At 67.0% G+C, this 57014-nt stretch carries 49 protein-coding genes, 2 tRNA genes, 2 pseudogenes and 3 riboswitches (1 of these 56 running past the window's edge); of the genes and pseudogenes, 20 read left to right on the top strand and 33 right to left on the bottom strand.

Annotated elements, in window-relative coordinates; genetic code table 11:
• Positions 1–707 carry the 3' end of a diguanylate cyclase gene (locus tag FFS62_RS00260; protein WP_137972193.1) on the top strand. 1171 nt of this gene lie to the left of the window's left edge, so 707 of the gene's 1878 nt are visible here — the last part of the coding sequence; its start codon lies off the left edge, out of view; it ends in the stop codon at positions 705–707.
• Positions 708–713: 6 nt separating this feature from the next.
• Here FFS62_RS00260 and alr read toward each other — a convergent pair whose 3' ends face one another.
• From alr to rnr, 8 genes are all read right to left on the bottom strand, one after another.
• Positions 714–1790 (bottom strand): alanine racemase, encoded by a 1077-nt coding sequence (alr, locus tag FFS62_RS00255; RefSeq protein ID WP_137970827.1) that lies wholly within the window; start codon positions 1788–1790, stop codon positions 714–716.
• 83 nt (positions 1791–1873) lie between these two features.
• A complete protein-coding gene (dnaB, locus tag FFS62_RS00250; protein ID WP_137970826.1) occupies positions 1874–3268 on the bottom strand; it encodes a replicative DNA helicase in 1395 nt (464 codons plus the stop codon).
• 153 nt (positions 3269–3421) lie between these two features.
• The gene (gene rplI, locus FFS62_RS00245) at positions 3422–3868 is read right to left on the bottom strand and encodes a 50S ribosomal protein L9 (protein ID WP_137970825.1); all 447 of its coding nucleotides are present in this window, start codon (positions 3866–3868) and stop codon (positions 3422–3424) included.
• A gap of 21 nt (positions 3869–3889) precedes the next feature.
• Positions 3890–4783: a hypothetical protein gene (locus FFS62_RS00240; protein ID WP_137970824.1), complete on the bottom strand. Its 894-nt coding sequence runs from the start codon at positions 4781–4783 to the stop codon at positions 3890–3892.
• Positions 4784–4820: 37 nt separating this feature from the next.
• Positions 4821–5051 (bottom strand): 30S ribosomal protein S18, encoded by a 231-nt coding sequence (gene rpsR, locus FFS62_RS00235; protein WP_043310391.1) that lies wholly within the window; start codon positions 5049–5051, stop codon positions 4821–4823.
• Between the two features lie 28 nt (positions 5052–5079).
• Complete coding sequence (gene rpsF, locus FFS62_RS00230) at positions 5080–5502, bottom strand: 30S ribosomal protein S6 (RefSeq protein WP_137970823.1); 423 nt, start codon at positions 5500–5502, stop codon at positions 5080–5082.
• 174 nt (positions 5503–5676) lie between these two features.
• Positions 5677–6432: a 23S rRNA (guanosine(2251)-2'-O)-methyltransferase RlmB gene (rlmB, locus tag FFS62_RS00225; RefSeq protein WP_137970822.1), complete on the bottom strand. Its 756-nt coding sequence runs from the start codon at positions 6430–6432 to the stop codon at positions 5677–5679.
• Complete coding sequence (gene rnr, locus FFS62_RS00220; protein ID WP_137970821.1) at positions 6429–8933, bottom strand: ribonuclease R; 2505 nt, start codon at positions 8931–8933, stop codon at positions 6429–6431. Before rnr ends, rlmB begins: the two co-directional genes overlap by 4 nt.
• A 197-nt stretch (positions 8934–9130) precedes the next feature.
• On the opposite strand from rnr, the gene FFS62_RS00215 reads away from it, so the two are divergent.
• Together FFS62_RS00215 and FFS62_RS00210 are read left to right on the top strand one after the other, a co-directional pair.
• Positions 9131–9217, top strand: a tRNA-Leu gene (locus FFS62_RS00215).
• 107 nt (positions 9218–9324) lie between these two features.
• Positions 9325–9411, top strand: a tRNA-Leu gene (locus FFS62_RS00210).
• Between the two features lie 106 nt (positions 9412–9517).
• On the opposite strand, the pseudogene FFS62_RS23575 reads toward FFS62_RS00210, so the two are convergent.
• The 3 genes and pseudogenes from FFS62_RS23575 to FFS62_RS00200 form a co-directional block, all read right to left on the bottom strand.
• Positions 9518–10027: pseudogene (locus FFS62_RS23575) on the bottom strand (methyl-accepting chemotaxis protein); the annotation flags it as partial.
• Between the two features lie 348 nt (positions 10028–10375).
• Positions 10376–10636: pseudogene (locus FFS62_RS23570) on the bottom strand (HAMP domain-containing protein); the annotation flags it as partial.
• Positions 10637–11591: 955 nt separating this feature from the next.
• Positions 11592–13034, bottom strand: a complete 1443-nt coding sequence (locus tag FFS62_RS00200; RefSeq protein WP_137970820.1) for a TolC family outer membrane protein — start codon at positions 13032–13034, stop codon at positions 11592–11594.
• Positions 13035–13253: 219 nt separating this feature from the next.
• Positions 13254–13360, top strand: a riboswitch (TPP riboswitch).
• Between the two features lie 80 nt (positions 13361–13440).
• On the opposite strand from FFS62_RS00200, the gene thiC reads away from it, so the two are divergent.
• Both thiC and cytX read left to right on the top strand, forming a co-directional pair.
• Complete coding sequence (gene thiC, locus FFS62_RS00195; RefSeq protein WP_137970819.1) at positions 13441–15324, top strand: phosphomethylpyrimidine synthase ThiC; 1884 nt, start codon at positions 13441–13443, stop codon at positions 15322–15324.
• Positions 15325–15391: 67 nt separating this feature from the next.
• Complete coding sequence (cytX, locus tag FFS62_RS00190; protein WP_137970818.1) at positions 15392–16660, top strand: putative hydroxymethylpyrimidine transporter CytX; 1269 nt, start codon at positions 15392–15394, stop codon at positions 16658–16660.
• Here cytX and FFS62_RS00185 read toward each other — a convergent pair whose 3' ends face one another.
• From FFS62_RS00185 to FFS62_RS00150, 8 genes are all read right to left on the bottom strand, one after another.
• A complete protein-coding gene (locus tag FFS62_RS00185; protein WP_137970817.1) occupies positions 16661–17413 on the bottom strand; it encodes an RsiV family protein in 753 nt (250 codons plus the stop codon).
• 110 nt (positions 17414–17523) lie between these two features.
• Positions 17524–18729, bottom strand: a complete 1206-nt coding sequence (locus FFS62_RS00180) for a DUF1302 family protein (protein WP_137970816.1) — start codon at positions 18727–18729, stop codon at positions 17524–17526.
• On the bottom strand, positions 18729–19511 hold the full coding sequence (locus FFS62_RS00175; RefSeq protein WP_137970815.1) for an outer membrane lipoprotein-sorting protein: 783 nt from the start codon (positions 19509–19511) through the stop codon (positions 18729–18731). The genes FFS62_RS00180 and FFS62_RS00175 overlap by 1 nt, the downstream gene beginning before the upstream one ends.
• An 11-nt stretch (positions 19512–19522) precedes the next feature.
• On the bottom strand, positions 19523–20410 hold the full coding sequence (locus tag FFS62_RS00170) for a hypothetical protein (RefSeq protein WP_137970814.1): 888 nt from the start codon (positions 20408–20410) through the stop codon (positions 19523–19525).
• Positions 20403–22934, bottom strand: coding sequence for an RND family transporter (locus tag FFS62_RS00165; RefSeq protein WP_137970813.1), 2532 nt, complete (start codon positions 22932–22934; stop codon positions 20403–20405). Before FFS62_RS00165 ends, FFS62_RS00170 begins: the two co-directional genes overlap by 8 nt.
• Complete coding sequence (locus FFS62_RS00160; RefSeq protein WP_171016240.1) at positions 22931–24145, bottom strand: acyl-CoA dehydrogenase family protein; 1215 nt, start codon at positions 24143–24145, stop codon at positions 22931–22933. The genes FFS62_RS00165 and FFS62_RS00160 overlap by 4 nt, the downstream gene beginning before the upstream one ends.
• Before the next feature lie 2 nt (positions 24146–24147).
• Positions 24148–25896, bottom strand: a complete 1749-nt coding sequence (locus FFS62_RS00155; RefSeq protein WP_137970811.1) for a ThiF family adenylyltransferase — start codon at positions 25894–25896, stop codon at positions 24148–24150.
• A gap of 227 nt (positions 25897–26123) precedes the next feature.
• The gene (locus FFS62_RS00150; protein WP_137970810.1) at positions 26124–27008 is read right to left on the bottom strand and encodes a PAS domain S-box protein; all 885 of its coding nucleotides are present in this window, start codon (positions 27006–27008) and stop codon (positions 26124–26126) included.
• Positions 27009–27274: 266 nt separating this feature from the next.
• Between FFS62_RS00150 and FFS62_RS00145 the strand changes: the two genes are divergently transcribed.
• The 11 genes from FFS62_RS00145 to ispA all read left to right on the top strand — a co-directional run bounded on the left by FFS62_RS00145 (position 27275) and on the right by ispA (position 37604).
• Complete coding sequence (locus tag FFS62_RS00145; RefSeq protein ID WP_137970809.1) at positions 27275–27874, top strand: NUDIX domain-containing protein; 600 nt, start codon at positions 27275–27277, stop codon at positions 27872–27874.
• Entirely contained in the window at positions 27865–28317 is a 453-nt protein-coding gene (locus FFS62_RS00140; RefSeq protein WP_137970808.1) for a DUF1249 domain-containing protein, read from the top strand. The genes FFS62_RS00145 and FFS62_RS00140 overlap by 10 nt, the downstream gene beginning before the upstream one ends.
• A gap of 96 nt (positions 28318–28413) precedes the next feature.
• On the top strand, positions 28414–29229 hold the full coding sequence (gene cpdA, locus FFS62_RS00135) for a 3',5'-cyclic-AMP phosphodiesterase (protein WP_137970807.1): 816 nt from the start codon (positions 28414–28416) through the stop codon (positions 29227–29229).
• Between the two features lie 62 nt (positions 29230–29291).
• Positions 29292–29900 (top strand): YqiA/YcfP family alpha/beta fold hydrolase, encoded by a 609-nt coding sequence (locus FFS62_RS00130; protein ID WP_137970806.1) that lies wholly within the window; start codon positions 29292–29294, stop codon positions 29898–29900.
• 15 nt (positions 29901–29915) lie between these two features.
• The gene (parE, locus tag FFS62_RS00125) at positions 29916–31814 is read left to right on the top strand and encodes a DNA topoisomerase IV subunit B (RefSeq protein WP_137970805.1); all 1899 of its coding nucleotides are present in this window, start codon (positions 29916–29918) and stop codon (positions 31812–31814) included.
• Positions 31811–32803, top strand: coding sequence for an esterase-like activity of phytase family protein (locus tag FFS62_RS00120; RefSeq protein WP_371920090.1), 993 nt, complete (start codon positions 31811–31813; stop codon positions 32801–32803). The genes parE and FFS62_RS00120 overlap by 4 nt, the downstream gene beginning before the upstream one ends.
• Before the next feature lie 35 nt (positions 32804–32838).
• The gene (locus FFS62_RS00115) at positions 32839–33327 is read left to right on the top strand and encodes a TIGR02281 family clan AA aspartic protease (protein WP_225592370.1); all 489 of its coding nucleotides are present in this window, start codon (positions 32839–32841) and stop codon (positions 33325–33327) included.
• A 13-nt stretch (positions 33328–33340) separates the two neighbouring features.
• Positions 33341–35599 (top strand): DNA topoisomerase IV subunit A, encoded by a 2259-nt coding sequence (gene parC / locus FFS62_RS00110; RefSeq protein ID WP_137970803.1) that lies wholly within the window; start codon positions 33341–33343, stop codon positions 35597–35599.
• A 135-nt stretch (positions 35600–35734) separates the two neighbouring features.
• Complete coding sequence (locus tag FFS62_RS00105) at positions 35735–36445, top strand: membrane integrity-associated transporter subunit PqiC (RefSeq protein WP_137970802.1); 711 nt, start codon at positions 35735–35737, stop codon at positions 36443–36445.
• A gap of 32 nt (positions 36446–36477) precedes the next feature.
• Positions 36478–36720 carry an exodeoxyribonuclease VII small subunit gene (locus FFS62_RS00100; RefSeq protein WP_137970801.1) on the top strand — a complete coding sequence of 81 codons (243 nt, stop codon included), beginning with the start codon at positions 36478–36480 and terminating at the stop codon, positions 36718–36720.
• Positions 36717–37604 carry a (2E,6E)-farnesyl diphosphate synthase gene (ispA, locus tag FFS62_RS00095; RefSeq protein ID WP_137970800.1) on the top strand — a complete coding sequence of 296 codons (888 nt, stop codon included), beginning with the start codon at positions 36717–36719 and terminating at the stop codon, positions 37602–37604. The genes FFS62_RS00100 and ispA overlap by 4 nt, the downstream gene beginning before the upstream one ends.
• A 65-nt stretch (positions 37605–37669) precedes the next feature.
• On the opposite strand, the gene FFS62_RS00090 is transcribed toward ispA, so the two are convergent.
• Complete coding sequence (locus tag FFS62_RS00090) at positions 37670–38569, bottom strand: phosphatase PAP2 family protein (protein ID WP_171016239.1); 900 nt, start codon at positions 38567–38569, stop codon at positions 37670–37672.
• Positions 38570–38768: 199 nt separating this feature from the next.
• On the opposite strand from FFS62_RS00090, the gene FFS62_RS00085 reads away from it, so the two are divergent.
• From FFS62_RS00085 to FFS62_RS00070, 4 genes are all read left to right on the top strand, one after another.
• Positions 38769–42029, top strand: coding sequence for a carboxyl transferase domain-containing protein (locus FFS62_RS00085; protein WP_137970798.1), 3261 nt, complete (start codon positions 38769–38771; stop codon positions 42027–42029).
• A gap of 10 nt (positions 42030–42039) precedes the next feature.
• Positions 42040–42990: an alpha/beta fold hydrolase gene (locus FFS62_RS00080; RefSeq protein WP_137970797.1), complete on the top strand. Its 951-nt coding sequence runs from the start codon at positions 42040–42042 to the stop codon at positions 42988–42990.
• Between the two features lie 81 nt (positions 42991–43071).
• Positions 43072–44967, top strand: coding sequence for a 1-deoxy-D-xylulose-5-phosphate synthase (dxs, locus tag FFS62_RS00075; protein ID WP_137970796.1), 1896 nt, complete (start codon positions 43072–43074; stop codon positions 44965–44967).
• A 68-nt stretch (positions 44968–45035) separates the two neighbouring features.
• A riboswitch (cobalamin riboswitch) is annotated at positions 45036–45249 on the top strand.
• An 81-nt stretch (positions 45250–45330) separates the two neighbouring features.
• Positions 45331–47235 carry a TonB-dependent receptor gene (locus FFS62_RS00070; RefSeq protein ID WP_137970795.1) on the top strand — a complete coding sequence of 635 codons (1905 nt, stop codon included), beginning with the start codon at positions 45331–45333 and terminating at the stop codon, positions 47233–47235.
• Between the two features lies 1 nt (position 47236).
• Here the strand turns inward: FFS62_RS00070 and FFS62_RS00065 are convergent, their stop codons facing one another.
• From FFS62_RS00065 to nrdR, 13 genes are all read right to left on the bottom strand, one after another.
• A complete protein-coding gene (locus tag FFS62_RS00065; protein ID WP_137970794.1) occupies positions 47237–48037 on the bottom strand; it encodes a cobalamin-binding protein in 801 nt (266 codons plus the stop codon).
• Positions 48030–48449, bottom strand: a complete 420-nt coding sequence (locus FFS62_RS00060) for an MFS transporter (protein WP_137970793.1) — start codon at positions 48447–48449, stop codon at positions 48030–48032. Before FFS62_RS00060 ends, FFS62_RS00065 begins: the two co-directional genes overlap by 8 nt.
• Complete coding sequence (ribA, locus tag FFS62_RS00055; RefSeq protein WP_137970792.1) at positions 48446–49057, bottom strand: GTP cyclohydrolase II; 612 nt, start codon at positions 49055–49057, stop codon at positions 48446–48448. Before ribA ends, FFS62_RS00060 begins: the two co-directional genes overlap by 4 nt.
• 122 nt (positions 49058–49179) lie before the next feature.
• Positions 49180–49833 (bottom strand): TIGR02281 family clan AA aspartic protease, encoded by a 654-nt coding sequence (locus FFS62_RS00050; protein WP_137970791.1) that lies wholly within the window; start codon positions 49831–49833, stop codon positions 49180–49182.
• Positions 49820–50575 carry an ABC transporter substrate-binding protein gene (locus FFS62_RS00045; RefSeq protein ID WP_137970790.1) on the bottom strand — a complete coding sequence of 252 codons (756 nt, stop codon included), beginning with the start codon at positions 50573–50575 and terminating at the stop codon, positions 49820–49822. Before FFS62_RS00045 ends, FFS62_RS00050 begins: the two co-directional genes overlap by 14 nt.
• A 14-nt stretch (positions 50576–50589) precedes the next feature.
• A complete protein-coding gene (locus FFS62_RS00040) occupies positions 50590–51075 on the bottom strand; it encodes a phosphatidylglycerophosphatase A (protein WP_256662093.1) in 486 nt (161 codons plus the stop codon).
• The gene (gene thiL, locus FFS62_RS00035) at positions 51068–52033 is read right to left on the bottom strand and encodes a thiamine-phosphate kinase (RefSeq protein WP_137970788.1); all 966 of its coding nucleotides are present in this window, start codon (positions 52031–52033) and stop codon (positions 51068–51070) included. The genes FFS62_RS00040 and thiL overlap by 8 nt, the downstream gene beginning before the upstream one ends.
• Positions 52034–52046: 13 nt before the next feature.
• Positions 52047–52526: a transcription antitermination factor NusB gene (gene nusB / locus FFS62_RS00030; protein WP_256662147.1), complete on the bottom strand. Its 480-nt coding sequence runs from the start codon at positions 52524–52526 to the stop codon at positions 52047–52049.
• 2 nt (positions 52527–52528) lie between these two features.
• The gene (ribE, locus tag FFS62_RS00025; protein ID WP_137970786.1) at positions 52529–53005 is read right to left on the bottom strand and encodes a 6,7-dimethyl-8-ribityllumazine synthase; all 477 of its coding nucleotides are present in this window, start codon (positions 53003–53005) and stop codon (positions 52529–52531) included.
• 108 nt (positions 53006–53113) lie between these two features.
• The gene (gene ribBA, locus FFS62_RS00020; RefSeq protein ID WP_137970785.1) at positions 53114–54193 is read right to left on the bottom strand and encodes a bifunctional 3,4-dihydroxy-2-butanone-4-phosphate synthase/GTP cyclohydrolase II; all 1080 of its coding nucleotides are present in this window, start codon (positions 54191–54193) and stop codon (positions 53114–53116) included.
• An 11-nt stretch (positions 54194–54204) separates the two neighbouring features.
• Complete coding sequence (locus FFS62_RS00015; RefSeq protein ID WP_137970784.1) at positions 54205–54867, bottom strand: riboflavin synthase; 663 nt, start codon at positions 54865–54867, stop codon at positions 54205–54207.
• A 119-nt stretch (positions 54868–54986) separates the two neighbouring features.
• Positions 54987–55131, bottom strand: a riboswitch (FMN riboswitch).
• Positions 55132–55217: 86 nt separating this feature from the next.
• The gene (ribD, locus tag FFS62_RS00010) at positions 55218–56333 is read right to left on the bottom strand and encodes a bifunctional diaminohydroxyphosphoribosylaminopyrimidine deaminase/5-amino-6-(5-phosphoribosylamino)uracil reductase RibD (protein ID WP_137970783.1); all 1116 of its coding nucleotides are present in this window, start codon (positions 56331–56333) and stop codon (positions 55218–55220) included.
• Positions 56330–56794, bottom strand: a complete 465-nt coding sequence (gene nrdR / locus FFS62_RS00005) for a transcriptional regulator NrdR (RefSeq protein WP_137970782.1) — start codon at positions 56792–56794, stop codon at positions 56330–56332. Before nrdR ends, ribD begins: the two co-directional genes overlap by 4 nt.
• Positions 56795–57014: the final 220 nt, after the last annotated feature.

Below are 57014 nucleotides of genomic sequence, written 5' to 3'. Positions count from 1 at the left end.
TGCAGGCCGACCGCGAGAAAACCGCACGCCTGGCGCAGATGCAGGCCAGCGCCGACGAACTGCAGGAAGCGGTGCGCCTGCGCACCGTGGAACTGGCCCAGGCCAACCAGCAGCTGTGCGAGCGCGAACAGCGCCTGCAGCATGCCGCCTTCCACGACCCGCTGACCGAATTGCCGAACCGCCGCTACCTGATCGAGCGCGCCGAAGTGGCGCTGGCCGATGCCCAGCGGCGCGGCGAATCGGTGGCGCTGATGCTGGTCGACCTGGATCACTTCAAGCCGATCAACGACCGCTATGGCCACGACGCCGGCGACCTGATGCTGCGCACCATCGGCCATCGCCTGCGCGAACACGTGCGGGCCAACGACATGGTGGCGCGCCTGGGTGGCGACGAGTTCGCCGTGCTGGTGTGCGGCCCGGATGCCCAACAGCACGCCCAGGAGATCGCGACGCGCCTGCTCGCCGAGCTGTCGCGGCCGGTACTCTACGGCGCCAACCGCCTGGTGGTGACCATCAGCATCGGCGCCGCGCTCTATCCGCAGCACGCGCTGCAGTTCACCGGCCTGTACAAGTCGGCCGACGAGGCCATGTACCGGGCCAAGCAGCGCGGCCGCTCGGGCTTCGTGCTGCAGGGCTGCGACGGCGAGCTGAGCCCGCAGACCTGCCTGATGCTGGACGTGCTCAAGGTGCCCAGCGGGCTGAGCTGAGTTCGATCAGGCCTTGTAGCGCCGCGGCACGCGCGCGGTGACCTTGGTCAGCAGCTCGTAGCCGATGGTGCCGGCGGCCTGGGCCACCTCGTCCACGGCCAGATCGGCGCCCCATAGCTCCACCGCATCGCCGACCACCGCCTCGGGTAGGTCGGTCAGGTCGACCGTGAGCATATCCATCGACACCCGCCCGGCCAGCGGCACGCGGTGCCCGCGGATCAGCACCGGCGTGCCACTCGGCGCGTGACGCGGGTAGCCGTCGGCATAGCCGCAGCTCACCGTGCCGATGCGCGCCGCACGCCCGGCGACCCAGCCGGCGCCGTAGCCGACGCTCTCACCCACGGCCACCTCGCGCACGGCGATCAGGTGGGCGCTCAGGCTCATGACCGGCTGCAGGCCCAGCTCAGTGGCGGACAGGTCGGCGAACGGCGTGGCGCCGTAGAGCATGATGCCGGGGCGGATCCAGTCCATGTGCGATGCGGGGATCATCAGCAGCGCGGCCGAATTGGCCAGGCTGCGCTGGTCGAAATCCAGGTCGAGCAGATCGAGGAAACACTCCAGCTGCACCTCGGTCAGGCTGTGACCGCGCTCGTCGGCGCAGGCGAAGTGACTGAGCAGGTTCAGCTCGGCCACCTGCGCCGCCGTGCGCAGGCTCGGGAAGCGCTGCCGTACCGCATCGGCGCAGAGGCCCAGGCGATGCATGCCGGAGTCGAGCTTGAGCCAGATATTCAGCGGCCGCGACAGACTGGCGGCGAGCAGCGCCTCGACCTGCTCGACGCCCTGCAGCACCAGGTCCAGCCCCAGATGGGCGGCCATCGGCAGCTCATCAGCGCCGAAGCAGCCTTCCAGCAGCAGGATGCGCGCCGTGCCATGCATGGCGCGCACCTCGGCGGCCTCCTCCAGGCTGGCCACGGCAAAGCCGTCGGCCTCGTCATGCAGGGCGCTGACCACCTCGCGCACGCCATGCCCGTAGGCATTCGCCTTGACCACCGCGAACGCCTGGCGACCAGGCGCGCAGCGCTTGGCCAGGGCGTAGTTATGGCGAATGGCGGCCAGATCGATGGTGGCGACGAGGGGGCGCATGAACGACTTCCGGAAACAAAACGGGCGCCCATCTTAACCGCTGGGCGCCCGTTTTCATTGAGCGGGATCAGCTCCGCGGAGACTCAATCTTCCTCGAAGTTGTAGAGCCCCGGCGCCAGGTTGTCGAAGCGCGTGTACTTGCCGATGAACGCCAGGCGGCAGGTACCGATGGGGCCGTTACGCTGCTTGCCGATGATGATCTCGGCCACGCCCTTGTACTCGGTCTCCGGGTGATACACCTCGTCGCGGTAGACGAACATGATGATGTCGGCGTCCTGCTCGATGGCCCCGGACTCACGCAGGTCGGAGTTGACCGGGCGTTTGTTGGGGCGCTGCTCCAGGGAGCGGTTGAGCTGCGACAGGGCGATCACCGGGCAGTTGAATTCCTTGGCCAGGGCCTTGAGCGAGCGCGAGATCTCGGAAATCTCGTTGGTGCGGTTGTCGCCGCTGGAACCCGGGATGCGCATCAGCTGCAGGTAGTCGACCATGATCATGCCGATATCGCCGTGCTCGCGGGCCAGACGACGGGCGCGGGCGCGCATCTCGGTCGGCGAGATGCCGGCGGTATCGTCGATGAACAGCTTGCGCTCATTGAGCAGGTTGACCGCCGAGGTCAGGCGCGGCCAGTCGTCGTCGTCCAGCTTGCCGGAACGCACCTTGGTCTGATCGATGCGACCGAGGGAGGAGAGCATACGCATCACGATCGAGTCGCTGGGCATCTCCAGGGAGAACACCAGGATCACCTTGTCCGAGCGCAGCACCGCGTTCTCCACCAGGTTCATGGCGAAGGTGGTCTTGCCCATGGACGGACGGCCGGCGACGATCACCAGGTCGGCCGGCTGCAGGCCGCTGGTCATGCCGTCCAGGTCGGTGAAGCCGGTGGAGATGCCGGTCAGGCCCTCGTTGGTGTTGAACAGCTCGTCGATGCGGTCGATGGTCTTGACCAGGATCTCGTTGATCCCCACCGGGCCGCCGGCCTTGGGCCGCGCCTCGGCGATCTGGAAGATCTGCCGCTCGGCCTCGTCGAGCACTTCCACGGCGCTCTTGCCCTGGGGCGCATAGGCCATGTCGGCGATGTCGTTGCTGATGCCGATCAGCTGGCGCAGGGTGGCGCGCTCGCGGATGATCTGCGCATAGGCCTTGATGTTGGCCACCGATGGCGTGTTCTTGGCCAGCTCGCCCAGGTAGGCCAGGCCGCCGACCTGGCTCAGGTGGCCCTCCTTGTCCAGCTGCTCGGACAGAGTCACCACGTCGAACGGCGAGTTGCGCTCGGCCAGGGTGACCACGGCGCGGAAGATCAGGCGGTGGTCATGCCGATAGAAGTCGCCATCCGACACCGCGTCGGAGACCCGCTCCCAGGCGTTGTTGTCGAGCATCAGACCGCCCAGCACGGCCTGTTCGGCCTCGATGGAGTGCGGCGGCACCTTGAGGGCCGCGGTTTCCAGGTCGTACTGCTGTGGGACGCTGATGTCGTTCATGGCACCTGTGATTCCATACGCTCAGAGGCCTTGGCAAAACCGTGCGGCTTGGCCAAGGGCTCTAGAAAAAACAACGGGCACGCACCGCGAAGCGATGAGTGCCCGATTGTCTGCAGGCCCGCACCTTCGTGCAAGCCCGCTGGGTCGCTTGCCTTAGGCAGCTACCACGATCACCTTGACGGTGGCTTCCACGTCGGTGTGCAGGTGCACAGCTACGTCGAACTCGCCGACCTGGCGGATGGTGCCGTTCGGCAGACGAACTTCGGCCTTGGACACTGCAACGCCAGAGGCGGTCAGGGCTTCGGCGATGTCGTGGGTACCGATGGAACCGAACAGCTTGCCTTCGTCACCGGCCACGGCAGTGATGGTGACTTCCAGCTCGGCCAGCTGAGCAGCGCGAGATTCGGCGGAAGCCTTCTTCTCGGCAGCGGCTTTTTCCAGCTCGGCGCGACGAGCTTCGAACGCAGCAACGTTCTCGGCGGTAGCGGCGGTAGCCTTGCCCTGCGGCAGCAGGTAGTTACGACCGTAACCGGACTTGACGTTGACCTTATCGCCCAGGTTGCCCAGGTTGGCGATTTTTTCCAGCAGGATAACTTCCATTTGGGTCTTACCTCTTAACTTTTAACCTTCACCGTTCGCGGGGCCGGCGCCGTTGTTGCGCGTTTGGCGACCGCGAAAATCCATCAGACTGTCGACGATGGCCAAGGCCACCAGTAACGGATAAACCAGCTGCATAAACAGCAGCAGCGATACATACAGCCCCACCAGCCAGAACCTGGCCAGGCGCCCTGCGGCAGCCAGACCATGCAGCAGGGCCACCCCAGCAAACGCCAGTGGCACGCTGCACATCGGCGTCAGCATGGCCAGCTCGAGACCCAGATTGGGCGCCAGGAGCATGACCGCCAACAGGCCGAAGGCCAGTGGTGGCGGCAGGCGCAGAGCACGAAACTCGAGCCCGAAGCCGCCGGGGTTGTACAAGATCGACTGCCAGTACCGCCCGAGCATCAGGCAGAGCAGGCTGACGATCTGCAGTAACGCAGCCATCAATCCGGTGAGCACCGGGGTGATCAGCGCCTCCAGGCGGGTCCGCTCTTCTACCGACATCTGCTGGTAGACCCCATCGAGCATCTGCGGCATGAGCTTGTACAGCTCACCCGCCATTGCCGCGATGGGTTCGCGGAACACCGCACCCAGAATCACGCCATACACCAGACCGAGGGCGATGCTTGCCAGCACCACTCGAGCCCAGGCGTGACCGGCGCGCAACAACAGCGCCAGCCCCAGCGAACCGAGCAGCACCAGCAGGGTGCGCGGTTCGCCGAAATGCCACCAGCCCAGGGCCGGCAGCAATGCCCAGGCGAGGATGCCAATGGCATCTCTCGGCCCCCGCCGCAGCAGCACCAGGCAGCTGGCGGCAGCACTCAACCAGAACAACAGCGGCACTGCCGCCGATCCGACCACCACCAGGGTGGCCTGCATGCGGCCGCGCATGATGAACTCAGCCAAGGCGCGCATGCGGTTTATCCCTTACAACTTTGTCGACGATCTGCTCTCAACGGCCGTGGCTGTCGGTGTAGGGCAGCAGGGCCAGGTAGCGGGCGCGCTTGATAGCGACGGCCAGCTGACGCTGGTACTTGGCCTTGGTACCGGTGATACGGCTAGGAACGATCTTGCCGGTTTCGGAAACGTAGGCTTTCAGGGTGTTGAGATCTTTGAAGTCGATCTCTTTCACGCCTTCAGCGGTGAAACGGCAGAATTTACGACGACGGAAGAAACGTGCCATGAATGTGGCTCCTCAATAGATCCGTGGATTACTCGTCAGCGTTGTCGCCGTTGTCGCCGTTGTCACCGTCTTCGCCTTCGGCGGATTCGGTTTCAACGCGCTCACGGCGCTCGCGGCGCTCGCTGCGGTTTTCTTCGGCCTTGAGCATCTCGGACTGGCCGGTGACGGCTTCGTCGCGACGGATGATCAGGTTACGGATCACAGCGTCGTTGTAGCGGAAGTTGTCTTCCAGCTCGGCCAGGGCCTTGCCGCTGCACTCAACGTTCAGCATCACGTAGTGAGCCTTGTGAACGTTGTTGATGGCGTAGGCCAGTTGACGACGGCCCCAATCTTCCAGACGGTGGATTTTGCCGCCGTCTTCTTCGATCAGCTTGGTGTAACGCTCGACCATGCCGCCGACTTGCTCGCTCTGGTCCGGGTGAACCAGGAAGATGATTTCGTAATGACGCATGAATGCTCCTTACGGGTTGTAGCCTGCCAACAGAAGGTGGTCAGGCAAGGAGTGAATGACTCGTTTGAACTTGCCGAAGCGAAGGCGCATGCACGCCTGCCGTCACGGCAAGGGGCGACATTCTAGAGAAGCCCCCTGCCGCACGCAAGGCGAATTGGCGATTATTTGAACAGCTCAGACCTTGGGTTTGGCCGCCTGGCGCTGGCGCACCGCCTCGAACAGGCAGACGCCGGTGGCGACCGAGACATTCAGGCTGCTGACGCTGCCACCCATGGGCAGCTTCACCAGGTAGTCGCAGTGCTCGCGGGTCAGGCGGCGCATGCCCTTGCCCTCGGCGCCCATGACCAGCACGGTTGGCCCGGTCATATCCAGTTGATACAGCTCCTGGTCGACCTCGCCGGCGGTGCCGACGATCCACAGGCCCTTCTTCTGCAGTTTTTCCAGGGTACGCGCCAGGTTGGTCACTGCCACCAGCGGGATCACCTCGGCGGCGCCGCAGGCCACCTTGCGCACGGTGGCATTGAGGGTGGCCGACTTGTCCTTGGGCACGATCACCGCCTGGGCGCCGGCGGCGTCGGCGGTGCGCAGGCAGGCGCCAAGGTTGTGCGGATCGGTCACGCCGTCCAGCACCAGCAGCAGGGCCGGACCTTCACTACGCTCGAGCAGCTCGTCGAGCATGTTCTCGCCCCACACCTGACTGGGGCTGACCTCGGCGACCACACCCTGGTGCACGCCTTCGGCCCACTCGTCCAGCTCCTGGCGATCCTTGTTGCCGACCGCCACGCGGTGCTGGCCGGCCAGCTCCAGCAGGCTGCGCATCCGCGGATCCTGCCGACTCTCGGCCAGCCACAGCTGCTTGACCCGCTTGGGGTGGTGGCGCAGCAACGCCTCGACGGCATGCACGCCGTAGACTTTTTCCAGCTGGCTCATCGCTTCGCCTTACGCCGACTCGAACCCGGCTTGCCGCCCGCCGGAGCATCCGCCTTGGGCGCACCCTTGCGATGACCGCCGGCCTTGCCAGCCGGCTTGCCCGCAGGCGCCTTGCCGCCGCTCTTCTTGGCGCCGTCGAGCAGCGCCTTCTTCACGTCGCGGCTCTTCTGCACGTCGGTATTGCCGAAGCCGGCGGACTTGGGCGCAGGCTTCTTGCGCCCGTCGCGACCGGACGGCGCCTTGTCGGCCTTGCCTTCGCTCAGCTCGAACTCGATCTTGCGTTCGTCCAGATCGACGCGCATGACCTTCACTTCCACGCTGTCGCCCAGGCGGAAGCTGCGACCGCTGCGCTCGCCGGACAGGCGATGGTGGACCGGATCGAAGTGGTAGTAGTCGCCCGGCAGCGCGGTGACGTGCACCAGGCCTTCGACATAGATGTCTTTCAGTTCGACGAAGATGCCGAAGCCGGTCGCCGCAGTGATCACGCCCTCGAAGGTCTCGCCGACGCGATCCTGCATGAACTCGCACTTGAGCCAGTTGACCACGTCGCGCGTCGCCTCGTCGGCGCGGCGCTCGGTCATCGAGCACTGCTCGCCGAGCTTTTCCAGCGTCGCCTCGTCGTACGGATAGATGCGCGCCTTGGGCATGCTCGCCGCACCGGCGCGCTGCACGTGCTTGGTCTCGCGCTTGGAGCGGATCACGCTGCGAATCGCGCGGTGCACCAGCAGGTCCGGGTAACGACGGATCGGCGAGGTGAAGTGGGTGTAGGCCTCGTAGTTCAGGCCGAAGTGGCCGTTGTTGTCGGCGCTGTACACCGCCTGACTCAGGGAGCGCAGCATCACGGTCTGGATCAGGTGGAAGTCCGGGCGCCCCTGAATGCTGGCCAGCAGCTTCTGGTAGTCCTTCGGCACCGGCCCCTGCTTGCCCTTGTGCAGCGTCAGGCCCAGCTCACCGAGGAAGGCCTTGAGCTTTTCCACGCGCTCGGCCGGCGGGCCGTCGTGCACGCGGTACAGCGAGGGAATTTCGTGATCGAGCATGAAGCGCGCGGTGGCTACGTTGGCCGCCAGCATGCATTCCTCGATCAGCTTGTGGGCGTCGTTGCGCTGGGTCGGGCGGATCTCGGCGATCTTGCGTCCGCTACCGAAGACGATGCGCGTCTCCTGGGTCTCGAAGTCGATGGCGCCGCGCTCGTGGCGAGCGGCCAGCAGCACCTTGTACAGGGAGTAGAGCTCCTTGAGGTGCGGCAGGACTTCCTTGTACTCGTCGCGCAGGGCCTTGCCCTCGCTGCTTTTGGGCTGCTCCAGCATGTAGCTGACCTTGTTGTAGGTCAGGCGCGCATGGGAGTGGATCACCGCCTCGTAGAACTGATAGTCGACCAGCTCGCCGGACTTGGACATGCTCATCTCGCAGACCATGGCCAGGCGATCGACGTGCGGGTTCAGCGAGCACAGGCCGTTGGACAGCTCTTCCGGCAGCATCGGCACCACGCGCTCGGGGAAATACACCGAGTTGCCGCGTTTCTGCGCCTCTTCGTCCAGGGCCGCGCCAACCTTGACGTAGTGCGACACGTCGGCGATGGCCACATAGAGCTTCCAGCCGCCGGAGAACAGCTTCCAGCGGCCGCTGTTCTTCTCGCAGTAGACGGCGTCGTCGAAGTCACGGGCGTCCTCGCCGTCGATGGTGACGAACGGCAGGTGGCGCAGGTCGACGCGGTTTTCCTTGTCCTTCTCCTCCACCTGAGGCTTGAGCTTGCGCGCCTCCTTGGTCACCGCATCGGGCCAGACATGCGGGATGTCGTAGCTGCGCAGCGCCACGTCGATCTCCATGCCCGGCGCCATGTAGTTGCCGATCACTTCGACGATGTCGCCCTGGGGCTGGAAGCGCGAGGTGGGCCAGTGGGTGATCTTGATCTCGACGAACTGGCCGATCTTGGCGCCGCCGGTGCGACCCGGAGTGACCAGCACTTCCTGCTGGATCTTCGGATTGTCGGCCTCGACGAAGCCGATGCCGGCCTCTTCGAAGTAGCGGCCGACGATGCTCTCGTGGGCACGGGCGATCACCTCGACGATGGCGCCTTCGCGGCGGCCACGCCGATCGAGGCCGGAAACCCGCGCCAGTGCGCGGTCGCCATCGAACACCAGGCGCATCTGTGCCGGGCTGAGGAACAGGTCGTCGCTGCCGTCGTCCGGGACCAGGAAGCCGAAGCCGTCGCGGTGGCCGCTGATGCGGCCGCAGATCAGATCGAGCTTGTCCACCGGCGCATAGGTGCCGCGACGGGTATAGATGAGTTGACCGTCGCGCTCCATGGCGCGCAGACGACGACGCAGGGCTTCTTCCTGCTCTTCGGTGGTCAGACCCAGCTCGGCCAGCAGCTCTTCACGAGCAGCGGGCGAACCACGCTCGGCCAGGTGCTGCAGAATCAGCTCGCGGCTGGGGATGGGGTTTTCGTATTTTTCCGCCTCGCGGGCGGCCTCAGGATCGAGGGATTGCCAATCGGCCATTAAGTGAAATCACCTTTACGCATATATAGATGTGTGTGCCATATGCCTATTGAAGCGCGAAACGGCATCGGGGGTCAGCACAATAATTTTTTCGCTGTCAGGGGTTTACAAGCAAAAACCTGCTCCGTATAGTTCGCGCCCACAACGTTGCTGAGACGTTGTAACACGGAAGCGATTGAGTAATCATAGTTTCCCGTGCCCAGGTGGCGGAATTGGTAGACGCACTAGGTTCAGGTCCTAGCGGTGGCAACACCGTGGAAGTTCGAGTCTTCTCCTGGGCACCACTCTTCAGAAACCGAGCCGATGGCTCGGTTTCGCTTTTAACGGAGCAGCTTCCGTACCGCGAAAACGGTGAATGCTGCAAAAAGTCGGCGAGCGATCGTCGCAATGTGCCCAGGTGGCGGAATTGGTAGACGCACTAGGTTCAGGTCCTAGCGGTGGCAACACCGTGGAAGTTCGAGTCTTCTCCTGGGCACCACTCTTCAAAACAGAACCGAGCCAATGGCTCGGTTTTGTCTTTTCTGGCTCCCGCAAATCTACGCAGCAGGAGCGGCCCGGTCCGGGCCACTCCCACGGCCATCCCGTCAGACCTTGAACTGAGCGAAGCTCGCCCGCAGCTGAGCCACCAGGCCGTCCACCACGCGCCCACTGGCAGCCGTCTCGCTGACCGCCTTGGCCGCACGCTGGGCCTCGCTGTGGATCACCTCGACCCGACCACGCACCGCCGACGCGCCATCGGCCTGATGGGCGGCGGATCGGGTAGCGGTGTCGATGGCGTCGTGTACCTCATCCACCGAGGCCTGCACCGACTGCTGCAGGCGCGCACTGTCGCGCAGCGCCTTGAGACCTTCGGCCGCCTGGCCACCGGCCTGACCGATCACCGCCACCGCCTCGCGGGCGCCCTGCTGCAGGGCGGCGATATGCGCCTGGATGTCGCCGGTGGACTGCTGGGTCTTGCTGGCCAGGGCGCGCACTTCGTCGGCCACCACGGCAAAGCCACGACCGCTCTCCCCCGCCCGCGCCGCCTCGATGGCCGCGTTCAGGGCCAGCAGGTTGGTCTGCTCGGCGATGGACTGGATCACCGTCAGTACCACCTCGATCTGCTCGCTCTGCTTGGCCAGCTTCTCGATCACCGCCGAACCATTGTCCACCCGCGCCACCAGCGCCTCGATCAAGGCACCGACCTTGGCCGCGATGGCCGCATTCTCATGGGCCGCCTGACGGATGGCCGCCACGCGCTGCTGGGCGTCGTGCATGGCCTGGCTCTCGGCCTGGGCCGCCGCTGCCATCTCCTCCAGAGCCTGCAGGCTGCCGGCCACCTCGTCGCGCTGGCGCCCGGCCGCGGCCTCTGCCGCCGCGCTGCGCTGGGCTAGGCTGCGGATCTCTTCGCCGGTGCGCTGCGCCACCTCGCCAGCCTCGCGCACGATGGGCTGCAGCTTGGCGATGAAACGATTGACCGCATCGGCCATCTCACCGACCTCGTCATTGCTGTCCAGCTGCACCCGGCGGGTCAGGTCGCCTTCGCCGGCGGCCAGGTCCTTGAGCGCCGCGATCAGCAGCTGCAGGCGACTGAGCACACGCCAGCCGAGCACCAGCGCGACCACCGCCAGGGTCAGCAGGCCGACCACCAGCAGACCGCTGGCGATGCGCCAACGCAGACTCTCGGCGGCCTGCTGCACGGTCTCGCTGCCATTGCGGGCCATGTCGGCGGTGGCCTGTTCGGCCAGCTGCAGGCGCTGCTGCAGGGCCTGGGTACTCTCTTGGGCGGCGCCGGACAGGCTCTTGTCGACCAGCTCGCCGGCGCTACCGACCAAGGTGGCGAAGCGCGCGTCCAAGGCAGTCAGCTCCTGCTCCACGCCATCCAGCGACATGCCCAGCTGGACCTTGCCGATGGAGGCGCCCATCGGATTGATATCCACCTCGACCAGGTGCACCTTGGGGTCGCGGGACGCCGCGTCGACCAGCTTGGCCAGGGCGCCGTCGCCCTGCCCGGCCGCCACCAGCTCGCGCACCCGCGGGCTGCTGCGGTTGAAGTTGCGCGTCAGGCGCTGGCCCTGGGCGTCATAGAACACCGCGAAGAGCACCGCCGGGTCGCGCTGGACGATGCGGGTCAGGGCGGTCAGTGCCGGGGCGTCGTTGTCCCAGATGGCCTTGGGCGCCACACCGGCGAGCATCTGGGCGATGGAATTGCCGGACTGCTTGAGGTTCTCCTCCAGCACCTTGCGCAGCTGCGCCTGTTCGTCCTTGAGCTGGCTGGAGAGACCGCCGGAGAGGCGCTCGCGGGTATTGGTGGAGAGCGCGGCCAGGCCGGCGCGCATCTCTTCCTCGGCGCTGCCCAGCTCGCCGGCCAGGCGCTGGCTCTCGCCACCCAGGCGTTGGGTCAGGTCGTTGACCAGCTCGTCCACGGTGGCGCGGGTCAGCCAGACGGCCAGCCCTACCTGCGCCAGCATGGCCAGGCCGAGGGCAATAAAGACAGGACGCAGCAGGCGGCTGCGCAACAGCGAGAACAGAACGGACACAACGAAACTCCTTCCGGTCAGGCGACCTATGCCTGTGCATCGGCCGCATTCAGCAAAGCTGTAGCCAAAGCAAGGTATAGGCCAAATGCCAGCATAAAAAAAACCCCGCTCGGCGCGGGGTTTTGCTCTTGCGACTGACTCAGTACTCCGGATCGCCCTTGAGCTGGGCTTCCGCGGCCTTGGCCAGATCCGGCGGCAGGAAGTCCTGGTCCGGGTTGTAGTCCGGCTTGAGGAAGCCCGACAGGGCATCCAGGTCGGTCGGCGCCAGGGTGCCGGCGGCCTGCTTCAGGCGCAGGTTGTTGAGGATGTAGTCGTAGCGCGCGTTGTTGTAGTTGCGCACCGAACCGTACAACTGACGCTGGGCATCGAGCACGTCGACGATGTTGCGGGTACCGACCTGGTAGCCGATCTCGGTGGCTTCCAGGGCGCTCTGGTTGGAGATGATCGACTGCTTGCGCGCCTGCACGGTTTCCACGTCGGTGTTCACCGCGCGGTGCAGGTTGCGGGTGTTCTCCACCACCTGGCGGCGCAGGCTCTCGCGCTCCTGCTCGCTCTGACTCAGGCGATGATAGGCCTCACGCACCTGGGAGCTGGTCAGGCCGCCGCTGTAGATCGGGATGTTCAGCTGCAGGCCGATGCTGGTCTGCTCGGCATCGCCGTCATAGGGCGAGGCCAGGTCGTTGTTGGTGAAGCCGAGGGAGTCGTTGTCGCCCTTCTGGTACTGGGCCACGGCGTCCAGGGTCGGAGCATGGCCGGCCTTGTTCTGGCGCAGGGTCTCTTCGGCGGCGTTCACCGCATAGTTGCTGGCCTGCAGGTTGAGGTTCTGCTGGGCGGCGGTATCGACCCAGGCCTTGGCATCGTTCGGCGTCGGCTCCAGCACCGGCAGGGTGTGCAGAATGCCCTCGATGGAGGCGTACTCGCGGTTGGTCAGGGTGACCAGTGCCTGGAACGCGTCATCCACCGAACGCTCGGCGAGAATGCGGTTGGCGCGGGCGGTGTCGTAACCGGCCTGGGCTTCCAGCACGTCGGTCTTGTCCGACAGGCCCACGTCGAAGCGCTCGTTGGCCTGGTCCAGCTGACGCTTGAACGCCGCTTCCTCGGCCTTGGTCGAGGCCAGGGTGTCCTGGGCGCGTAGCACGGCGAAGTAGGTTTCGGCGCTCTGCAGGATCAGGTTCTGCTCGGTGGCGGAGAGCTGCAGGGCGTATTGCTGGTCGGTGGCCTTGGCCGCCTGGAACTGGAACCAGCGATCGGCACGGAACAGCGGCTGGCTCAGACTGGCGCGGTAGGACAGGCCGCTGCGCGAGCTGTCGACATTGCCGGAGCGGGTGTCGACGTCGGTATCGGTGTTCATCGCATCGGCGCCGGCGGACAGGTTCGGCAGCAGGCCGGCGCGGGCCTGGGGCACCACTTCGCTGATCGCCGCGTAGTTGGCGCGGGCGGCGGCCAGGTCGGCGTTGTTCTTCACCGCCTCGTTGTAGACGGTGACCAGATCGGTCTTGGTCGCCAGGGGAGCGTCTTCGGCCCAGGCCATTCCAGAGGTGGCAGCTGCTACCGCGAGCGCCAGAGAGAGTCTGCGTAGCATGATCAGTCCTAGATGCGGGGGAATCGGGCAAGGCTAAGGCTGCCGCAGGCGGCGGTCAAGGCGAGCGCAGCGCAACGGCGGGCCGGTTTGCGACAAGCTTTGTTTCTTCGTCGCAACAATGCCAACGCTATATAGCCCAGGTTGCGGATTCCCGACGAAATACCGCGGGCACAATCACCATGGGCTGTTGTCCGGCGGCGAGCTTGATTAGACTGCCGGCAGTTCTTGTCGGGGTGCCCAGAGTCGTGGGCTGAGATCGGAAAGTTCCGGATCCCGTTGAACCTGATCAGGTTAAGGCCTGCGTAGGGAACAAGATGTCCTCGCCGTTCGGCGAGTCTTCTCGCACCAGCCATGGTGCGCCTTCCGTCATCAGGTTCGCTCCGACATCCAGCAAGGAGCCGAGCCGATGAGCAGCAAACCACAAGTACACCTGAGCGAGAGCGCCCGCGTCGACCAACAGTCCGTGCAGCCCTTCCCGCGCTCGCAGAAGGTCTATGTGCAGGGCTCGCGCCCGGATATCCGCGTGCCGATGCGCGAGATCAGCCTGGATGTCACGCCCACCGCCTTCGGTGGCGAGATCAACGCCCCGGTCACCGTCTACGACACCTCCGGCCCCTATACCGACCCGAGCGTGGCCATCGACGTGCGCCAGGGCCTGGCCGACGTGCGCAGCGCCTGGATCGAGGACCGCGGCGACACCGAGAAACTGCCGGGTCTGTCCTCCGAGTTCGGCCAGCGCCGCCTGAACGATACCGAGCTGACCGCCATGCGTTTCGCCCATGTGCGCAACCCACGCCGGGCCAAGGCGGGCAAGAACGTCAGCCAGATGCACTACGCCCGCCAGGGCATCATCACGCCCGAGATGGAATACGTCGCCATCCGCGAAAACATGAAGCTGACCGAAGCCCGCGAGGCAGGCCTGCTCAAGGAGCAACACGCCGGGCACAGCTTCGGTGCGTCCATCCCGAAAGAGATCACCCCTGAATTCGTGCGCAGCGAGATCGCCCGCGGCCGCGCCATCATCCCAGCCAACATCAACCACGTGGAGCTGGAGCCGATGATCATCGGCCGCAACTTCCTGGTGAAGATCAACGGCAATATCGGCAATTCGGCGCTGGGCTCCTCCATCGAGGAAGAAGTGGCCAAGCTGACCTGGGGCATCCGCTGGGGCTCGGACACGGTCATGGACCTGTCCACCGGCAAGCACATCCACGAGACCCGCGAGTGGATCATCCGCAACTCGCCGGTGCCGATCGGCACCGTGCCGATTTACCAGGCCCTGGAAAAGGTCAACGGCATCGCCGAGGACCTGACCTGGGAGCTGTTCCGCGACACCCTGATCGAGCAGGCCGAACAGGGCGTGGACTACTTCACCATCCACGCCGGCGTGCTGCTGCGCTATGTACCGCTGACCGCCAAGCGGGTCACCGGCATCGTCTCGCGTGGCGGCTCGATCATGGCCAAGTGGTGCCTGGCGCACCATAAAGAGAATTTCCTCTACACCCACTTCGAGGAAATCTGCGAAATCATGAAGGCCTACGATGTCAGCTTCTCGCTGGGCGACGGCCTGCGTCCGGGCTCGATTGCCGACGCCAACGACGCCGCCCAGTTCGGCGAGCTGGAAACTCTCGGCGAGCTGACCAAGATCGCCTGGAAGCACGATGTGCAGACCATGATCGAAGGCCCCGGCCACGTGCCGATGCAGCTGATCAAGGAGAACATGGACAAGCAGCTGGAGTGCTGCGACGAGGCGCCGTTCTACACCCTCGGCCCGCTGACCACCGATATCGCCCCCGGCTACGATCACATCACCTCGGGCATCGGCGCGGCGATGATCGGCTGGTTCGGCTGCGCCATGCTCTGCTACGTCACGCCCAAGGAGCACCTGGGCCTGCCGAACAAGGATGACGTGAAGACCGGCATCATCACCTACAAGATCGCCGCGCACGCCGCCGACCTGGCCAAGGGTCATCCGGGCGCGCAGATCCGCGACAACGCCCTGTCCAAGGCGCGCTTCGAGTTCCGCTGGGAAGACCAGTTCAACCTCGGCCTGGACCCGGACACCGCGCGCAGCTTCCACGACGAGACCCTGCCCAAGGACTCGGCCAAGGTCGCGCACTTCTGCTCCATGTGCGGGCCGAAGTTCTGCTCGATGAAGATCACCCAGGAAGTGCGCGACTACGCCAAGGAAAACGGCCTGACCGACGAGCAGAAGGCCATCGAGGCCGGCTTCGCCGAGCAGGCCGAACGCTTCAAGGACGAAGGCGCGGTGATCTACAAGCAGGTCTGAGCCTGCCCTCGCCAGGCCCCGCGCAGTTCGCGGGGCTGTTCATTCCCCTGCAGAGAACAATAACGAAGTGAACACGCCCAACTATTCCCCCAACCTCGCCGTGCCGCTGACCGATCGCGCCTTCGGTGCCCGCGACCTGCTCGTGCTGTGGTTCTCCCTCGGCATGGGCCTGATGGTGCTGCAGGCCGGCGCCCTGCTCGCCCCCGGCCTGGGTCTGGCCGGCTCGCTGCTGGCGCTGGTCCTCGGCGTCGGCCTCGGCGCCCTGCTGCTCGGCGCGGTCGGGGTGATCGGCAGCGACACCGGCATGGCCTCGATGGCCGCCCTGCGCCTGAGCCTCGGCCGTCACGGCGCGACCCTGCCGGCGCTGCTCAACCTGCTGCAGCTGATCGGCTGGGGCGCGTTCGAGATCATCGTCATGCGCGATGCCGCCAGCCTGCTGGCCGGCAAGTTCCTCGGCGAAGGCAGCGCCTGGACCAACGCCACACTGTGGACCCTGCTCTTCGGCGCCCTGGCCACCCTGCTGGCAGTGGCCGGGCCGCTGGCCTTCGTCCGCCGCGTGCTGCGCCAGTGGGGCATCTGGCTGCTGCTCGGCGCATGCGCCTGGCTGACCTGGAACCTGTTCGCCAAGGCCGACCTGGCCGCGCTGTGGGCGCGCCCGGGCGACGGCTCGATGAGTTTCGCCCTGGGCTTCGACCTGGCCATCGCCATGCCGCTGTCGTGGCTGCCACTGATCGCCGACTACTCACGCTTCGGCAAGCGCGCAAGCGGCGTGTTCGCCGGCGCGGCGCTGGGCTTCTTCGTCGGCTGCCTGTGGCTGATGAGCCTGGGCGTGGCCTACACCCTGGCGTTCGCCGCACCGGACGAGGCCAACAGCCTGCTGCTGGCCCTGGCCGGCGCCGGCCTGGGTATCCCGCTGCTGCTGATCCTGCTCGACGAGTCGGAGAAGGCCTTCGCCGACATCCACTCGGCCGCTGTGTCCAGCGGCACCCTGCTGCCGTTCAAGGTCGAGCACCTGGCCCTGGCCATCGGCGTGCTGTGCACCCTGATCGCCTGGTTCGCCCCGCTGGCGCAGTACGAGCACTTCCTGCTGCTGATCGGCTCGGTGTTCGCCCCGCTGTTCGGCGTGGTGCTGATGGACCACTTCGTCCTGCGCCGCCGCCAAGTGCCGAGCAGCGTACCGCTGCTGCGCTGGGACAGCCTGCTGGCCTGGGCCTGCGGCGTGGCCACCTTCCATGTGCTGGTGAACTTCTACCCCGCCGTCGGCGCCACCCTGCCGGCACTGGGCCTGGCCGCCGTCCTGCAACTGCTGCTGGGCAAGCTGGCCGGGCGTGGCTGATCAGCCGCGCCCGGGGAAGTAGAAGGGTTTGACGATGCCGTTGAGGCGCGAATAGGGAATGCGCAGTTCGGGATGGCCGCTGGCGTAAGGCGCGATGCGGCCGATCTCGTACTTGAGCATCACCGAGCCGCGCAGCAGGGCGACGTTGGCGGTGCGGGCGAAGGGCCACTCGGCCTGGTACTTCAGGTCATCGCCCAGGCCGTTGGCCTTGAGCCAGGCCTGGTGGGCCAGTTCGGCCTGCTGCCAGAAGGCGGTCTCGCCGTCCGGCAGCAGCAGGTCGTCCAGGCTCAGCAGGCGGCCCTTGTCGCGGTCGTAGTTGAGGTAGGCGCGCCCGGGAATGCCGTGGGCGCCGCCGGTGAAGCGGTAGCTGGACAGCTCGATCACCACCAGGCGGTCATGCTGCTCCAGCACCTTGGCCTGCAGATAGCTCATCCAGCCCGGCTTGGCCGTGGCCAGGAAATCGCGCTCGTAGGCCTGCAGCGAGGTTGGCGGTGGATCGCCCGGCAGCTCGATGGTCAGCTTGAGCAGCTCCTGCTCGATGCGCGCATTCAGCTCGGGCAGCTCGTCGAAGCGCTGCACGTCGATATTGATCAGCGGGCATTCCTTGCCCTCGCAGCCCGCTGTGCGGTGTTCCCAGGCGTCACGGGTGACGGGCAGCGCCGACGACTTGGGTTTGGCGGCGAGCAGTATTGCCTGGCACCCGCTCAGCAGCAGCGAGAGAGACAGCAGGCCGGCAACGGCGATGGGACGCATGGACTTTCCTCGGGACGGCGACGGGCGTTTCGACTGTGCACCACGCCGGGCGTTCCCGGCGCGCGCGGCCATTGTCGCCGGCCGCGCGCCACCATCCAAGCCCACCTCACTCAGAGACTGAAGTCGCGACGCACCTGCAGATAGAGACGGTCGCGGTTGTCGAACTGGCCGTACTGAGTGGTCTGCCCGCCGCTGAAGGCGATGTAGCCCGTCTCCAGGTACCACTGGTTCCACGGCCGGTAGCCGAGGTTGGCCTTGACCATGTGGCTGCTCTGCACCTCGCGGTTGTACAGCCAGAGGATGCCGGCGTTGAGGCGCTGCTTGGACCAGTCCTTGAGCACCGCCGCCGAGGCCTCCCAGCCGGTCTCGCGCTGCAGGCTGTCCGGCGCGCCATGGCGATGGCTGACCGTGGCCTGCAGGTTGACCGTCCATTCGTTGCGGGTCAGGTCGAGGCCGAGCAGCGCCGCCGACTTGGGCACGTTCTCCGCACCTTCCGGGGTCTGCAGCGGTTCGTTGAACAGGTGCACCAGGTCGCCACGCACCACCCAGTCGCCAGCCGGGCGGGCGAACGAGGCGCCGACCAGGCTGCGCCGGCGCTGCTGCTCGACCAACTGGCTATCCTCCACCACATACAACGGATCGGGACTGAGGCCGTCGAACAGGTAGAAGTCCAGGTCGGTGCCGTCGACCAGCATCTTGCCGCGCCAGCCGATATCCGGGCGCTCGTGCTCGTCGTCCTCGGGCAGCCCCTCCGGCCGACCGGCGATGGCGAAGTCGGCGCCGGCCGGGGCGTAGCGGGTGTCCTGGGCCTTGGGCGCGGCGACGAACTGCTGCTCCAGGCTGTCGCCATAGATCTCCACCACCGCCATGGGCCGGGTCTGCCGGCCGAGGGAGTAGTCGTCGATATAGGGCAGCAGGAACTCGCGCAGGTCCAGCGGGTTGAGCACGTCGACCAGGCGGAAGTAGTCGCCGCGGCCCCAGGCGATCTGCTGCTGGCCGAGGCGCCATTGCCAGTTGTCGCCGGCCCAGGTCAGGTACAGCTCGCGCAGATCCTGGTCGGACTCCATGCGGTCCTCCAGCTTGCCGCCGGCATCGTCGTACTGGCTGCGGTAGCGGCCGAGCAGCACGCTGTCGAGGGTCCAGTTGCCCTCGCTGACGCGGCTCTCCAGCAAGGCCTCGACGCGATGGCCGGAGCTGCTGGCACCGGTGGTATCATGGTGATAGCTGTCTTCCAGGTGGCCGCGACTGCTCAGGGTCGCGGCCAGCGTGGGCAGGCTGGCCAGACTGCCGAGCAGGCCAATCAACAGTGCACGCATCAGCGAATCCCGTTGCGCAGAGCGCGCTCGCTGAAGTTCTGGTCGCCCAGGTCCAGGTTGTAATCGGCGGCGGTGCGCAGCAGGCGGGTCTGGCCGCCCTCGACCAGGTTGCTCATCAGCGACTCGTTGACCGTCCAGAAGCCCTCCACCTCGGCTACATCCACCACCTCGAAGGTCTTGATCTGACGACCACCGCGAAAGAACTCGTCGCGCAGGATCAGCTTGCGCTCGCGGTCGACATACACCAGGCGCTGGCTGTAACCGGTGCGCGGGTTCTCCAGGCCGTCGGCGGTGCGCGCCTCGATCACGTAGACCGGACGGCCCTTGAACTCTTCCTCGCGCAGCAGCTTGTACTGGTAGTCGTCGACGCGCATGCGCTCGATGTCGGCGAAGGAAAAGTCGGTGCCGAGGAACGGGCCCTCCTTGGAGTTGGTGGCGATGCGCCGGGTCTTGCGCAGGGCCGGCAGATACAGCCACTGGTCGTCCTCGCGGGCGGCGGCCTCGGCGTAGCTGTGCATCAGGATGCCGGTGCCGGCGGTGTCGCTGGGCGCGGTGAAGTACAGGGTGGCCTTGCGCTCCTCGCCGTACTCCTTCTCCAGCATCAGCAGCTTGCGCTCACGGACGAAGCCGTCGGCCATGGTCTGCACCAGGGTCACTTCCGAGCGGCGGTCCTGGCCTTCGTCGCGGTCGCGCACGGTGCGCATGATGGCGGCGGGGTCGAGGGCCTCGGCCAGGGCCGGCAGGCTCAGCAGCAGGCCGAGGGCAATCAGGGAAATACGCATGGGAAAACTCCTTAACGACAGTCGACTGTCAGGTAGCTGTTCGGGGTGGATGACCACTGGGCCTTGGCCTCCAGCCGGTAACCCGGCAGGGATGGGGTGGCGGCGCGCTCGCGGCCCAGGGCGACCAGCTTGAGGCGCTGGAAGTCGGGCCGCGCCAGGTCCTGCAGATCGCGGCTGCGCAGGCTCTCGGCGATCAGGTAGAGCTGCGCCACTTCGTCGTCGCTGGCCGGCAGGCTGGCGTCGCCGTTGAGCACCCGCTTGAGGTAGATCAGGATGTCGGCGGCCGAATAGGCCTGTTCGCTGCGCTGGCGCAACGTGTCCACTTGCTGCTGCAGGGCCTGCAGAGTGGCGGTGCGTGGCGGCATCTTGGCCTCGGCCTGCATAGTCCATTCGGCGAGCTGGAAGCCCTGCAGCGCGCCCTGGGCACCCCCGGCCACCCGGCAGTTGGCAGAGAAGTCGGCGGCCAGGCGCTTGGCATAGCTCAGCAGCAGCTCGGCCTTCTCGGCCTCGGCATAGGGGTGCGCCAGGCGCAGCCAGAAGTGCGTGCCGTCGTGCTGCGCCGTGACCAGGCGCGGGCCGAGCAGCGGATGCTGCTCGACCAGGCCGGCCAGGGTCTTGAGGCCCGCGGGCGTCAGCTCGCGGGTCTCGATCAGCCGACGGAAGCGCACGTCATCACCCTGGGCGGCGATGGCGTTGGTGCTGGCCAGGCTGTCCAGGGACTGGATCGGCGTCCGTCCCTGGGCATCCTTCACTTCCCACAGGTTCTGCGTGGCGCCGACCAGGCGCTGCAGATGCTCGGCCTGGTACAGCTCGCCGCCCGGGTAGAGCGTCAGCGCCAGCCAGTCCTGGGCGCCGGCCGGCAGGGCCACGCACAGCAGCCAGAGCAGGTGCTTACGCATTGGCCGGCTCCGACTGCAGCTGCGCCGAGGCCTGCGGCTCCTGGCGGGTACGCACGAACACCGGCAGCACCAGCAGGGCGAACAGCGCGGCGAACAGCATGGTCAGCGAGATGAAGAAGCCCAGGTTAACCAGCGACTGGTAGCCCGACAGGCACAGCACCAGGAAGCCCAGACCCAGCGCCAGGGTGTTGATCAGGATCGGCTTGCCGGTATGCCGCAGGGCGTACTGGGTGGCCTCCTGGGGCGCGCCCTGGCTGTGGCGCATGGCGGCGATCACGTGGATCGCGTAGTCGATGCCGATGCCGAAGGAGATCGCCGCGATGATCGAGGTGCCGATGTCCAGATCGGTGCCGCTCAGCGCCATCAGCCCGCTGATGCCCACCAGGGTGAACAGCAGCGGCAGCAGGGCGACGAAGCCCAGGCGAATCGAGTGGAACATGGCCATGACCATCAGCACGATCAGCGCCGGCGACGACAGGATGCTGTTGATCTGCCCCCACACCACCGCGTCGGTGGTGGCCACCAACACTTCGCCGTAGCCGGACACGCGCACGGTCATGCCGGCCGGCAGCACCTCGCGGGCGTAGTCCAGGGCATCGCGCATCAGCGCGCCGACTTCCGAGGAGCGGTCGGTGTGCAGGATGGCCAGCACCCGGCCGTTCTGGAAGCGGCGGTCGACCACGTCGAACAGGTCGCGACCGTTGGCGTTCTCGTACAGCAGGTAGTACTGGGCAAGCAGGCTGCCGCTAATATCGCTCGGCAGGCGGTAGTGCTCGGCGGCGAACTCATCCTGGGTCACCTGGTGCAGGCGCTTGACGAAGTCGGCCGGCGAATAGGTGAAGCCGACCAGCTGCTGCTGGCGCAGGTGCTCCTGCAGCTTGGCCACGGCCTCGATCACCGCCGGATCCTTGAAGGCATCGACCTTGCCGCTCTCGATCATGATGCTGATCGGCGTGGTGCCACCGAACTTGGCGTTGATCGCCGCGTCGTCCTGGCGGATGCGACTGTCTTCCTCGAAGTAGCCGATCACCTGGTTGTCCACGGTGAGGTTCTCCACCACGTACCAGCTGCACAGCACGATGGCCACCAGCATGCCCAGGGCCAGCTTCTTGCCGTAGCGGGCGAAGTGGCCGAGGGCGGCGATCATGCGGTCCAGGCGGTCGCTGACCAGCAGGCCGTGGCGCGGCGGCTCGGCCTTCCACAGGATGACGATGGCCGGCAGGAAGACGATGGTGATCAGCCAGGCGAAGAAGATGCCGAAGCCGGTGAAGATGCCGAACTCGCGGATGAAGGTGACGTCGGTCCAGATCAGCGAGAAGAAGCCGACCAGGGTGGTCATGCAGGTCACGAACATCGGCCAGAACAGCTGCTGCATCACCTTGAAGGCGGTGTCGATGCGCGCCTGGCGGTCCGGGTTGGGCGGCAGGTTGCGGTAGTAGTCGGCGAGGAAGTGGATGGCGTCGCACACCGCGATGGAGATGATGAACACCGGCATGATCGAGGTGATGATGTTCTGCTTCACCCCGCAGGCGGCCATCAGACCCAGGGTCCAGATCAGGCTGAAGATGGCGATCAGCAGCGGCGCGACCACGCCCTGCAGGCGGCCGAAGCTGATGAACAGGATCGTCAGGATCACCAGCAGCACAGCCGGCAGTAGGGTCTGGTTGTCCTTCTCCATGTTCGACGCGGTCTGCGCGGCGATCATCGGCGGGCCGCTGAGGTAGATGCGGTCATCGCCCTGCACCTTGTCGGTGATGTCGACGATGGCCTGATAGACCTGCAGCATGGCCGGCGAATCATCCTGGGCGATGTTGAACTCGACCTGGATGGTGGTGGCACTGCCGTCACGCGAGACCAGGCTGTCGAGGAACAGCGGGTTGCCCATGGCCTCGGCGCGCAGGGCGTCGAGCGCGGCCTTGTCCTGCGGCACGCGCGGCATCAGCGCATGCACGTCGAGCGCCTCGTCGACGGTCAGCAGGTTCTCCACGGTCACCAGGCTGCGTACCTTGCGGATCGGCACCAGGCGGGTGTGCAGGCTGTCCAGCCAGGCTTCCTGGGTATGGCTGAGCTCGCCGGCCTCGGCAAGGCGCTGCTTGAGCGCGACCAGGCGCGGCTGGTCGGCCGGGGTCAGGCCGCCTTCGAGGATGGCGTCGACATCCGCCTCCAGGCGGGCATCGCCGCGCAGGGCGCGCAGCTTGTCGCTGTCGCCCGGCTGCACCATCTCGATGGCCTGGAAGGCGCGAGTCAGCTCGGCCACCTGGGCCAGGCTCTTGGTGTTGAAGATATTGCCCTGGGGATTCTCCAGGGCGACGAAGGCCTGCTCGCCGGTGTTGGAGAACAGGCGCTTGTTGTCTGCATCGGCTACCCGGCTGGGGTGGCTCTTGTCGATCATGTAGGGAGTGCTGTTGATCTCCAGCCGACCCACCGCGACCACCGCCGCGGTGCTGATCAGCAGCAGGATGGCGAGCATCAGCCAGGGCCGATGCAGCATCCAGGAGAGCAACTCGACGGCGCGAGTCTTCATGCCGCGGCTCCTTCGCCGGTGTAGGCGTCCAGGCGCAGGTCGTCCTTGGCCTTGCTGCGGTTCTGCGCCTCGGCCACCAAGTTGGCCCAGATCACGGTCTTGTGGATCTCGCTGGTGCCGCCGGCGAAGAACAGGCCGATGGAGTCGCGCAGCAGGCGCTCGAAGTGGAAGTCGCGGCGGTAGCCGTAGTTGCCGTGGATGCGCATGGCGTTGAGGCAGGCCTCGTGCATCGCCTCGCTGGCCAGCATCTTGATGATCGACGCCAGGGTCGAGCAGTCGCGGCCGTGCTCCAGCTCGGTCAGGCCGCGGCCGACCACGCTGCGCAGCAGCTCCAGCTGGGTGTAGGCCTGGACGATGTGGCCCTGCACGTACTGGTTGTCGCTGATCGGCCGGCCGAAGGCCTCGCGCTTGAGGCTGTACTGCATGCACTCGTCGATCACCGGCTGCATGCAGCCGACGATGGAGACGCCGGTGAAGATGCGCTCGACCAGGAAGCCGAAGTACAGCACGCGCAGGCCCTGGCCCTCGGTGCCGACCAGGCTGTCGGCGTCCAGCGCCACCTCGTCGAAGCTCAGGCTACCGATCGGCGTGCCGCGGTTGCCCATCAGCTCGAACGGGGCGGACTGCACCAGGCCGGGCTTGGCGGTCTCGGTGATGAAGCAGGAGATGGCGTTGGCACCGGCCTCGTCCAGGCGGGCGAAGGTCATGCAGATATCCGCCACCGGGGCGTTGGTGATGTTCCACTTCATGCCGTTGAGGCGATAGCCGCTGCCGTCGCGACGCGCGGCCAGCTTCAGCGAGCGCACGTCGGAACCGCAGCCCTGCTCGGTGATGGCGAAGCAGCCGATCTTCTCGCCGCTGATCAGCGGCGGCAGCCAGCGCTGCAGCTGCTCCTCGCTGCCGTAGCTGATCAGCGCGGCCTGCACCAGGGCCACTTGGGCGACGAAGGACACCAGCACACCCATGTCCTGGCAGCCTTCGGAGAAGCCTTCCAGCGCGGCGGAGAATTCCCAGATGCCGAGGCCCTGGCCACCGTACTGCTTGGGCATGTGCACGCCGAACAGGCCGCTGCTGCCCAGGGCGCGCCACAGTTCGCGGTCGAAGCCCAGCTCCTGATCACGCTGGGCCGAGGTGGGGCGCACCAGCTGGCGGCCGACGGCCAGGTAGTGGGCGCGGATGTCTTGCTGCTGTTGGTTCCAGATACCGTTCATGTTCATGCTCCTATGTGCAGGTTGTTCTGCTGCTTGGCTTCGCGCAGCTGGGAAAGGAATTCGTCACCTTCGAGTTCGATCAGGCCTTCGATCTGGGCCACCCGCTCGCGGTCGATGGCATCCAGGCGCAGCCAGAACGGATGCACCTCGCGGCCCTGGTAGCGGTTGGCGTAGAGGTGCTCGGCCGGGATGCTGGCGGCACGCGCCGGCATGACCTGCGGGCGGAAGCCGAAGAAGCCGAGGTTGCGCAGGGTGACCTGGCGCTCGCCGTCGCCGACCATCGCCGCCACGCCGCTGTCGGTCTTGCACAGCAGGCGGCCGTAGGCGCTGAGCAGCAGCATGCCGGCCTTGGCCTCCAGCACCGGGTCGCCGATCTGCGCCTTGGTCACCCGACCGATCTCGCGCACCTGCTCCACCGGCAGGTCCTGCAGCTCGGCGATCTGCGCGTAGAGGTCACGACCGAAGGCGGTTTCCACGCCGAAGGCCGGGCGCTGCTCGTCGTCGAAGCGCTTGCCGCGGGCGATCGGTGCCTTGAGGGTGGAATAGGCCAGCAGCTGCTGGTCGCTGTCGCGCACCAGGACGATATGCACGTCCTCCTGGGCCAGGTGCTCCAGCGGCTCGGCGTGCAGCTGGCGCAGCGCCGCCACCTGCGGGTTGATGAAGCCGACCTTGGCGTAGTGGACGAAGGCGAAGCGCAGCAGCTGGCGGGTCAGGTTGTTGTCCAGCTGGTAGTTGGGAATCGCATAGGTGGCGATGCCGGCGCGGCGATCGATGCAGAACTGCTGATAGCTGCGCAGGCCGCCCAGCTGGGGCGCCTGGTAGTGCTTGACCGAGCGCTCGAGGAAGAACGCGTCGGGGCGCTCCGCCGGCAGCTGGCGCCACTGCGCCAGGGCCTGGCGCCCCTGCTCCAGCTGCTGTTGGTGCTCACGTTCGGCCTGGGCATCGCGACGGCGGATCAGCTCCCACACGTCGACATAGATGGCGTCGCGCACCGGGCGGCCATTGAGCAGATCGATGATCAGCGCAGTGGCCAGGGTGCCGAACAGGTGGGCGGCGATGCCCAGCTGCGAGGTGTAGTCCTTGCCGGCCAGGTGGCGATCCAGCTCGGCGTACATCTCCAGCGGCACGCACTCCACCGGGATCAGGTAGGAGCAGGCCTGCATCGGGTCGAGGGTGGCCACCTGCTCGGCGCTGAGCTGGTCGTCCAGCACCGCCAGGTCCGGGTTGCGATAGTCGAACACCGGGATGTACTGGGCGGCGGCCATGTCGTAGCCGCACACCACCGGCTTGTACTGGCGCTGGCAGACACGGTGCAGCAGGTACTTCATTTCCAGCCCGGAGCGCCCAGTGACGTCGATGGCGTCCACCACCACGTCGGCCTGGGCGACCATGGCCTCGACGTTGTCCGGCGTCACGCCGTGGCCGTGCAGCTCCAGCTTGATGTAGGGGTTGATCTGCCGCACGCGCTCGGCGAACACCTCGACCTTAGTCCGGCCGATGTCGCTGGCCACCATGTTCTGGCGATTGGCGTTGTTCAGCTCGTAGCTGCCGTTGTCGGCCAGGATCAGGTGCTCGGCGCCGCTGCGCACCAGCAGCTCGATCACGCTGCCGCCGGTCGAGCCGCAGCCGGCCACGAGGATGACCGCCTCGCGCAGGCCACACTGGTCGTCGGTACTGATGAACCCGGCGTTGCGCAGGGTGAGTTCGCGGTAAAACTGGTCGTGATCCAGAGGGGGCTGGGGGTGGCTCATCGTTGCGTCCTGCTGAGTTGGGAGAGGCGGGCATCCTATTCAGCGCTTTAATGGCACAACAAGGACCAAAAACCCCTCGCTGTCATTAACGACAAGTCAGCATAAGTATTTGTTTTTATTGATATTTATAGATGTGATCACAGATATTCGAGACGCAGAAACGACAACCGCCCCGGAATGGGGCGGTCTGTCATGGAACGGTCATCGAAAAAAGCGCTCGCGAGGCTCTAGCTCACCAGTTTGTGCAGGTTCTCCGGCACCTTGGTCAGCTCCCAGAGGAAACTGTCGAGCTTGAAGGTGGAGGTGCGGATCTTTTCCTCGATCTCCTGCAGCTCGCGGCAGACTTCCTGGTAGCGCTGCTCGCGGCGCACGGCGGCCAGGGCTTCGCTGATCCGCTCCGGCTGCGCGCCGATGTATTCGCGCACGCGCTTGCCATCCTTCTGCGGGCGCACCAGATAGAGGTAGCGCTGCTGATGCCAGTAGGGCGTGGCGGCGATCCGCGGCGAGTCCTGCAGGGCCTCGAGCTCGGCCAGCAGGTTCATGCGCAGGGACTTGAGGCTGTCCAGCTGTTCGGAGATACGCCAGACCTTCTGCCCCAAGCTCTCCTGGTCACCGAGCTTGTCGGCGTGGCTCTCGCGGTGGGAAATATCGGTGATGGTCAGCAGGCTGCCACGGTCGCTGCCGTCGACGCTGGGAATCGGCGCGGCGCTCATCTGCACCCAGCGCACCTGGCCGTCGCGGGCCTGGATGCGCATCGGATAACGCTCGGCCGACGGGCCCTGGCGCCGCTGCATCAGCACCACTTCCACCAGGTCAGCGGAAATCACCTGGGCCAGCGGCCTGCCGAGCGCCTCGGCCGGCGAGTAGCCGAGGAACTGCTGCATGAAGGGGTTCATGTAGGTGATGCGGCCGAACGGGTCGAGCACCACCAGGCCCTCCTGGGCCTGCTCCACCAGGTTCTGGTAGCAGCGGGTGTCGCCGGTGCTGTAACAGCTGGCCACCTGCAGCTGCGGCTGCGGCTGCTCGCCGAATTCGGCATCGGTGTAGGCCACCGGGATATCCGTGTCCGGGTCGTATTGCCGGAGCAGATCGATCAGCTCTGCAGCGCGCATTCCCCCACCTCCCTGTTGAAGTCGATACAGACCGCCCCGAGTATACTCATCGGTAGCCAATGAAAAAGACTGCTATTTACGATAAATGCCGAACAGCACGGCATATCGACGTCACACTATCTTGATTGAATGACCCGGTGGCGACAGTGCCGGGCCGCAGCGGCAACCCTTGCCAAAGCGCGGTTGCCGCGCGCACATTCACCATTAGCCCGCCACTGGCGGCTGGATTTTCTGCAGGGAAGGACCCTGCCACGAGGGGGAATTGCATGTCACATGCCGATGTCGAGGTGCTCCAGCGCGAGACCTGCTTCAAGGGCTTCTATCGCCTGGACCGCCTGCATCTGCGCCACCGCCAGTTCGCCGGCGGCATGGGCCCGCAGCTGAGCCGCGAGCTGTTCGTGCGCCACGACGCCGTCTGCGTGCTGCCCTATGACCCGCAGCGCGATGCCGTGGTGCTGATCGAGCAGTTCCGCGTCGGCGCCATGGACAAGAGTGCCAACCCCTGGCTGCTGGAGCTGGTCGCCGGGCTGATCGACAAGGACGAGCAGCCCGAGGAAGTGGCCCACCGCGAGGCCGAGGAAGAGGCCGACCTGCAACTGACCGCACTGTGGCCCATCACCCAGTATTACCCCTCCCCCGGCGGCTCCGACGAACGCGTGCATCTGTATGTCGGTCGCTGCAGCAGCGAGGGCGTGGGCGGCGTGCATGGCCTGGCCGAGGAAGGCGAGGACATCCGCGTGCATGTCTGGCCGCTGGAAGATGCGCTGCAGGCGGTGAAGGACGGGCGCATCGACAACGCCGCCAGCATCATCGCCCTGCAGTGGCTGGCGCTGAACCGCGCGGAAGTGCGGGGGCTGTGGTCATGAACCTGCTGCGCGAGCGTTACCGGGTCGACCTGGTCGAGCTGCAGGCCGCTTGCGAAGCCAACTACGCACGCCTGCTGCGCCTGCTGCCGGACATGCGCGAGGCCCAGGGCGAGCGCCGCGTCGCCCTGAGCCAGGGCGACCTGCTGCTCGGCGTGCTGCTGATCCGCGTCACGGAGAACTGCCCCTACACCACCACCCTGGAAGTGCGTCAGGAGCACAGCCTGCCCTGGCTGCCGGTGCCGCGCCTGGAGGTGCGGGCCTACCATGACGCACGCATGGCCGAGGTGATCGGCGCGGAAAACGCCCGGCGCTTCCGTGGCATCTACCCCTACCCCAACGCCGCCATGCACCAGCCGGACGAGAAGACCCAGCTCAACCTGTTCCTCGGCGAATGGCTGAGCCATTGCATCGCCTGCGGTCACGAACTGGTCACAGTGCTGTGATCACAACCGCGCAAATGTGACGAGTTCACGTTTGCCGGGTTTACCGAATCGCGTTTCACCCACCATAATCCTGGGAACCCGCTCAGGAGTTGGCCCTTGTCGCGCCCGTCGTCTCTTGCCTCCGATCGCCCGGTACTGCTGGTGCAGTTGTCGGACAGTCATCTTTTTGCCGAGGAAGACGGCAAGCTGCTGGGCATGAACACCCGCGACAGCCTGGAAAAGGTGGTCGAGCGGGTGCAGGCGGAACAGCCCGACATCGACCTGATTCTGGCCACCGGCGATCTCTCCCAGGACGGCAGCGTGGCCTCCTACCAGAGCTTCCGCCGCCTCACCGCCGACCTCGATACCGCCGCCCGCTGGTTCCCCGGCAACCATGACGAGCTGCCGGCCATGCGCGAAGTGTGCAACGGCAGCGACCTGCTGGAGCCGGTGATCGACCTGGGCAAGTGGCGCATCACCCTGCTCGACTCCTCGATTCCCGGCGCCGTGCCCGGCTATCTGGCCGACGACCAGCTGCAACTGCTCGAACAGGCCCTGAGCCAGGCCCCCGAGCGCCATCATCTGGTGTGCTTCCACCATCACCCGGTGTCCATCGGCTGCAGCTGGATGGAGCCCATCGGCGTGCGCAACCCCGACGCCCTGTTCGCCGTGCTGGAACGCCACCCGCAGGTCAAGGCCGTGCTCTGGGGCCATGTGCACCAGGAGTTCGACCAGCAGCGCGGCGGCATCCGCCTGCTCGCCTCGCCCTCCACCTGCGTGCAGTTCGCCCCGGGCAGCGAGGAATTCCAGGTCGACACCACGGCCCCCGGCTACCGCTGGCTGCGCCTGCACGCCGACGGACGGCTGGAGACCGGCGTGTCGCGGGTCACCGGCATCGACTTCGAAGTCGACTACAGCATCAAGGGCTACTAAGTCCGCAAGGCCGCATGTCAATGCTTGCGGCTAGCGCCGCCTAGCTTGTAGCCTCCCGCTCCATGAATCCCAGCATCCTTTATATCCACGGCCTGAACAGTTCGCCGGCCTCGACCAAGGCCAGCCAGCTGCTCAAGGTGGCCGAACACTGCGGCATCGCTCAGCATCTGCGCGTGCCGGCCCTGCACCACCACCCGCGCCAGGCCATGCAGCAGCTGCAGGCGGCCATCGCCGAACTGGGCAGGCCGCTGCTGGTCGGCAGTTCGCTGGGCGGCTACTACTCCACCTTCCTCGCCGAGCAGCATGGCCTCTCCGCCCTGCTGATCAACCCGGCGGTGCGCCCGCACCGGCTGTTCGGCGGCAAGGAAGTCGAGCAGACCAACTACTACACCAACGAGACCTGGCTGCTGACCCACGACCATGTCGCCGCCCTGCAGGAGCTGGAAGTGGCCGAGCCGCGCGACGCCGCGCGTTACCACGTGTGGCTGCAGACGGCCGACGAGACCCTGGACTACCGCCAGGCCGAGGCCTTCTACGCCGGCTGCAGCCTGGACATTCAGCAAGGCGGCGACCACAGCTACCAGGGCTTCGCTCGGCGCATCCCGGAAATCCTCGCGCTGGCCGGCTTCGCCCCGGCGCTCTGGGCCGATTTCGACTTTTCCACCCTTTAATAGACAAGAGACACCATGGCCCAGCAGAACGCCTACAACGCCGATGCCATCGAAGTACTGTCCGGTCTGGACCCGGTGCGCAAGCGCCCGGGCATGTACACCGACACCGCGCGGCCCAACCATCTGGCCCAGGAAGTCATCGACAACAGCGTCGACGAGGCGCTGGCCGGTCACGCCAAATCGATCCAGGTGATCCTCCACGAGGACAACTCGCTGGAAGTGGTCGACGACGGCCGCGGCATGCCGGTCGACATCCACCCGGAGGAAGGCATTCCCGGCGTCGAGCTGATCCTCACCAAGCTGCACGCCGGCGGCAAGTTCTCCAACAAGAACTACCAGTTCTCCGGCGGCCTGCACGGCGTGGGTATCTCGGTGGTGAACGCCCTGTCCAATCAGGTCGAGGTCAAGGTCAAGCGCGATGGCAGCGAATACCGCATGACCTTCGCCGACGGCTTCAAGGCCACCGACCTGGAAATCATCGGCACGGTCGGCAAGCGCAATACCGGCACCAGCGTGCGCTTCTGGCCCGATCCGAAATACTTCGATTCGCCCAAGTTCTCCATCAGCCGCCTGAAGCATGTGCTGAAGGCCAAGGCCGTGCTGTGCCCGGGCCTGGAAGTCACCTTCACCGACAAGAACAACGGCGAGACCACCCGCTGGTACTTCGAGGACGGCCTGCGCTCCTACCTCGTCGACGCCGTCAGCGAATTCGTGCGCCTGCCCGACGAGCCGTTCTGCGGCAGCCTGGCCGGCAACAAGGAGGCGGTCGACTGGGCCCTGCTGTGGCTGCCCGAAGGCGGCGAGTCGCTGCAGGAGAGCTACGTCAACCTGATTCCCACCGCCCAGGGCGGCACCCACGTCAATGGCCTGCGCCAGGGCCTGCTGGACGCCATGCGTGAGTTCTGCGAGTTCCGCAACCTGCTGCCGCGTGGCGTCAAGTTGGCCCCGGAAGACGTCTGGGAACGTATCGCCTTCGTCCTCTCGATGAAGATGCAGGACGCCCAGTTCTCCGGCCAGACCAAGGAGCGCCTGTCCTCCCGCGAGGCGTCGGCCTTCGTTTCAGGAGTCGTGAAAGACGCCTTCAGCCTGTGGCTCAACGCCCACCCGGAAACCGGCCTGCTGTTGGCCGAGCAGGCCATCGGCAACGCCGGGCGCCGCCTCAAAGCCGGCAAGAAGGTCGAACGCAAGAAAATCACCCAGGGTCCGGCGCTGCCCGGCAAGCTGGCCGACTGCGCAGGGCAAGACCCGATGCGCTCCGAGCTGTTCCTGGTGGAGGGTGACTCCGCCGGCGGCTCCGCCAAGCAGGCCCGCGACAAGGAGTTCCAGGCCATCATGCCGCTGCGCGGCAAGATCCTGAACACCTGGGAAGTCGACGGCGGCGAAGTCCTCGCCTCCCAGGAAGTCCACGACATCGCCGTGGCCATCGGCATCGATCCGGGCTCGGCCGACCTGTCGCAACTGCGCTACGGCAAGATCTGCATCCTCGCCGACGCCGACTCCGACGGCCTGCATATCGCCACCCTGCTCTGCGCCCTGTTCGTGCGCCACTTCCGTCCGCTGGTGGAAGCCGGCCACGTCTACGTGGCCATGCCGCCGCTGTACCGCATCGACCTGGGCAAGGAAATCTTCTACGCCCTCGACGACGCCGAGCGCGACGGCATCCTCGACCGCCTGGTGGCCGAGAAGCGCCGCGGCAAGCCGCAGGTCACCCGCTTCAAGGGCCTCGGCGAGATGAACCCGCCGCAGCTGCGCGAGACCACCATGGACCCCAACACCCGCCGCCTGGTGCAGCTGGGCCTGGACGACTTCGAGGCGACCCGCGAAGTGATGGACATGCTGCTCGCCAAGAAGCGCGCCGGCGACCGCAAGAGCTGGCTGGAATCCAAAGGCAACCTGGCCGAGGTCATCGCGTGAGGCTGAGCCTCGCCCTCGCCGGCCTGCTGTTCGCCTGCACGGCGGCCGCGGCCGACAAGCCCGCGCAACCGGCCGAGCTGGAGCTGCTGGCCGAGCATGCGCTGGACGGCATGGCCGGCGGCAACCTGTCCGGCCTGACCCGCTGCGGCGCGGAATGGCTGGCGGTGTCCGATCGCGAGGACGACCGTCTGTATCGCCTGCAGCCGGGCGACACCGCCTGGCAGGCCGAGGCCGAGACCTTCACCGCGCCGCCGGTGCCGACCAGCACCCTGCCCTGGGGCCTGCGCATGCGCACCTGGGCGGCCAACCTGGTGCGCCAGGGTGAGCTGGATTTCGAGAGCATCAGCTGCGACGACAAGGGCAACCGTTACCTGCTCAGCGAGGCGCATGTCGCCCTGCTGCAGGTCGGCCCCAGCGGCATCGCCGAATGGCTGCCACTGCCCGAAGGTCTGATACGCCAGGCCCGCGCCAGTGGCATGCTGCTGCGCCACAACGCCCTGCTCGAAGGCCTGGTCATCGACCCAGCCGGCGAGCGCCTGTGGCTGGCCGCCGAGCGCGAGCGCCGCGGCTTGCTGGTGCTGCACAAGGACAAGGGCCGCTGGCGCTGCACCGGCGGCTGCATCCTGATGTCCGAAGCCGGCCAGCTGCGCTCGCCGCTCACGCCGCAGAGCGATGCACGCCACCCGCGCAGCTTCGGCGACCTGGCCTATCTGGAAGACAAGCTGTTCAGCCTGGAGCGCCTGGAACAACGCATCTGCCGCCGCGACCCGGCCACCGGCGCGGAGCAGAAGTGCTGGTCGTTCGCCGCTGCCGCCCTGGCCGAGGGTCGCGTCTACCCCGAACCCTATGGCAATGCCGAGGCCCTGTGGCTGGACCAGGACGGGGCCTGGCTGGGCCTGGACAACAACGACCTGGCCCGCGCCGATGGCGAGAGCCGGCCGCTGCTGTGGCACTTCAAAGCGCCGGTCGGCGGCTGGAACGCACCGTGAGCGACAGACCCGCCGGCCAGCGCGCCGCCCGCGTGATGCTGATCCTGGCCTGGGTCGCGGCCCTGGCCTTGGCCACGCACTGGTTCGGCAATTGGGAAGAGCAGCGCGACCACCCCAATCGCCAGCCGCAATCGGTACACGGCGATGGCTACATCGAGGTACGCCTGGCCAGCAGCCGCGGCGGTCACTACGTGCTGGACGGGCAGATCGACGGCCGGACCGTGACCTTCCTGCTCGACACCGGCGCCACGGCCGTGGCCGTACCGCAGAAACTGGCCAGCGAACTGGGCCTGCAGCCGGGCGCGCCGGTGCAGATCCGCACCGCTAATGGCACCGTCACCGGTGCGCGCACCCGTCTCGGTCTGCTGCAACTGGGCGATATTCAGCTGCGCAACGTGGCGGCGCTGATCACCCCCGGCATGGACGGCGACGAGGTGCTGCTCGGCATGAGCGCCCTCAAGCAACTCGAATTCACTCAGAAGGGCGGCACCCTGGTGCTGCGCCAATCGACTTCACTGAAATGACCATGAGGCACGCATGAGCGACACCCTCGATTTGAGCCTGGAAGGCGTGGAACGACGTTCCCTCGCCGACTTCACCGAGCAGGCTTATCTCAACTACTCCATGTACGTGATCATGGACCGCGCCCTGCCGCATATCGGCGACGGCCTCAAACCCGTGCAGCGCCGCATCATCTACGCCATGAGCGAGCTGGGCCTGGACGCCGACTCCAAGCACAAGAAGTCGGCGCGCACCGTCGGCGACGTGCTCGGCAAGTTCCACCCCCACGGCGACAGCGCCTGCTACGAGGCCATGGTGCTGATGGCGCAGCCGTTCAGCTACCGCTACACCCTGGTCGACGGCCAGGGCAACTGGGGTGCGCCGGACGATCCCAAGTCCTTCGCCGCCATGCGTTACACCGAGGCGCGCCTGTCGCGCTATTCGGAAGTGCTGCTGGCCGAGCTGGGCCAGGGCACCGTGGACTGGGTGCCGAACTTCGATGGCACCCTGGACGAGCCGGCCACCCTGCCAGCGCGCCTGCCCAACCTCTTGTTGAATGGCACCACCGGCATCGCCGTGGGCATGGCCACCGACGTGCCGCCGCACAACCTCAGGGAAGTGGCCAGCGCCTGCGTGCGCCTGCTGGATGAGCCGAGCGCCACGGTCGAGCAGCTGTGCGAGCACATCCAGGGCCCGGACTTCCCCACCGAGGCGGAAGTCATCACGCCCAAGGCCGACCTGCTGAAGATCTACGAGACCGGCCGCGGCTCGGTGCGCATGCGCGCCGTGTACCGCGTCGAGGACGGCGACATCGTGGTCACCGCCCTGCCGCACCAGGTCTCCGGGGCCAAGGTGCTGGAGCAGATCGCCGCGCAGATGCAGGCCAAGAAGCTGCCGATGGTCGCCGACCTGCGCGACGAGTCGGACCACGAAAACCCCTGCCGCATCGTCATCATCCCTCGCTCCAACCGCGTGGATGCCGACGAGCTGATGACCCACCTGTTCGCCACCACCGACCTGGAGTCCAGCTACCGGGTCAACACCAACGTCATCGGCCTGGACGGCAAGCCGCAGGTGAAAGACCTGCGTACCCTGCTCACGGAGTGGCTGGTGTACCGCGTCGGCACCGTGCGCCGCCGCCTGCAGTTCCGCCTGGACAAGGTCGAGAAGCGCCTGCACCTGTTGGAAGGCTTGCTCACCGCCTTCCTCAACCTGGATGAAGTGATCCATATCATCCGTACCGAGGACCAACCCAAGCCGGTGCTGATGGAGCGCTTCGGTCTCACCGACATCCAGGCCGACTACATCCTCGACACCCGCCTGCGCCAGCTGGCCCGCCTGGAGGAAATGAAGATCCGTGGCGAGCAGGACGAGCTGGCCAAGGAGCGCGCCAAGCTGCTGGCCCTGCTCGGCAGCGAAGCCAAGCTGAAGAAGCTGGTGCGCCAGGAAATCCTCGACGACGCCGAAAAGTACGGCGATGACCGCCGCTCGCCGATCGTCGCCCGTGCCGAGGCCCGCGCCCTGTCGGAAACCGAGCTGATGCCGACCGAACCGGTCACCGTGGTGCTCTCGGAAAAAGGCTGGGTACGTTGCGCCAAGGGCCACGATATCGACGCGACCGGGCTTTCCTATAAAGCTGGCGACGGCTTCAAGGCCGCCGCGCCGGGCCGCTCGAACCAGTACGCCGTATTTATCGACTCCACTGGGCGCAGCTACTCGCTGGCCGCCCACTCGCTGCCGTCGGCACGCGGCCAGGGCGAGCCGCTTACCGGCCGTCTGCAGCCGCCGCCGGGAGCCACTTTCGACTGCGTGCTGCTGCCGGAAGACAGCGCCCTGTACGTGATCGCCTCGGACGCCGGCTACGGCTTCGTGGTCAAGGGCGAAGACCTGCAGGCCAAGAATAAGGCCGGCAAGACCCTGCTCAGTCTGCCCAACGGCTCGCTGGTGGTGCCGCCCAAGCCGGTGGCCAGTGTCGAGGACGACTGGCTGGCGGCGGTGACCACCGAGGGTCGCCTGCTGTTGTTCCCGGTGCGCGACCTGCCGCAGCTGGGCAAAGGCAAGGGCAACAAGATCATCGGCATCCCCGGTGAGCGCGTGGCCAGCCGCGAGGAATACCTCACCGACCTGGCCGTGCTACCCGCCGGCGCCACCTTGGTGCTGCAGGCCGGCAAGCGCACCCTGTCGCTCAAGCCGGACGACCTGGAGCACTACAAGGGCGAGCGCGGACGGCGCGGCAACAAGCTGCCACGCGGCTTCCAGCGCGTCGATTCGCTACTGGTGGAAACCCCGGCCTGAGCCGCCGCTGCGCTCAAGCGCAGCGCGCAAGGCATGCCGTAGAGCGCCGCGGACTGGAGTCTGCGGCCGCTTTGACGGATCATACGCGGCCTTGACGTACGATCACGGCCGCCCGCGCGGCCCTCAGGTGAACCGATGAAACTGCTGCGCCTTTCTTCCGTACTGCTGCTGACCGGCCTCCTCGGCCTGGCTGGCTGCACGGCGCACAAGCCGATACCGCTGTACCAGCTGGACAACGGCAACGCCGCCATCCCCACCCAACCCCAGGGCCTGGCCGTGCTGCTCGGCCCCGTCTCGGTGGCCGACTACCTGCAACGCGAGACCCTGCTGCAACGCCAGACCGACGGCAGCCTGCTGGCCGCCGACGACGCGCGCTGGGCCGGCAGCCTGGCCGCCGACATCGACCAGTTGCTGCTGCGCCAGCTGGCCTGGCGCCTGGATAGCCAGCGCACCGTGCTGGCCCCCACCACCGCCGCCGACTTCAAGCCGGACGTGCAGGTGCTGCTGAACATCATCCGCCTCGACTCCGGGCCGTCCCATCCGGCCGTGCTGGAAGCCCAGTGGCGCCTGCTGGACAAGGGCGGCCAGCTGCGCGACAGCCAGCTGCTGCGCCTGGAAGAGGCCCACAGCGGCACCACCGCCGACCAGGTCCAGGCCCAGAGCCGTCTGCTGCGCCAGCTGGCCCAGCGCCTGGCCGAAGCCATCGAGCCGCTGCGCAACCAGCCGATCGCCGAGGCGCCCAAGCCGGCCGTCACCCCGAAGCCAGCCAAGCCCAAGGCCGAGCAGCAACCGCGCATCCCGCTGGTGGCGCCGACCCGCAGCAACGGCGAAGTCCTGCGCTTCTGACCCACGACTTAACAGAGCCGAGAGCCCGTCCCATGGCCCGCAAGAAAGCCGCCGTCGATTTCGAAAAATCCCTCGCCGACCTGCAGACCCTGGTCGAGCGCCTGGAGAGCGGCGAGCTTTCCCTGGAAGATTCGCTGACCGCCTTCGAGCAGGGCATCGGCCTGACCCGCGATTGCCAGGCCGCTCTGGCCCAGGCCGAGCAGAAGGTCCAGCAACTGCTGGAGCGTGACGGCGAACTGGAGGAAGTGCCCTTCGACGCGGACGAACAGGCATGATCGCCGCGTACCAGCAGCGCTGCCAGGCGCGGGTCGATGCCGCGCTGGAAGAACTCTTCGATGCCCCGCGCAGCGAGTTGGCCCGCCTGTACCAGGCCATGCGCTACAGCGTGGTCAACGGTGGCAAGCGCGTCCGCCCGCTGCTGGTATACGCCGCCTGCGAGGCGCTGGAAGGTGACCTCGACCGCGCCGATGGCGCCGCCTGCGCGGTGGAGCTGATCCACGCCTACTCGCTGGTGCACGACGATCTGCCGGCCATGGACGACGACGACCTGCGCCGTGGCCAGCCGACCACCCATATCGCCTACGACGAGGCCTGCGCCATCCTCGCCGGTGACGGCCTGCAGAGCCTGGCCTTCGAAGCCCTGGCCGATGCCCGGCGCAATCCGCTGGATCCGGACCTGCGCCTATCCATGGTCCTCGGCCTGGCCCGCGCCGCCGGCCCGGCCGGCATGGTAGGCGGACAGGCCATCGACCTGGAATCGGTCGGTCGCCAGCTCGACCAGCAGGCCCTGGAAACCATGCACCGACACAAGACCGGTGCACTGATCGAGGCCAGCGTGCAGCTCGGCGCCCTGGCCAGCGGCAAGGCCGACCTGGCCGGCCTGCGCTCGCTGCAGCAGTACGCCCGGGCCGTGGGCCTGGCGTTCCAGGTGCAGGACGACATCCTCGACGTTGAAAGCGACACCGCCACCCTGGGCAAGACTCAGGGCAAGGACGAAGCCAACCATAAGCCGACCTACCCCGCCCTGCTCGGCCTGGAGCAGGCCAAGGCCTATGCCCTGGAGCTACGCGACCAGGCCCTGCACGCCCTGCGCTCGTTCGGCGACAGCGCCGAGCCGCTGCGTGAGCTGGCCCGCTATATAGTCGAACGGCGCAGCTAGCCATGTAGGGCAGGTAAAGCCCGCGCGATCCAAGTCGCGGGCTTCTCCCTACAGACCCACTTCCCTTAGGCGACCGCGCCGAGCGGCGCCACCGGCTCTTCGCGGCGCACCGCCGTCAGCAGTCCCGCGCGCACCAGCAGCCACGGCATCAGCCAGGCCACGAACAGCCCCATCGCCAAGCCGCGCAGGCCCTGCCAGGCCAACGGCTGCAGCGGCCAGGCGTCGCCCAGCAGCTTCAAGCCCTTCTGCAGCAGGATAAAGGCCAGCGCACCGAGCACCGCCGCGGCCACGCGCCGCCAGACGGCGACCTCGGCGGAAAATACTAGGTTTCGGTAACCGAACAGCACGCCGACCAACATGCCCGCCAGCAGCGGCACATAGCTCGGCGCCTCGCCCGGCCAACTCAGCCAGGCGGCCAGGAACACCAGCAGGATCAGGCCCAGGTGCCAGCCGGCATGGCTTTCGCGCCAGCCGCTCCAGCGCCGCGCGAACTCGAACACGACGAGGGTGGCGACGCCCAGCAGCGAGCCGCCGAGTACGTCCTCCACATCATGGGCGCCCAGGTACAGACGGCTGAAGATGATGCCCACGGCCACTACCGCGGCCACCAGCCAGGCCCAGGTACGGCGCAGCTCCCAGGCCAGCCAGAACCAGATCACCACGGCGATCTGCGCATGGCCGCTGGGTAGGCCGAAGCTGTCGCCCACCTCGTGGTCCATGCGCAGGGCGATGTCCGGCCGCGGGTCCTGCCAGAAATCCTTGAGCCAGGCGTTGAGCAGTGCGGTGAGCGCCACCAGCACCAGCAGGCGCAGGAACACCCCGCGGTTCCAGGCCCAGTAGCCCAGCGGCAGGAAGAATAGGATGAATTTCTCGTAGCCGAGCAGGGTGAAAAAACGCATCAGCGGGGTCAGCCCGTCGCTGCGCAGCGGCAGCACCCAGTCCAGGCTGTGGAGCAACTCGTTCATGGCGGTCCTTGCGGAGTTAAGCGAAGCGCCAGAGATACCGGCCCGCAGCGGAGCAGGCAAGGGCCGATTCGGACAAAAAGCTCGGCGGATCATCAGCCGCCCTGAGTGGCGGGTATTCGTCGCGGCACAGTTGGCTGCGGCCGGTGGCGGCGACTGCCTAAGATGAGCCCACCACCAGACTCAGACAGAGCCGCCGGCCATGCCCTTCTCCTCCCTGCTGATCGCCAACCGCGGCGAGATCGCCATCCGCATCGCCCAGGCCTGCGCCGACCTGAACATCCGCTCGGTGGCCGTGTTCGCCGAGGACGACGGCGCCAGCCTGCACACGCGCAAGGCAGACCTGGCGGTGGCGCTGCAGGGTCGCGGGGTGCCGGCCTATCTGGACATGGACCAGCTGATCGCCATCGCCCACGAGCAGGGCTGCGCGGCCGTCCACCCCGGCTATGGCTTCCTCGCCGAGAACGCCGAGTTCGCCCGCCGTTGCCAGGCCGCTGGGCTGACCTTCGTCGGCCCGGCGCCGGAGGTGCTGGAGCTGTTCGGCGACAAGGCCGCCGCCCGCCAGTTGGCCGAACGCTGCGGCGCACCGCTGGTGGCCGGGATCAACCGCGCGGTGAGCCTGGACGAGGCACGCGTCTTCCTCGCCGCGCACGGCGCCGCCATGCTCAAGGCCCTGGCCGGCGGCGGTGGGCGCGGCATGCGCGCCATCCATGATGCGGCCGAGCTGAACGAGGCTTACGCACGCTGCCAGTCCGAGGCGCAGAGCGCCTTCGGCAACGGCGCGCTGTATATCGAGCAGCTGGTGCGGAGCGCCCGGCATATCGAGGTGCAGGTGCTGGGCGACGGCACGCAGGTCAGCCACCTGTGGGAGCGCGACTGCAGCCTGCAGCGTCGCCACCAGAAGCTGGTGGAGATCGCCCCCAGCCCAGGCCTGGATGCCGGCCTGCGCGAGGCGATCATCGCCTGCGCCCTGCGCCTGGCGGCCGAGGTGAAGTACCGCGGCATCGGCACCTTCGAATTCCTGGTCGAGGGCGAGCGCTTCTACTTCATGGAAGCCAACCCGCGGGTACAGGTGGAGCACACGGTCACCGAGCAGATCACCGGCGTCGACCTGCTGCATACCCAGCTGCGCCTGGCGGCCGGCGCCAGCCTCGCCGAGCTCGGCCTGCTGCAACCGCCGGCGCCGCAGGGCTGCGCCGTGCAGCTGCGCATCAACCTGGAAACCCTGCATGCCGACGGCAGCGCGCGCCCGGCCGCGGGCACGCTGAGCGCCTACCAGCCGCCGTCCGGCCCCGGCCTGCGCGTGGATGGCTACGGCTACGCCGGCTACCCGGTCAGCCCGGCCTACGATTCGCTGCTGGCCAAGCTGATCGCCAGCGCGCCCGACTACCCGAGCGCCCTGTGCCGCGCCTATCGCGCCCTCTGCGAATTCCGCCTGGAGGGTGTGGCCAGCAACCTGCACCTGCTGCAGAACCTGCTGCAGCGCGAGGAAGTGCTGAGCAACCGGGTCAGCACACGCTTCGTCGAACAGCAGCTAGGCGAGCTGCTCGGCGCCCATGGCGCGGCCCACCCGCACCGTTATTTCACCCAGACCGGCAGCAGCGCCGATAGCCGCAGCGCCATCGAAGCACCAACCGGCACCGTCGCCCTGAGCACACCGAGTACCGGCGTGCTGGTCAGCCTGGACGTGGCCGCGGGCGATAGCGTCGCCGCCGGCCAGCAGGTCGCCGTGCTGGAGGCGATGAAGATGGAGTTCGTCGTCCGCGCCGAACGCGGCGGCATCGTCCGCGCCCTGGCCGCCGCTCCCGGCGATACGCTGAGCGAAGGCCAGGCATTGCTGTTCATCGAGCCAGCCGAGGTCGATGGCCGCCACGCGCAGGACGAACAGGCGGTCGACCTCGAACATATCCGCGCCGACCTGGCCGAAGTGCTGGAGCGCCACGCACGCCTGACCGACGCCCGACGCCCCGAGGCCGTGGCCAAGCGGCGCAAGACCGGCCAGCGCACCACCCGCGAGAACCTGCACGACCTGCTCGACGAAGACAGCTTCAACGAATACGGAGCCATGGCCCTGGCCGCCCAGCGTCGCCGACGCTCCCAAGAAGAATTGCTGGAGCTGAGTCCGGCCGATGGCCTGGTGGCCGGCATCGGCACGGTCAACGCCGCCGCCTTCGGCAGCGAGGCCGCGCGCTGCATGGCCATCGCCTACGACTACACGGTGTTCGCCGGCACCCAGGGCGTGATGAACCACAAGAAGACTGACCGCATGCTCGGCCTCGCCGAACAATGGCGCCTGCCGCTGGTACTGTTCGCCGAGGGCGGCGGCGGCCGGCCGGGCGACACCGATTTCGTCGGCGTGGCCGGGCTCGACTGCCACACCTTCGTCGCCATGGCCCGGTTGTCCGGCCTGGTCCCTACGGTAGGGATAGTCTCCGGCCGCTGCTTCGCCGGCAACGCCGCCCTGCTCGGCTGCTGCGACGTGATCATCGCCGCGAAGGACGCCACCGTCGGCATGGCCGGCCCGGCGATGATCGAAGGCGGCGGCCTGGGCAGCTTCAAGCCCGAGCAGGTTGGTCCCACCAGCGTGCATGGCCCGAACGGGGTGATCGACGTCCTCGTGGAGAACGAGGAAGAGGCCGTGCGCGTGGCCAAGCAATACCTGTCGTACTTCCAGGGGCCGCTGGCCGACTGGGATTGTGCCGACCCACGCGAACTGCGCCATGTCATTCCCGAGAATCGCCTGCGCGCCTATGACATCCGCCGGGTGATCGAGCTGCTGGCGGACAGCGGCAGCGTGCTGGAACTGCGCCGCCAGTTCGCCCCGGGGCTGATCACCGCCTTCATCCGCATCGAGGGCAAGCCCTTCGGCCTGCTCGCCAACAACCCCGCGCATCTGGGCGGTGCCATCGACGCGTTGGCCGGCGACAAGGCCGCGCGCTTCATGCAGCTGTGCGATGCCTTCGACATCCCCATGGTTTCGCTGTGCGACACGCCCGGTTTCATGGTCGGCCCGGAAGCGGAGAAGCAGGCCACGGTGCGCCATGTGTCGCGCATGTTCGTCGCCGCTGCCAGCCTCAGCGTGCCGTTCTTCACCCTGGTAATGCGCAAGGGCTACGGCCTCGGTGCCCAGGCCATGGCGGCCGGCAGCTTCCATTCGCCACTGTTCACTGCCGCCTGGCCCAGCGGCGAATTCGGCGCCATGGGTCTGGAGGGTGCGGTGCGCCTGGGCTTCGCCAAGGAGCTGGCCGCCCAGGAGGACGACGCGGCGCGCCAGGCGCTGTTCGACAAGCTGGTGGGCAAGGCCTACGCCAACGGCAAGGCGCTGAACATGGCCAGCTACCTGGAGATAGACGCCGTCATCGACCCCGCCGAGAGCCGCGCCTGGCTGCTGCGTGGGCTCAATGCCGCGCCGAAAGCGCCCGCGCGCACAGGCAAGAAGCGTCCCTTCGTCGATACCTGGTAAGGAGCACGGCATGCACATCGAGCACCAGCTGCTGGCGGTCAACGGCGTTGACCTCAGCCTCTACAGCGCCGGTCCGGCGCACGGCAAGCCGGTGTGGCTGCTACACGGCTTCCCCGAGTGCTGGTACGCCTGGCACCCGCAGATCGAGGCGCTGGCCGCCGCCGGCTACCGGGTGTTCGCCCCGGAGATGCGCGGCTACGGGCGGAGCAGCGCGCCGACAGATCCCGCCGCCTACGACCTGCTGACCCTGTGCGGCGATATCCAGGGCGCTATGGACGTCCTCGGCCAGGATCGCGTCGCCATGGTCGGCCACGACTGGGGCGCGCCGGTGGCCTGGCACCTGGCTCTGCTGGAACCCGAGCGGGTGCAGGCGCTCGGCGCCCTCTCCGTGCCCTTCGGCGGCCGGCCCAAGCGCCCGGCCATCGAGATGATGCGCGAGGCCTACGTCGGGCGCTTCCACTACATCCTCTACTTCCAGCAGCCGGGTGTGGCCGAGGCCGAGCTGGACCTCGACATCGGCCGCAGCCTGCGCCTGCTGCTCGGCGGCCTGGAGGGCGCGCTGCTGGCCGACAAGCCGGCCGATGCCCGCCTGTTCGATGGCCTGGGCGACCTGCCGCTGCCGGCCTGGTGTTCGCCCGAGCTGTTCGCCGTGTACGAGCAAACCTTCGCCGGGCGCGGCTTCCACGGTGCGCTGAACTGGTACCGCAACTTCGAACGCAACTGGCAGCGCAGCGAGCCGCTGGCCGAGCTGCAGGTAGAGCAGCCGACCCTGTTCCTGCTCGGCGACCGCGATCCGGTCGGGCGCTTCGAGGTCCCGACACTCAAGCGCATGGCCGCCAAGGTGCCACGCCTGGAACAGCACCTGTTGCCCGGTTGCGGCCACTGGCTGCAGAGTGAGGACGGCGCGCGGGTAAACGCCCTGCTGCTGGACTTTCTGGCGCGGCATTACGCCGCGGACTGATCCGCTTACAGGTCGTTTGGGCTGTTTCCGGCGCTTCAGGTAAACTGCCGCATCTTTTGTATGCCTATAACGATCTGCCTGATGCCGACCACCTTCCACGAAATCCCCCGCGAGCGTCCCGCCACGCCCCTGCTCGACAGCGCCGACACCCCGGACGGCCTGCGTCGCCTGGCGGAAAGCGAGCTGGAAAGCCTGGCCGACGAGCTGCGCCAATACCTGCTGTACAGCGTTGGCCAGACCGGCGGGCATTTCGGTGCCGGCCTCGGCGTGATCGAGCTGACCATCGCCCTGCACTACATCTTCGACACCCCGGACGACCGCCTGGTGTGGGACGTCGGCCACCAGGCCTACCCGCACAAGATCCTCACCGGCCGCCGCGAGCGCATGGGCAGCCTGCGCCAGAAGGACGGCCTGGCCGCCTTCCCGCGCCGCAGCGAGAGCGAGTACGACACCTTCGGCGTCGGCCACTCCAGCACCAGCATCAGCGCCGCGCTGGGCATGGCCATCGCCGCCCGCCTGCAGGGCAGCAAGCGCAAGTCGGTGGCCGTGATCGGTGACGGCGCACTGACCGCCGGCATGGCCTTCGAGGCACTCAACCATGCCTCCGATGTGAAGGCCGACATGCTGGTCGTGCTCAACGACAACGACATGTCGATCTCCAAGAACGTCGGCGGCCTGTCCAACTACCTGGCCAAGATCATCTCCAGCCGCACCTATTCGAGCATGCGCGAAGGCAGCAAGAAGATCCTTTCGCGCCTGCCCGGCGCCTGGGAGATCGCGCGCAAGGTCGAGGAGCACGCCAAGGGCATGCTGGTGCCCGGCACCCTGTTCGAGGAACTGGGCTGGAACTACGTCGGCCCCATCGACGGCCACGACCTGCCGACCCTGGTCGCCACCCTGCGCAATATGCGCGACCTGGAGGGCCCGCAGTTCCTCCATGTGGTGACCAAGAAAGGCAAGGGCTTCGCCCCGGCCGAGGTCGACCCGATCGGCTACCACGCCATCACCAAGCTGGAGCCGATCAAGGCGCCAGTCGAGCCGAAGCAACCTTCCGGCCCGAAATACTCCGCCGTGTTCGGCCAGTGGCTGTGCGATATGGCCGAGCAGGACGAGCGCCTGGTCGGCATCACCCCGGCGATGAAGGAAGGCTCCGATCTGGTGGCCTTCAGCGAGCGCTTCCCGGAGCGCTACTTCGACGTCGCCATCGCCGAGCAGCACGCGGTGACCCTGGCCGCCGGCATGGCCTGCGACGGCGCCAAGCCGGTGGTGGCGATCTACTCCACCTTCCTCCAGCGCGCCTACGACCAGCTGATCCACGACGTGGCGGTGCAGAACCTCGACGTCTTGTTCGCCATCGACCGCGCCGGCCTGGTCGGCGAAGACGGCCCGACCCACGCCGGCAGCTTCGATATCTCCTACCTGCGCTGCATCCCCGGCATGCTGGTGGCCACGCCCAGCGACGAGAACGAGCTGCGCCTGCTGCTGACCACCGGCTACCACTTCCAGGGCCCGGCAGCCGTGCGTTATCCGCGCGGCAGCGGTCCCAACACGCCGATCGACCCGCGCCTGGAGCCGGTGGAAATCGGCAAGGCCGTGGTCCGTCGCCAGGGCAAACGCACCGCCCTGCTGGCCTTCGGTGTGCAACTGGCCGAGGCGCTGCGCGTCGGTGAAGCCCTGGACGCCACCGTGGTCGATATGCGCTTCGTCAAGCCCCTCGACGAAAGCCTCCTACGTGAACTGGCCGCCAGCCACGAGCTGCTGGTGACCATCGAGGAAAATGCCGTGATGGGCGGCGCCGGCAGCGCGGTCAGCGAGTTCCTCGCCGCCGAGAACCTGGTCAAGCCACTGCTGCACCTGGGCCTGCCCGACTACTACGTCGAGCACGCCAAGCCGGCGCAGATGCTCGCCGAGTGCGGGCTGGATACCGCCGGCATCGAGACGGCGGTGCGGGCGCGACTGGCGCAGCTGGCTGGATGAGCCATGCTCATCCAGCCCTGAATCCAACTTGTTTGTAATTCATCCGGCTGCGCACTAAGGTGCGCGGCGTTTTTGCATTCCGCCCAGGTGCGCTGCGTCCACAGGAGCAGCGTTAAACGGGAAGCCGGTGCGCTCCGCAAGGAGCCATCCCGGCGCTGCCCCCGCAACGGTAATCGACCGCAGCCCACAGGCTGCACGCCCGCTCATCAGCCACTGGGTTTCCCGGGAAGGCGAGCCGGCGCGTCGAGAGCCCGGAGACCGGCCTGGACGGATTCGACTGGTGTTGCGGAGGGCAGCACCGTCAGGCGCCCGCCCGCGCCTGTCCTGCCCTCCTCGAAGTCTTGCGATCTTTGAGGAATCTCCATGAAGTTGTCCCGCCTTGCTCTCACCCTGACCCTCGCGCCGGGCCTTTCTCCGCTTGCCGCGGACATCGAATTGCCGCCGCTGGTGATTACTCGCGCCACCGACCTCGAAGCTCCTGCCCCAGCCAGCATCGCAGTGATCGATCGCGAGCAGATCGAAGCTTCCGCCGCCGGCAGCCTGGTCGACTTGTTGCGTGGCCAGGCCGGTCTGCAAGTGCGCGACACCATGGGCGACGGTAACCGCGCCGCGCTCAGCCTGCGCGGCTTCGGTGAAAACGCCATCAACAACACCCTGGTGCTGGTGGACGGCCGGCGCCTGAACCAGCCAAGCCTGTCCGGCCCCGACCTGAACAGTGTGCCGCTGGCCAACATCGAGCGCATCGAGATCATCCGAGGCGCCGGCACCGTGCTCTACGGCGACCAGGCGGTGGGCGGGGTGGTCAACATCGTCACCCGTACACCGGACAGCAACGAGGCCTATGTCGAAACCAGCCTCGGCAGCCACGATCTGGAGGCTTACCGTGGCCACGTCCAGCAGCAGCTCGGTGCGGGCTTCTCGGTCTACGCCAGCGGCGAGACGCGCAACGCCGACAACTATCGCGACCACAACAACTCTGGCTACGACAATGCCTTCGCCCGCCTGCGCTACGACCATGCAGATGGCTGGCTGCTCTACGAATACCAGAGCATCGACGACGAGCAGCTCTACCCGGATTCGCTGAGCCGCGCTCAACGCCGTATCGACCGCAAGCAAAGCCTGTCCAGCAACTGGAACGATCGCAAGACTCAAGTACAGCGTTTCGCCCTGGAGCAGGGCCTGAGCGAGACATGGACACTCAATTTCGACTACAGCGACAGCGATCAGGACGGCACCGGCGACTTCTATGGCTGGTTCGACCAAGGCACCCGCACTGAGACGTTCAGCCCGCGCCTCACCGGAAGCTGGGATAGCGCGCTCGGCCACAGCGAGCTGCTGCTCGGCCATGACCATGTGCAAAGCGACTATCAGTACGAAAGTGCCTTCAGCGAAACCCTGGCACGGCAGACCCAACGCGACTGGTATGGCCAGCTCAGCCAGGGCCTGGGTAGCGAGCTGACCCTGACCCTTGGCTACCGTGCCAGCGAAGCAGAAGACCGTACCCAGGTCGATGCCACCAGCCACACCGACCGCGAAGGCAGCACCAGCCTCGGGTTGAGCTGGCAGGCTGACACCGAGACCCGCCTGTTCGTGAAGCGCGAGGACGTGCTGCGCTGGGCCAACGTCGATGAGAACGCCTTCATCCTGCCCGGGGTGACCTTCCTCAAGCCACAGACTGGCGTGTCTTGGGAGAGTGGCGTGGAGTGGAACGACGGCAGTCAACTCTATCAGGCCAGCCTGTATCGCCTGGATCTGCAGGATGAGCTGATGTACGACGCCGAGATCGCCAACCCCGGCGGATTCGGCGGCAAGGGCGCCAATATCAATCTGGACAAAACTCGCCGCCAGGGCCTGCTACTGGAAGGCTCACGCCCGTTGAGCGAACGCCTGAGCATCGACGCTCAATACAGCTTCACCGACTCGGAATATCGCGACGGCAGCTTCGAGGGCAACGAGGTGCCCTGGGTCGCTCGCCACAGCGCCAGCGCCGGTCTCAACTACCAGTGGCTGGAGGGCCTCAGTAGCTACGTGGAGGCGGTCTACACCGGATCTCGCTATGCGGTCAGTGACGAGGCCAACAGCGACGGCAGAGTGGGCGGCTACACCCTGCTCAACGCCGCACTGAAGTATGACTACCGCGACTTCACCGCCAAGCTGCGCGTCGACAATCTCACCGGCAAGCGCTACGACGCCTTCGTCTACCGGGGCGGCAGCGTCTACGCCGCGCCCGAGGAAACGGTGGTGCTGAGTCTGGGCTATCGCTTCTGAGTCAGCGTGCGCTGCCGAGCAGCGCGCAGAGCTTCTCGGTGGCCGCCAGCATCTGGAAACTGGGGCGTTCCAGCCCCTTGTCCGGCAAGGCCCAGAGCTGGCCCCGGCGTACCGCTGGCAGCTGTGGCCAGGCGCGCCAGTGGGCCAGTTCGGCAGCGCTGCCGCCGAGGATCACCTCGGGCTCGCGCCCTAGCACCGCCTCGACATTCACCTGCGGCGCCGGCAGCTGCAAGTCGGCGAACACGTTGCGTGCGCCGCACACAGCCAGTGCTTCACCGATGATCTGCTGCCCGCCGATGGTGTACAGCGGCTCCGGCCAGATCTGGTAGAACACCGGCAGCGGAGTGTCCCGCCTGTACCGGTCACGCAGCCGCGCCATGCCGTCGCGAAAGCGCTGGCGTAGCTCGCGGCCACGCTCGGCACGACCGACCCGCTCGCCGATCTCGGCAAACTGCTCGGCCAGCTCGCTCAGGTCGCGCGGCTCGCCAACGTAGATTGGAATGCCGAACCCACGCAGCTGCTCGAGCTGCGCCTCGGTCACACTGTTCGGCCAGAGCAACAGCAGGTCCGGCTTGAGAGCAAGCAGGCTTTCCACCCCGACAGCCTCATGACGCCCCACCGAAGCTACATGCTCCAGGCCGGGCGGCCGCTCGCCGCTGTCGAGCACGCCAACCAGGCGCTCTTCGGCGCCCAGCTCCAGCATGATTTCCGACATCGAGGGTGCCAGGCTGACCACCCGCTCGGCCGCGCACAGCGGCAGGCTCAAGAGCAACAGGCAGGTAGCGAAGAGGCCCTTAGCCAAGCTGGCGCGGGATGCGATACAGGCAGAGCAGCACGACGCTGCTCAGAGCGAGGAGGATCAGGGCGACGGCATTCAATCCGCTGAACAGGGCAATCGCGGCGACCCAGCCCGGCAGGCAGGCACCGAGAAAGGCCTTGCGCCGCTGGCGGGCCAGCTCCAGCCAGGCCTCGCGCTCGTGCTCGCCATCCAAGGCGGCCTCGGTGGCGATCAGCGCGCGCTTATAGGCGGAAAACAGCGGCAGGCTGATGAACATGGACGCCATGCCGGCGATGAACAGCGGCATTTCCAGCACCGTACCCAGCGCCTGGCTGCTGCCGAACAGCAGATTGAGGAAGAACAGCGGTGCCAGGGCGAAGCCGAGCCAGCGCCACCATTCGAGGGCGAGTCGGCGACGCACCTCGGCGCGCGTCACTCGGTCTCTTCCTGGTGTTGCAGACCCAGCATGTGGCCGAGCTTGCCGGCCTTGGTCGCCAGGTACTTGCTGTTGTGCGGGTTGCGCCCGATCTCCAGCGGGCGGCGCTCGGCCACGCGCACGCCGAAGCCTTCCAGCGCCTTGACCTTGCGCGGGTTGTTGGTCATCAGGTTGATCTCGCGAACGCCCAGGTGATCGAGCATCGGCTGGCAGATCGAGTAGTCGCGCTGGTCGGCGGCGAAGCCCAGGCGCTCGTTGGCCTCGACCGTGTCGGCCCCCCCATCCTGCAGCTCGTAGGCGCGGATCTTGTTCAGCAGACCGATGCCGCGCCCCTCCTGGCGCAGGTACAGGAGTACGCCACGGCCCTCGCTGGCAATGGCGCGCAGGGCGGCTTCGAGCTGGGCACCGCAGTCACAGCGCTGGCTGAACAGGGCATCGCCGGTCAGGCACTCGGAGTGCAGGCGACCCAGCACGGGCTGGCCATCGGCGATATCGCCCAGGGTCAGGGCCACATGCTCCTTGCCGCTCTCCTCATCGAGGAAACCGTGCATGGTGAACACCGCGAAGGGCGTGGGCAGCTTGGAGGCGGCGACGAAGACGACGGACACCGGGTGCTCCTGTTGGACGTTCGGCAGAAAAGGCCGGCATTGTACCAGCAGCGTCGCACTGCGGCGCAGCGTGAATTGTCGGGGATAAGGATCGAAAGGGCCGATGAATCGGCCAAGCGCACCTAGAGCTTGGACTCCAGCTGCAGCACGCCGTTCTCCTCGCGCCAGCGCACCCGGCTGAGGAAGCTCATGCCCAACAGCACTTCGGTGGGCGAGTCGCCCTCCAGCACCACGCCCTCTACGCCTAGCACTTCCAGGCCGCCGATCTTCACTCTGTCCAGCTTGATCTGCCACCCTCTTATATTGCCACCGGCGGTGCCGGCGACTATGGGCCGGCCTTGCACCCGGTAATCGATGCCCAGGCGGCGGGCCTGGCCTTCGTTCATCGCCACCGAGGTGGCGCCGGTGTCGACCAGGAACTGCACCGGGTGGCCATCGATGGAGCCGGCGATCCAGTAGTGGTTGCCGACCCCGCGGCTGATGCTGAGCTGGGCCTTCTGCGGCCCGGAACTGGCGCCGGCCTGGTTGTATTCGCGGCTGATGCCATAGCTGCGCTGCACGCCATCGACTTCCAGCACCGCGCCCTTGCTGTCGGCGCTGAGCACCTTGACCCCGCCGGGGCCGGTCTGGCCATTGCGCACCAGCTTGCGCTGACCATCCACCAGCAGCACCGCGGCACCGGGGAACAGGCCGACCACCTGTACCTGGGTCTCGGCATGCAGCAAGGGAGTCATGACCAGCAGCAGGCTGGCGGCGAACAGCTCAAGGCGACGCATCGGGGATCTCCATGTCCTCGTCGAACGGATAAGGCTGCTGCCAGCGCTTGAAGACCGCTCGCAGCTTGCCGTCACGCACCAGCTCGGCCATGCGCCGATCGAAGAGTTCGGCCAGGGCGCGACCGCGGGCAGTATCGGCAAAGCCGGCATACAGCGGCAAGCGGGTCAGCGCAGTAGTGCGAAAGCGCGCAGAGTCCGGCCCCTCGCGCAGCACGTCCTCGACCTCGGTGGAGGCATCGAGGAAGAAGTCGGCATGGCCCAGTTCGAGCATGCGCAGAATACCGACGCGGCGCTGGATCTCTTCGTAGCGCTTCACACCGGGCAGGTAGCGTTGATATTCGTAGCCACGTATCCACGACAGGCGGTACTGACCGATGCTCTGCAGCGTCGGTACCGGCTGCTCGCGCAGGGACAGGGCGACTATCTGGTCGGCGTCGTAGGGCCAGCGCGGGTAGATGATCTTCTCGCTGACTTCGTCGCGATAGGAGCCCAGCCAGGCATCCGCCTCGCCGCGCTGGACCAGGCCGATGGAGCGGGTGTAGGGCACGACGCGGAAGTGCATCTTCACCCCGGCCGGCTCGAACACCTGGCGCATGATGTCCCAGGCCAGGCCGCTGCCATCCTTGTTGGTATGGCCGACCCAGTGCTCGCTGACCAGCTGGACCTCGGCCGGCAGTGCCTGGTCGGCCTGGGCGATAGGCCACCCCAGACACCACAACAACGCCAGCCAGCAGACGCGCATGTATAGCCTCCGAATCAGGCCAGGCCCCAGACCAGCAACTGCATCGCCAGCCAGGCGAACACCCCGGCCAGCACGTCGTCCAGCATGATGCCGATGCCACCGTGCACATGGCGGTCGATCCAGCGGATCGGCCAGGGCTTGAGGATGTCGAACACACGGAACACTACAAAGCCTAGCAGCAACCATTGCCACCCCTCGGGCACCAGCCAGAGGGTGATCCACATGCCGACCATCTCGTCCCAGACGATGCCTTCGTGGTCGTGCACGCCCATGTCCTCGGCCACCCGGCCGCACAGCCAGAAACCGAACAGCATGGTCACGCCGAGCATCAGCCAGTAGCCCCAGTCCGGCAGCATCTGCCACAGCGGGATGAAGGGGATCGCCACCAGCGAGCCCCAGGTCCCCGGCGCCTTGGGCATGAGGCCGGAGCCGAAACCGAAGGCGAGGAAATGCCAGGGATTGCGCCACACCCGCGGCGCCACTTTCACCAGTTCAGTCACCGCTACTCCCGAAATGCTGATAACCCGCCCGTGGCGGTTCGATGTGACGGCCCTGGCCGTCGATTAGCTGCACGCCCTGCCCCGCCTTCGCCTGGCCAATCACCACGGCCTCCGGCCATTGGGCCAGTAGCGCTGGCAGGAGTTCAGGCGGCAGGGTAAAGGCCAGACGGTAGTCGTCGCCACCGCTCAGTGCACAGTCCAGCGCCCCGCTACCGGCCAGGGCACGCAGGGCCGGCGCCAGCGGCAGGCGGTCCTGCTCGATGCGCAGCGCCAGGCCGGATGCCGCGGCGATATGGCCGCAGTCGGCGAGCAGGCCGTCGGAGATATCCAGAGCCGCGCTGGCCTTGCCACGCAACCACTGGCCGAGGGCCAGCTGCGGCTGCGGCGCCCAGTAGCGCGCCAGCAGGTATTCGGCCGCCTCGCCCTGCGCCACCTGCTGGCCGAGCACCAGCGGCAGCGCGCCGGAGCCATCGCCCAGGCTGCCGCCGACGCAAAGCAGATCACCGGGGCGCGCACCGCGGCGGGTCAGCGCCTGGCCAGTCGGCACCTGGCCGAACACGGTCAGGGTCAGGCACAGCGGGCCGCGCGTAGTATCACCACCGACCAGCGCCAGACCACAGGCCTCGGCCATCTGTGACAGGCCACGGGCGAACGCTTCCAGCCAGGCCGGATCGGCCTGCGGCAGGGTCATGGCGAGAGTGAAAGCGAGCGGCGCGGCGCCCATGGCCGCCAGATCACTGGCCGCCACGGCCAGCGCACGCTGGCCGAGCAGCGAGGGGTCGCAGGAATCGGGGAAATGCACGCCGGCCACCAGGGTGTCGGTGGACACGGCCAGTTGCTGGCCGGGACCTGGCTGCAGCAGGGCGCAGTCGTCGCCGATGCCCAGTGCCACGCCTTCGGCCGCCTGCGCACAGGGCGCGGCGGCGAAGTAGCGGCGGATCAGCTCGAACTCGCCCACAGCAATTGCCAGATCAGCGCTTGTTGGCTTTGACTTCGGCCGCGCGCAGCACCGGCGCCAGCTTGTCCAGCACACCATTGACGAACTTGTGCCCGTCGGTGGCGCCGAACACCTTGGCCAGCTCGATGCCTTCGTTGATCACCACCTTGTAGGGCACGTCGACGCGGCTGGTCAGCTCCCAGGCGGACAGGCGCAGAATGGCCAGCTCGACCGGGTCCAGCTCTGCCAGCGGGATATCCAGGAAGGTGGCGAAGGACTCGTCCAGCTCGGTCTTCTGCCGTGCCACACCCACGAGGATCTCGTGGAAGTAGGCACCGTCGACACCGCTGAAGTCGTTATCGACGCGGAACTGCGCTTCGATCTCGTTCAGCGACTGACCGGCCATGTGCCACTGATACAGGGCCTGCATGGCCAGGCTGCGGGCCACGCGGCGCTGGGCGATCTTGCCCTTGGCCTTGGGCTGCGGAGCGTCCTGGCTGTCGTCGTGGTTCAGGCTCACTTGGCCTCCAGCTGCGCCAGCAGACTTACCATTTCCAGGGCGGACAGGGTAGCTTCGGCGCCTTTGTTGCCGGCCTTGGTGCCGGAGCGCTCGATGGCCTGTTCGATGGAGTCGACGGTCAGTACGCCGAAGGCAACCGGTACGCCGTATTCCATGGAGACCTGGGCCAGGCCCTTGGTGCACTCGCCGGCGACGTATTCGAAGTGCGGGGTACCGCCACGGATAACTGCGCCGAGGGCGATGATGGCGGCGAACTCGCCGCGCTGGGCGACTTTCTGGGTGACCAGCGGAATCTCGAAGGCACCCGGCGCGCGGATGATGGTGATGTCGCTTTCCTTCACGCCGTGGCGGACCAGGGCGTCGACGGCGCCGCTGACCAGGCTCTCGACGACGAAGCTGTTGAAGCGGCCAACCACCAGGGCGAATTTGCCTTGCGGGGCGATGAAGGTACCTTCGATGGTCTTCAGGGTCATGGGCGAGTCTCAGTCTGTATAAAGAGCCGGGGCGCCGAAGGGCGTCCCGTTGGTATCAATGTAGAACGAAAAGCCGGGCCGGGCGCAGGCTGCGCTCGGCCGGGGTCGTCATTCAGCGGGCAGGTATTCTACAACTTCCAGGTCAAAGCCGGATATGGCGTTGAACTTCATCGGCGAGCTCATCAGGCGCATCTTGCGCACGCCCAGATCACGCAGGATCTGCGAACCGGCACCGACGGTGCTGTAGGTCGCAGGGCTCGGCGCCGGCTGCTTGCCCAGGTGGGCCAGCAGTTCCGGACCGGTGAGCGGATTACCCAGCAGCAGCACCACGCCGCTGCCGGCCTTGGCCACTTCGGCCATGGCCGCGCGCAGGCTCCAACGGCCCGGTTGCTTGACCAGGAACAGGTCGCGCAGCGGCTCCATGTTGTGCACGCGAACCAGGGTCGGTTCCTCGGCGCACACCTTGCCCAGGGTCAAAGCCATGTGCGCGGTGTTCTCCACGCCGTCACGGTAGGTGACCAGGGTGAACTGGCCCAGTTCGGTATCCAGCGGCTGCTCGCTGACGCGCTCGACGGTGCGTTCGTGGATCAGGCGGTAGTGGATCAGGTCGGCGATGGTGCCGATCTTGAGATTGTGCTCCTCGGCGAACTTCTCCAGCTCCGGGCGACGGGCCATGGTGCCGTCGTCGTTCATGATCTCGCAGATCACGCCACTCGGCTCAAAACCGGCCATGCGCGCCAGGTCGCAGGCCGCCTCGGTGTGGCCGGCGCGGGCCAGCACGCCGCCGGGCTGGGCCATCAGCGGGAAGATATGGCCGGGGCTGACGATATCGTCGGCCACCGCGTTGCGCGCCACGGCGGCCTGCACGGTGCGTGCGCGGTCGGCGGCGGAGATGCCGGTGGTGACGCCCTCGGCCGCCTCGATGGAGACGGTGAACTTGGTGCCGAAGCCGGAACCGTTGCGTGGCGCCATCAGCGGCAGCTTGAGCAGCTCGCAGCGCTCGCGGCTCATCGGCATGCAGATCAACCCCCGCGCAAAACGGGCCATAAAGTTGATATGTTCGGCCTGCACGCAGTCCGACGCGATGATGATGTCGCCCTCGTTCTCGCGGTCCTCGTCATCCATGAGGATGACCATCTTGCCGGCGCGGATGTCTTCGATCAGTTCTTCTGCGGTATTCAGAGCCATCTGGCCGTTCCTCAATTCTTCAGGTAGCCGTGTGCGGCCAGGAAACCTTCGGTGATGCCACTGGCGGTGGGCTCGGCGGCCTTGTCACCGAGCAGCAGGCGCTCCAGGTAACGGGCCAGCAGATCCACTTCCAGGTTGACCCGGCGACCGGACTGGTAGTCGGCCATGATGGTCTCGACCAGCGTGTGCGGCACGATGGTCAGCTCGAACTCGGCGCCATTCACGGCATTGACCGTCAGGCTGGTGCCGTCGACGGTGATCGAGCCCTTCAGGGCGATGTACTTGGCCAGCTCGCGCGGCGCACGCACGGTGAATTGGATGGCGCGGGCATTGTCCTCGCGCTTGACGATCTCGCCGACGCCGTCGACATGGCCGCTGACCAGATGTCCGCCGAGGCGCGTGGTCGGGGTCAGGGCCTTCTCCAGGTTGACCCGGCTACCGATCTTCAAATCGATGAAAGCGCTGCAGGCCAGGGTCTCGCGGCTGACGTCGGCCCAGAAGCCGTCGCCCGGCAGCTCGACCGCGGTCAGGCACACGCCGTTGACGGCGATGCTGTCGCCCAGTTTGACGTCGCCCAGGTCGAGCTTGCCGGTCTGCACGTACACGCGTACGTCGCCGCCCTTGGGGCTGAGGGCACGGATGGTGCCGATGGATTCGATTATGCCGGTGAACATGCGTCCTCCCGGAAGTTGTTGCAATGCAGCATGGATGAACTCCTGTTTTGGTCAAAAACAGGGCAATGCCGATCGATAGGGATTTTCGCGGGCGCAACAGACGGCGCCCCGGAAGGGAATCCCGCTCTCTCTTTATCCGGACTATACCGTCGGCCCCGGAATCGCACCGGGTCTGCTGTCCCTTTCGTTGGAAAGGCGCTCGCGGGCTAGACAGTGACTGTCATTACCGCCGGTGGGGAATCACACCCCGCCCTGAGAACGTTGCAGCCCGCAAAGTGGCTGCGGCTGGCTTTTTACCATATTTGCCGCGCCGCTGCATGGCAGCGCTTCGATCAAAGCTATCGAATGGCTCAGCGCGGCCTGGGCACGGCGATGATCCGCCAGTCACTACCGATGGCGCGCATTTCGCGGATTTCCAGGTCCTGCGCCTCGGCCATCCGCGCCAGCGGCCAGTCCAATAGCGGGCGAGCGCTGGAGCCGAGGAACTTGGGCGCGACGAACAGCTGGTACTCGTCGACCAGCCCGGCGCGGGCGAAGGCGCCGGCCAGCTTCGGCCCGGCCTCCACCAGCACCTCGTTGGCACCACGGCCGGCCAGCTCCATCAGTAGCCGGCGCAGGTCGACATGGCCATTGCTGCCGGGCACCGCCAGCAGCTCGTGGCCGTCTTCGAGAAAGCGATCACGGGCGGCTGCCGCGGCGCAGGTGGCAACCAGCGCCGGCCCGGCCTGGAAGAACGGCGCGGCGAGGGGCACACGCAGGCGGCCGTCGATCAGCACCCGCAGTGGCGGACGGTCGATGGCCAGGGCGGTCAGCTCGGCATTCAGGCCCAGCTCCTCGGCACGCACGGTGAGGCGCGCCTGGTCGGTGAGCACGGTATCGGCGCCGGTGATGATCACGCTGGCCCGCGCGCGCAGGCGCTGTACGGCAGCGCGCGCCTCGGGGCCGGTGATCCACTGGCTCTCGCCGTTGGCCATGGCGGTGCGGCCGTCCAGGCTCATGGCCAGCTTGACCCGTACGAACGGCAGGCCCTGCTCCATGCGCTTGATGAAACCGGCGTTGAGGGCTCGCGCCTCGGCCTCCAGCACGCCGCTGTGCACGGCGATGCCGGCATGCATCAGGCGCAGCAGGCCCTTGCCGGACACTTCCGGATTGGGATCCTGCATGGCCGCCACCACCCGCACCACGCCAGCGGCCACCAGGGCATCGGCGCAGGGCGGCGTGCGGCCATGGTGGCTGCAGGGCTCCAGGGTCACATAGGCGGTGGCGCCGCGAGCCAGCTCGCCAGCCTGGCGCAGCGCGTGCACTTCGGCATGCGGTTCGCCTGCCTTGGCATGCCAGCCCTCGCCAACCACCTTGCCGTCACGCACGATGACGCAGCCGACCCGTGGGTTGGGATGGGTGGAATACAGCCCCTTGCGCGCCAGTTCCAGCGCGCGGGCCATGTGTTGCTGGTCGGCGGCGCTCATTCCTTCGACGGCTCGCGGGCCAGGCGCTCGATTTCCTCGCGGAACTCGTTGAGGTCCTGGAAGCGCCGGTACACGGAGGCGAAGCGGATGTAGGCGACCTCGTCGAGCTTCTGCAGCTCGGTCATCACCAACTCACCCAGCACCCGCGACTTGATCTCGCGCTCGCCGGTAGCGCGCAGCTTGTGCTTGATGTGGGCAATGGCCTCTTCCAGGCGCTCGACGCTGACCGGGCGCTTCTCCAGCGCGCGCTGCATGCCGGCGCGCAGCTTCTCCTCGTCGAACGGCTGGCGACTGCCGTCGGACTTGATCAGGCGCGGCATCACCAGCTCGGCGGTCTCGAAAGTGGTGAAGCGCTCACCACAGGCCAGGCACTCGCGGCGCCGGCGCACCTGTTCGCCCTCGGCGACCAGGCGGGAATCGATGACCTTGGTGTCGTTGGCGGAGCAGAACGGACAATGCATGGAAGATGAGGCCCTACGAAACGGTGGCTCATGGTAGCGCATGCCCCCGACAAGACAAGCCGCCGCCGTTGCGGTATACAGGCGCCCGATTTTTGCGCTATTCCAGCTAGATACGCCGCCGCATCGGATGCCGCCATGTTGCAACGCCCCGCCCTCGCCTGCCTGATCCTGCTGCTGGCCGCCTGTGCCAGCAGCAGGATCAGGCAGGCGAGGGCGGGGC

The organism is Pseudomonas sp. F(2018) (assembly GCF_005508865.1).
Classification (GTDB): domain Bacteria; phylum Pseudomonadota; class Gammaproteobacteria; order Pseudomonadales; family Pseudomonadaceae; genus Aquipseudomonas.
The sequence above is the reverse complement of the archived record's forward strand: the minus strand, read 5'-3'. Positions and strand labels throughout refer to the sequence as shown.

Excerpts from the sequence above, each read along its gene's own strand:
- alr (WP_137970827.1), bottom strand. The coding sequence starts at position 1,790 with ATGCGCCCCCTCGTCGCCACCATCGATCTGGCCGCCATTCGCCATAAC.
- dnaB (WP_137970826.1), bottom strand. The coding sequence starts at position 3,268 with ATGAACGACATCAGCGTCCCACAGCAGTACGACCTGGAAACCGCGGCC.
- rplI (WP_137970825.1), bottom strand. The coding sequence starts at position 3,868 with ATGGAAGTTATCCTGCTGGAAAAAATCGCCAACCTGGGCAACCTGGGC.
- FFS62_RS00240 (WP_137970824.1), bottom strand. The coding sequence starts at position 4,783 with ATGCGCGCCTTGGCTGAGTTCATCATGCGCGGCCGCATGCAGGCCACC.
- rpsR (WP_043310391.1), bottom strand. The coding sequence starts at position 5,051 with ATGGCACGTTTCTTCCGTCGTCGTAAATTCTGCCGTTTCACCGCTGAA.
- rpsF (WP_137970823.1), bottom strand. The coding sequence starts at position 5,502 with ATGCGTCATTACGAAATCATCTTCCTGGTTCACCCGGACCAGAGCGAG.
- rlmB (WP_137970822.1), bottom strand. The coding sequence starts at position 6,432 with ATGAGCCAGCTGGAAAAAGTCTACGGCGTGCATGCCGTCGAGGCGTTG.
- rnr (WP_137970821.1), bottom strand. The coding sequence starts at position 8,933 with ATGGCCGATTGGCAATCCCTCGATCCTGAGGCCGCCCGCGAGGCGGAA.
- FFS62_RS00200 (WP_137970820.1), bottom strand. The coding sequence starts at position 13,034 with ATGCTACGCAGACTCTCTCTGGCGCTCGCGGTAGCAGCTGCCACCTCT.
- thiC (WP_137970819.1), top strand. The coding sequence starts at position 13,441 with ATGAGCAGCAAACCACAAGTACACCTGAGCGAGAGCGCCCGCGTCGAC.
- FFS62_RS00185 (WP_137970817.1), bottom strand. The coding sequence starts at position 17,413 with ATGCGTCCCATCGCCGTTGCCGGCCTGCTGTCTCTCTCGCTGCTGCTG.
- FFS62_RS00180 (WP_137970816.1), bottom strand. The coding sequence starts at position 18,729 with ATGCGTGCACTGTTGATTGGCCTGCTCGGCAGTCTGGCCAGCCTGCCC.
- FFS62_RS00175 (WP_137970815.1), bottom strand. The coding sequence starts at position 19,511 with ATGCGTATTTCCCTGATTGCCCTCGGCCTGCTGCTGAGCCTGCCGGCC.
- FFS62_RS00170 (WP_137970814.1), bottom strand. The coding sequence starts at position 20,410 with ATGCGTAAGCACCTGCTCTGGCTGCTGTGCGTGGCCCTGCCGGCCGGC.
- FFS62_RS00165 (WP_137970813.1), bottom strand. The coding sequence starts at position 22,934 with ATGAAGACTCGCGCCGTCGAGTTGCTCTCCTGGATGCTGCATCGGCCC.
- FFS62_RS00160 (WP_171016240.1), bottom strand. The coding sequence starts at position 24,145 with ATGAACGGTATCTGGAACCAACAGCAGCAAGACATCCGCGCCCACTAC.
- FFS62_RS00155 (WP_137970811.1), bottom strand. The coding sequence starts at position 25,896 with ATGAGCCACCCCCAGCCCCCTCTGGATCACGACCAGTTTTACCGCGAA.
- FFS62_RS00150 (WP_137970810.1), bottom strand. The coding sequence starts at position 27,008 with ATGCGCGCTGCAGAGCTGATCGATCTGCTCCGGCAATACGACCCGGAC.
- FFS62_RS00145 (WP_137970809.1), top strand. The coding sequence starts at position 27,275 with ATGTCACATGCCGATGTCGAGGTGCTCCAGCGCGAGACCTGCTTCAAG.
- FFS62_RS00130 (WP_137970806.1), top strand. The coding sequence starts at position 29,292 with ATGAATCCCAGCATCCTTTATATCCACGGCCTGAACAGTTCGCCGGCC.
- parE (WP_137970805.1), top strand. The coding sequence starts at position 29,916 with ATGGCCCAGCAGAACGCCTACAACGCCGATGCCATCGAAGTACTGTCC.
- FFS62_RS00115 (WP_225592370.1), top strand. The coding sequence starts at position 32,839 with ATGCTGATCCTGGCCTGGGTCGCGGCCCTGGCCTTGGCCACGCACTGG.
- parC (WP_137970803.1), top strand. The coding sequence starts at position 33,341 with ATGAGCGACACCCTCGATTTGAGCCTGGAAGGCGTGGAACGACGTTCC.
- FFS62_RS00105 (WP_137970802.1), top strand. The coding sequence starts at position 35,735 with ATGAAACTGCTGCGCCTTTCTTCCGTACTGCTGCTGACCGGCCTCCTC.
- FFS62_RS00100 (WP_137970801.1), top strand. The coding sequence starts at position 36,478 with ATGGCCCGCAAGAAAGCCGCCGTCGATTTCGAAAAATCCCTCGCCGAC.
- ispA (WP_137970800.1), top strand. The coding sequence starts at position 36,717 with ATGATCGCCGCGTACCAGCAGCGCTGCCAGGCGCGGGTCGATGCCGCG.
- FFS62_RS00090 (WP_171016239.1), bottom strand. The coding sequence starts at position 38,569 with ATGAACGAGTTGCTCCACAGCCTGGACTGGGTGCTGCCGCTGCGCAGC.
- FFS62_RS00085 (WP_137970798.1), top strand. The coding sequence starts at position 38,769 with ATGCCCTTCTCCTCCCTGCTGATCGCCAACCGCGGCGAGATCGCCATC.
- FFS62_RS00080 (WP_137970797.1), top strand. The coding sequence starts at position 42,040 with ATGCACATCGAGCACCAGCTGCTGGCGGTCAACGGCGTTGACCTCAGC.
- dxs (WP_137970796.1), top strand. The coding sequence starts at position 43,072 with ATGCCGACCACCTTCCACGAAATCCCCCGCGAGCGTCCCGCCACGCCC.
- FFS62_RS00070 (WP_137970795.1), top strand. The coding sequence starts at position 45,331 with ATGAAGTTGTCCCGCCTTGCTCTCACCCTGACCCTCGCGCCGGGCCTT.
- FFS62_RS00050 (WP_137970791.1), bottom strand. The coding sequence starts at position 49,833 with ATGCGTCGCCTTGAGCTGTTCGCCGCCAGCCTGCTGCTGGTCATGACT.
- FFS62_RS00045 (WP_137970790.1), bottom strand. The coding sequence starts at position 50,575 with ATGCGCGTCTGCTGGCTGGCGTTGTTGTGGTGTCTGGGGTGGCCTATC.
- ribE (WP_137970786.1), bottom strand. The coding sequence starts at position 53,005 with ATGACCCTGAAGACCATCGAAGGTACCTTCATCGCCCCGCAAGGCAAA.
- ribBA (WP_137970785.1), bottom strand. The coding sequence starts at position 54,193 with ATGGCTCTGAATACCGCAGAAGAACTGATCGAAGACATCCGCGCCGGC.
- FFS62_RS00015 (WP_137970784.1), bottom strand. The coding sequence starts at position 54,867 with ATGTTCACCGGCATAATCGAATCCATCGGCACCATCCGTGCCCTCAGC.
- ribD (WP_137970783.1), bottom strand. The coding sequence starts at position 56,333 with ATGAGCGCCGCCGACCAGCAACACATGGCCCGCGCGCTGGAACTGGCG.
- nrdR (WP_137970782.1), bottom strand. The coding sequence starts at position 56,794 with ATGCATTGTCCGTTCTGCTCCGCCAACGACACCAAGGTCATCGATTCC.